The organism is Paenibacillus urinalis (genome assembly GCF_028747985.1).
Taxonomy (GTDB): Bacteria; Bacillota; Bacilli; order Paenibacillales; family Paenibacillaceae; genus Paenibacillus; species Paenibacillus urinalis.
This window is the reverse complement of the sequence record NZ_CP118108.1, coordinates 3,340,388-3,398,058: the sequence shown is the minus strand read 5'-3', so window position 1 is coordinate 3,398,058 and position 57,671 is coordinate 3,340,388. Positions and strand designations below refer to the sequence as shown.

The window sequence follows — 57,671 nt, the reverse complement described above, 5'->3', positions numbered from 1 at the left end:
AAGTGCATTCTATTATAGATCAGGAAAAAAAGGGTTCTGTCGTGGTTCTCAGAGATTTGACTTCTATGAACGAAATTATGAAAGCAAAGGATGAGGCGGAACGGGCAGAAAAGGAAAAATCCGAATTCCTATCCATCATGAGCCATGAAATTCGAACACCTATGAACGCCATTATGGGGATGGCTTCTCTGCTTGCAGACACGAATCTTAATGAAGAACAGCTCAGCTATGCGGAGATTATACTTAGCAGCGGTGATTCACTTATTCAAACATTGAATAATATTCTCAGTCTGAGCAAGCTGGAAACTAGCCGGGTAGAGGTACAGCAAACCTCATTTAATTTTCATGATGTGTTAGATGAAGTGACGAATCTCTTCAGTGTACAGGCAAGAAATAAGGGAATCATGCTAACGAAGGAATGTGATCAAAGAATACCGCACAGTATGATCGGTGATGTAGCAAAAATAAGGCAGATTCTCATCAATTTAATCAGCAATGGAGTGAAATTTACGGAATACGGTGAGGTGTCGATCCGAGCTGAATCAGTTCATATCCCTGGCCGCAAGCGAGTACTGTTGATGGTTCAGATTCAGGATACAGGGATCGGCATACCAAAGCACAAGGAACGGCTTCTGTTTCAATCCTTCTCTCAATTAGATCCCAAGATTAGCCGCAATTACGGAGGTACGGGTCTGGGGCTGGCGATAACAAAACGCCTCCTTGAGCTAATGGGAGGCAGCATCAGTGTTCAAAGTATAGAAGGGAAGGGAACGACATTCCAATTTTTACTGGAGCTGGAACATTTCTAAGATGAGGAATTTAAATAGGGAAAGCAGGCCATGGGGCGTAAACCTCTTAAGCGGCCTGCTTTTTGTTATCTCCGGAAGCTACGATGAATATCTCGGTTATACAAGCAAGAATTTTATTGACATAATCTAGGGGAGTATCTATTATTGTAAACAGTGATGATAATGATAACCATTATCAATAATGATTATCATCTAGTAATAATTATAAAATACATAGAGATTTGAGGGGGAAATGCAGTGCGTAATGCAAAGAGTTTGGTGTTCATCGTGTTAATGTTTGCTCTGGTGCTTGCTGGTTGTGGAGGTGGTTCAGGTACCGCTTCGAATGAAACTTCCGGGTCTGGAGAGTCAACGAATCCGCCTGCACAGAGTGCAGACAGCAATACGAGTGAGCCGCAGACGAGAACCATCAAGCATGTGCTGGGAGAAACAGAAATTACAGGTGTACCACAGCGTGTTGTTGCTCTGGAGTGGTTGTATGCTGAAGATGTGATGGCCCTTGGTGTTCAGCCCGTTGGGATTGCTGATATTGAAGGGATGAATACATGGGTTGATATTCCGGTTGAGATTGGTGGAGATGTGACGGATGTGGGTACACGTCAAGAGCCTAACCTGGAGATTATCGCCTCACTGAAGCCTGACCTCATCATCGGGCTTAAATCCAATCTTGGATCCAATTATGAAGCCTATACCAAGATCGCACCGACACTTGTGTTTGACCCTTATCCTGCTGAGGGAGAAGGAGATCAGTATGAAGAGATGCTGAGTACTTTTAATACGATCGCAGACGTGCTGGACAAGAAAGACGAAGCAGAAAAAGTACTCAGTGAGCTGGATCAAGCCTATGCTGACTCCAAAGCGAAATTGGAAGAGGCCGGTATGACTGAACGTCCGTTTGCACTTGCCATGGGATTCAGCAACCAAAATGCAGTAACCTTCCGTATATCGACGGATAATTCACTTGCGGTCAAGATTTTGGAGCACATCGGCTTGACGAACGCATATAAGCCTAGTCAATTTGAACCTTACGGCTTCACAACGACGGATGTAGAAGCTCTGCCAGCTCTGGAAGATGCGAATTTCCTTCATATTATTCAAGAAAGCGATAATGTCATCGATAATCAGCTGAAGGACAATCCGGTCTGGAATGGACTGAATTTCGTTAAAGAGAATCGTGTATATGCGCTTGGCGGTGATATGTGGCCATACGGCGGCCCATTATCCGCACAGGTCATGGCACAGAAGACGGCTGATTTGCTTACACAATGAAATTAGGGAAATATCGGGCTCAAGGTTCTGAGCCTGCGAGCATTCATCCAGCCCCCTCCGTCGCATCGGGGAGGGGCTGGAAGCCGTTATGGATGCTAGTAGCAGGAGTTGTATCGCTGTTATTACTTACATTTCTCAGCCTGACTCAAGGTTTAGCTGATATATCCGTCAAGACCGTGGTGCAGGCCCTGACAACTCCTCAGGATCTGGCAGAGCATCACATGATCCGCAGTGTTCGGCTGCCCAGAACAGTGATAGGTCTCTTGGCTGGCGCAGCACTTGCGGTATCAGGTGTGCTGATGCAAACTGTTACGCGAAATCCGCTCGCATCAGAGACGACCCTTGGTGTTAACGCCGGTGCTTACCTGGCTGTCGTCGCAGGCATGATCTTCTGGCCAGGACTTCAGCATATGTATGCACTGCCCTTGGCGGTCATCGGGGGGACTCTAGCTGCCCTGTCCGTGTTTGCGCTTGCGGGCAAAACAAAGGGTTCTCCGCTTCGAATTGCCTTATCAGGGATGATCGTAACCCTTGTGTTATCCTCGGTGACAAGTGCGCTGCTGCTGCTGAATCAGCAGACGACTCAAGGTATTTTTTTATGGGGCTCGGGATCACTGATTCAGAATGACTGGGACGGAGTCAACTTTACATGGCCTTGGATTATAGGCGGGCTCCTTGTGCTGATCATGGGAGTAAGGCAATGGGATGTGCTGACACTAAACGAAGAATCCGCACGTTCCATTGGACAAAAAGTAGGGACGATTCGCTTCCTTGCCATGGGTGCTTCCGTATTGCTAGCCTGTGTTACGGTAAGTGTGGTAGGTCCTATCGGATTTATCGGACTCGTTGCACCTCATCTTGTGCGATTGTCCGGAGTGAATCGACACGGGGGATTAATTCCGCTTGCTGCTCTATGGGGTGCAGCTCTGTTAGTAGGTGCTGATACCATCTCCCGTACATTTGTCGATGCATACGGGGAATTACCGGTTGGTGCAATAACGGCAATGATCGGAGCTCCTTGTCTTATATGGCTTGCCTTGCGTGTATCCCGATCGATGATTGGCAGCAGTGATAGTTCTGGCAGCTCCATGATGACAGGGACCAGCCTGCGTCGGATGCCATATCCATTGCTTGTTGGTATATTCGGTGGATTGTTGGTGCTTGTATGGATCGTCAGTCTGATGAATGGAAGCTTGTACATCCCATTTGCGGAAGTAGCCGCATTATTCACCGGAGGCGGTGACGAAATGTATCGCTCAATTCTGCTGGATAACAGGCTGCCTAGGCTCCTGACTGCTGGTTTATCAGGTATGGCGATTGCCGTCAGTGGATGCTTACTGCAAAATGCTGTTCGTAATCCGCTCGGTGATCCTCAGGTCGTCGGAGTTACTAGTGGCGCAGGAGCTGGAGCATTGCTCATAATGGTTAGCTTTCCGGCATTATCTGCGAATTGGATTCCAGTTGGTGCGGTGATTGGTGGAATCGTCGCTGCTGCGATTGTCTATGCGGTATCCTGGAAAAGGGGACTTCATCCAACGGTTCTTACACTCGTTGGGATCGCTGTGGCTGCCTTTGGATCCGCAATTATTAATCTAATGATTATCCATGCCGAGCTAGATGTCGCACCTGCCTTGTCATGGATGGCAGGCAGCACCTACAATCGAAGCTGGACAGAGGTCTTACGTATTCTTCCCGCAATCCTTATTCTGCTACCGCTTGCAGCATGGCTGGGACGAAGGGTTGACCTGTTGACCTTCAGTGAAGATACATCCAATGGTCTTGGGCTTCATGTTCGGAATACGCGTATCTATGTTGCGGTCATTTCTGTACTCCTTGCTTCAATCGCAGCGGCTAATGTCGGCTCTGTTGGTTTCATCGGATTACTTGCACCTCATGCGGCAAGGATGCTCGTAGGCTCCAACCATCGGAAGTCAATGGTGATCGCTGCTTTAATCGGTGGCATCCTCCTGGCCGGTGCGGATTTGATCGGTAGAGTGGTGATCATTCCGAAGGAATTGCCTTCGGGCATTGTTACTGCACTGCTGGGAACACCTTATTTATTATATTTGATGAGTCAAACCAATAAGCTAAAGCGAAAGTAAGTTAGTGAATGGTCAATCAAAACCTTAAAGCTATCCTGACGCGTAATAACGCAGGGATAGCTTTTTTGTTGCCATGTTCCACGTTGATATGCTTCACAAAATAGGGCAGGGGTTACACAGCGAGCTTGTATCTATTTATACTGATCAAAAACTAACATATAATGTTATTTTATTTGGGTGATGACTTGAATATGAACATGAATAGGTTGAATAATTAAATAATTTTGTGCACGATTCCGAAATAGTGTCAATTATATTGACCTAATGAAGCACTAAAATTATCATAATATCAAATTAAGAATTCAATCTTAATCGAATGGTAACTATTCTACAGGACGGAGTGAAAATATGAGCAAGCGAAAGGAGATGGAAATCTACAAGGCAATCAAATTGGCGATAACTCAGCATAAGCTTCTTCCGAATACTCAATTAGTTGAGGACTCGCTCGCTGAAGCTTTTCAAGTCAGCCGAACTCCAATTCGAAATGTGCTTAGAAGATTGGCGATCGAGAAGCTGGTTACAGATATTCCGTACAGAGGTGCATTTGTATCCTGTCCCAGTGCGCAAGAAGCGAGAGAAGTATTTGAAATGAGGAGGGTTATAGAGTCCTCGATGGTCAAAAAGCTATGTACCATTGTCAAGCCAGAACAGCTCGGTCCACTGGAGACTCTAGTACTGGAGGAACATAAGGCCAGCCATGAGGGAGACATAGTAGGAGCGCTTGATGTCACCGTAGATATTCATTTGAAGCTGGCAGAGCTGGCAGATAATTATTACTATTTTCACTTTCTAGAAGAGTTAATATCACTAACTTCTGTCATTATTGCAATATACGGAACCAATAAAAGCTTTTGCCAAGATCATCAAGAGCTAATTAAGGCGATTATCCGCAAAGATGAACAAGAAGCGGTTCAGATTATGACCGATCATTTATGGCAAATTGAGCGATCGCTTAATTTTTCGGAAAAGTCAGTAACCACACTGAATTTCAAAGAAATTTTTCAGTGAATTTTTTTTGCTGCGGATTGTATCCAATCTTGGATTCCAAATCTTCCTGAAACGAATACAAAGGAGTGGGGAGAGTTGAAAAAAGCACCTATGATTCTGGCTTTGATCCTAGCGTTATCGAGTGGACTGACGGCATGTGGTGGACCTACAGATAGTGAAACGATGAGCGGCGACGAAGATAAAATGACGATCACTGTAATGCACAGGTATCAAAAATCGAATATAGGTAAGAGTCCTGAGGATACAGCTGTGTTGGATGGCCTTGATAGGTTCAGGAAAGATTACCCTGACATCGAAGTGGTAGAAGAGCAGCTGCAGAACGAGGATTACTCGATTAAAGCACAGGCGCTTGCGGCTGCAGATGATATGCCGGACGTATTCATCGTACCTGGATCGTGGATGACCAACTTCGTAAATAATGAAATTGTACTCCCTCTGGATACAGAGCTGGGGAAACGACCTGAGTGGAGAGATGGATATCGGCCTGGAACGCTGGATGCAGGGACAAGAAACGGTCAGGTGTATGGAATTCCGATCGCCGCAGGTCCAACACATTTAATATACTACAATGCAGAACTATTTTCGGAAGCTGGATTTACCGAATTTCCAACCTCATGGGGCGAATTGATGCAAGCCGGTCAAAGACTCGCGGATAAAGGAATAAATCTCTTTTCATACGGTGACAAATCAAAAGGTTATGCCATTTCCAGCTGGATCAGTGCGTTGACAGACCGGTTCACTGGTCCTGAATGGACGGAATCTATATTAGCAAAAGACGGGGCCAAGTTTACGGATGATGGGTTTGTAGAGGCTGTTACGATAATGAGTGATCTAGCTAGCGCCGGATACTTAAACAAGGATCTCAACTCGATTGATACCGAGACGATGGTCAATTACTATTTCGAGGGACGTTCTGCAGCATTTGTCAGTGGAATATGGTCGGCAATGAACATTGTCAACAATGCGCCAAGCCATATTAAGGAGACTACACGAGTAGCTGTATTCCCGGGAGTAGAAGCCGGACTTGGTCATGCACTCAGTTCATCTGGAGGAGCGGGAGTATATTATAGCATCAACTCTAAAGTAGAGCCAGGAAAGAAGCTGGATGCGATGATGACACTCCTTGAGTACTTGACAGGAGCTGACAGCGCGAAGCTGATGGCAGAAGTAGGCGGCTTTCCCGCTTATGATCCCGGAACATTCGATACTTCCAAACTTCATCCCATAGCACTCGCTGCCTATGAGGCTAGTGCGGCGGCAGAAGCGACCAAGATCTTCGACCTGTGGTTTGACGCTTCTATCGTTGAAGTTATTAATACGGAGATTCAAGGGGTAATGGCAGGATCCATTACACCCGAGAAATTTGCTGAAAGCACCCAGCGTGCATACGAGACATTTCTAAATAAGCCTTAATAATCTTATACCTAAGTATACGACTCGAAGATTAGTAGGGGGTGATCTGGATTTATGGGAAAGGCGCTGAGACCCAAGGGGTGGCTAATTCTACTGTACCTGCTGCCAGGATTGTTGGTTTATTCTTTTGTCGTCCTATTACCCATCCTTGCAGCCTTTCGCGACAGCTTCTATTCATGGACAGGTGGTCCGAAGAAGACTTTTATTGGCATGGATAATTACAAGGAGCTGCAGGATGAGGTGTTTTGGACTGCATTTGTGAACAATGTACTCATGACGGTGTACGGATTGATTGGACAAGTGGGGCTTGGTTTTGTATTTGCTCTCTTGCTCATGTCAAAGCTGGTTAAGATGAAAGGGCTGCACCGCACAATGAGTTATTTTCCCTCTACGCTTGCACCCGTCATTATCGCCTTCTTGTGGATGATGATCTACAACTACAACTACGGTCTGTTAAACGGAGGTCTTCGTGGAGCAGGACTTGGAGAATGGGCACAATCTTGGCTGGATTTGACGGGCCCTATTGTATTGTTAGTATCCATACCGTTATCTTGGCAAAATATTGGTTTCTTTACTCTTCTCATGCTTGCCGGCCTGTCCTCCATTAACAAAGAAGTGCTGGAAGTAGCAGAACTGGATGGAGCTACAGGCATACGCAAAGCATGGTATATCATGATCCCACTAGCAAAACCAACACTTCTCGTCGCATCCCTCCTATGTATAGCCAACAATATGCGTGGTTTTGAGCATATATATGCGCTGACCGGTGGTGGACCGGGTAACGCTTCATCAGTAATGGCTCTTTATGCGTATGAAACTTCCTTTCTTCGTTTCCGATACGGCTATGGATCAGCGCTGGCTATTGCCATCATTACGCTGACGATGCTGATTATTCTCTTATGTACATTAGTAATGCAGAAACGTCAGAATGAGAGTGGGGGAGCCTTGTGATGGAGCTCGAGCTCAGGAAGCAGCGCAGTATTCAGAAATTCGTCCCAAGGCTCGCCGGCTTGGCGGTTAATGCCATTATGTTTATCTTTACTATTAGTTGTATTTATCCTCTTATCTGGATTGTCTATTCGTCCCTCAAGACACAACCAGAATTCGCGAACAGTATTTTGAGCCTGCCCCAAAATCTTCATTTTGCAAACTACGTAGAAGCACTTGAGCTGACCAATATGCTGCAGCTGTCTTGGAACAGTGCAAGGGTGACCTTTTTATCCGTTCTGGGCATTGTCATAATCTCATACGTTACGGGTTATATTGCAGCACGCCTTAATTTTAAAGGGAAAAAATTAATGATCTTCTATTATTTATTTGGTATGCTGGTGCCAATTCATGCTCTATTGGTTCCCATCTATTTGCTCTTCAAAAATTGGGGGCTGGATGACCAGTGGTACACACTGATTATCCCATACATAGCCTTCAATCTATCCATGCCGATAATGCTCATCTACAGCTATGTGGTGGGAATTCCGAGAGAAATAGAAGAAGCTGCGGCTATAGACGGACTAAGCTTCAGCGGTACGATGTTTAAAATTGTTGTCCCCATGGCGGTACCTGTGCTTACCACCGTTGCTATATTACAATTCTTTGCTTGTTGGAACGAGTTCTCGTTCGCACTTGTGTTACTGAATGATGAATCGCTCCGAACGGTACCCTTGGGCATGTCTTATTTTAAATCTCAGTATAGTACCAACTATCCTCAGTTAATGGCGGGAATGGTAATGTCCATGCTTCCGGTAGCCGTCTTATACTTCGCATTCAGCTCTCGTATCATTGCAGGTGTGATGAGCGGAGCAGTCAAAGGATAGCATGCAGAAGAATGATGAAAATTATATGGAGGGAACAAATCATGCTAAATCAGCAACTGAACGTACCAGGAAAGATAGAGTCTGTGCAACCGAGAGTGCCGGACCGTTCCAAGTGGAATGAGTCCTTTTACAGAAGATCGATGGAATTGCCAGATGAATTGCTGATTGGCGCAATTGACAGCCATGTTCATGCCGGCCCCGTTCTGAACTCGAATCCGGGACATTTTGATCCGATTCAGGTCGCTCAGGAAGCGGCATCTGCTGGAATGAGAAGCATCGTTTATTATGATGTATTCGGTTGGGCATCAGGAATGGCATGGATCGTTAACAGACATGTGCCGGGAATACATACCTATGGAGGTTATCTGATGAATTCTTGTCACGGTGGAATTAATCCTCGCTCTGTAAAAACAGCGCTGCATCTGGAGGAAGGCTGCCGTTTCATTAGTTTTGGATCCCATTGCACAAGACATTCTGCCGAGAGGGAGTCCACCCTGATTGACGGCAAGTTGGTTCCCTTTAAAGATGCCTTCCCTAAGTTTGCACAGGAGGAGCTGCCTGTAGCGACATCCATCCCTCTAGAAGGACCCATTTCAGAAGGACTGCATGAAATATTGTCTATGATCGCAGAGCGTCCGGAGGTATATTTAAACACCGGGCATGTATCGGTACCGGAAGCACTTAGACTACTGGATTTGGCAGAAGAATACGGAATCAGGAAAGTATTGATTGCCCACCCAGTGCGTGGACAGATGACGATCGAGCAGCAGAAGGCAGCTGCAGCGAGAGGTGCCTTTCTTGAAGCCTGCCTTGTGGACTGGCTGTATCCGGATGTACCTAGAACACATTATTACGTCGAAAAAGAATACATGGACATGGGAGCGGAGTTGGGACGTTTCTCTAATGCCACTGCTTGGATGAAAACAATCAGAGAAGTAGGCATCGATCAGTTTGTGCTCGGAACAGATTATGGTATTCGTGCAGCTCCGACTCCCGTTCAAGGGATGCGCACGATGATTTCTACAATGCTGGATTACCAATTCTCGCCTGATGATATTTACCAGATGGTGGCAACTAACCCCGCGAAGCTGATAGGTATGCAAGATTAGAAGGAGGAATGCTGCTGTGACAGATAATCGCTTCTCTGCTGTGCAATCGGAGCTGATTGTAATACTGGAAGCTATTCCTCCAGAGAGTATGCGGCTCTATGTCGACCGATATTTGGGAAGATTAGAGGATGCGGTCATAGGTGATCCTGATCTGCTGTTAACGCTCGAGACCTATGTTTCTTGTCAAGGTCAAATTAGTGAGCTTGCTTCCAAACTATTCATTCACCGCAATACTGCCGCTTATCGGCTAATGAAGCTGGAACGGCTGCTGAATATGCAGCTAAAGTCCACGGACAGTCTGCTGCTGCTGCATCTGGTGTTTATGTTTCGCAGCATCTTAGAGATCAGGGGGAAGGAAGTCAGTTTACCTGAAGTGAATTTGAGCGCAAGTCATTACAAGTTATCTCGTAAAGTATAAAGGCACTCAAAACGATTAGCCGAGGCTCAGCTTGTTGGAGCCTCTTTTTTGTTTCATTATTTCAGAAGGTATTGACATGACCTTCAATAAAGTATATAAATTAATAGACTTTATAAAGTTTATTTATAAAGTCTATTTCACAATTGGATAGCAGGTGATCTCCATAGAAAAAGCAAGTGCAAGTCTAATGAAACAGATGAATTTGAACATGATTCGTCGAGTGATGAAACAGAGTGGAACCGGAACCAAGCCGCAGCTTGCAAATAAGACAGGGCTGAGTGTAGTCACAATCAATTCACTAGTGAAGCATTTGGTAGACAGCGGAGAGCTGTTTGAAGATAAGATTCAGGTGTCCAGCGGCGGCAGGCCTGCCCTTACTTATCGATTTAATTATAACTATAGTCTTGCCTTGGTGCTTCATATGGTGGAAGAGCAGGGTGAAGATGTGATCAAGGCTAGTGTAGTGAATCTCAATGAAGAAATATTAAAGCAGGAGAGGTTTGTTTATCAGGAGTTTAATTCAAGTATTGTATTCCAATGTATTGACCCGCTGCTGGAGCAATTTGAGGCCATCAAAGTCATCGGAATCGGGATCCCAGGCCAATCGGTTGACGGGGTAATTACAGTTACCAGTCATAAGCCGCTCTACGGGGTACGATTGACGGAGCAGCTGGAATCAGCCTATGGATTACCTGTTATTATTGAGAACGATGTCAATGCAGCCATAAGCGGGTATGCTTACCGGGAGCAAGTACCTGATGATCAGTGTATCGTCGGCATTTACTTTCCGGAGAAATATCCGCCGGGCATGGGTACGTATCTAAATGGAGGCATCATCAAGGGGAAGAACGGAATGGCCGGTGAGATTAAATACCTTCCAATCGATGTAGATTGGAGCAAACCGATAGATGCGGGAGCCTTTAACGAAGTTGCGTGCCGCATTATGCAAAGTGTGAATGCAGTCTTGGCACCCGATACCATCGTTATATATAAGGAGCATATTGATCAAGAAGCGTTCCTGACCGAATGGAATAGCTATCTTATCAGTCATGCGATTCCGACTTGTCCTGAGGTTGTCCTGGAGCCTTCTGTGGCTCGAGATTATGCGGATGGATTGAAATGGCTGGCTCTGAGTGAGTTAGAGCCCAAGTATACAGAGCTTAACGAATGACAGCTTAGAAAGAAAGGGATGGAGAAATGGCAACTTGGTTTTTGATTATTATCTATTTAGCTTTTATTAGTCTTGGCCTTCCGGATTCCATGCTGGGTGCTGCGTGGCCGGTTATGCAGCCTGATATTGGAGCATCCTTTGAGTCGGCAGGCCTGCTGTCCATGATTGTCGCAGCAGGTACCATTGTATCGAGTCTCGCGAGCGGGAAGTTGATACATGCCTTTGGAACAGGGAAGATTACTTTGTTCAGCTGTATACTGACAGCTGGTGCGCTGATCGGTTTCTCATTTGCACCAACACTTGTATGGCTGATTATGCTGGCGATTCCTCTTGGTCTAGGAGCAGGTGCAGTCGACTCTGCACTGAATCACTATGTAGCATCTAACTACAAAGCGCATCACATGAGCTGGCTGCATTGCTTCTGGGGAGTAGGAGCAACCGGTGGACCTATTATTATGTCTTATTACATCGCCGAGCAGAATTCCTGGAGAGAGGGGTATTTTGCTGTCTCCATGATTCAGTTTAGTCTTGTACTCTTGCTCTTCGTCACACTCCCTCTGTGGAAAAAGGTAGCTCGGCTGCATCCATCAGATGAGATAAAGGAACAAGCGAATATCGAAGACAGTACTCACTCAACGAACGGAGAAATGCTGAATTTCAAGTCGCAGCACCCCCTGCGGATGAGAGGTGTCAAATATACACTTGTTGCTTTCTTATTTTATTGTGGGGTAGAGATGACTGTCGGTTTATGGGGAGCGAGTTATCTGGTAGGGGAAAGAAATGTAGCTGCAGATACTGCCGCAGTATGGATCTCGCTTTACTACGGCGGGATTACGATCGGCCGTTTCATTACCGGATTTATTACATTGAAATTAAGCAATCGGGTGTTAATACTTGCAGGTCAGCTCATAGCGGTCCTTGGCGGTCTGTTCTTATTGCTGCCGCTGCCTGAGATGTTCCTTCTTGCAGGGTTCGTTCTCATTGGTCTCGGATTTGCTCCAATCTATCCTGGATTTATTCATGAGACGCCTGCAAGATTCGGCAAGGAGCATGCTGCGAAATTAATCGGCTACCAAATGGCTGTTGCTTATACAGGGACCACATTCCTTCCGCCGTTATTCGGACTGCTCGCTACACACTTCGGCATCAGCTTATTTCCGGCTGCCGTATTGCTGTTAACCGTTCTCATGTTAGTCAGTTCGGAGCGAGTGAATCAATTATTACGGGTTAACAAAAGTGGATATCGTTAATTAAAATCTTTAAACTTATGACGAGTCCTTCATATTACATGTCATCGCCGACAAAATTAGAGTTTACATGAACTTTGATTTGTACGGTTGGGTAGATGCTGTCCCAATCTTCTGCATTCCAGTGCCGTTCCTTCGAACGAGCAATTGAACCGATACCGATGGGATCAATGTTACGCTCCTGGAAGGATCGGAGCATTTTCTCTAAGCTCATCTTCAAGTCTTGATCGAGTGATTGCTTAATTACACCATATTCCGATTGAGTCGGCATATTGAAGACATGCGTAGATTCATATAGCAGAGCTTCGATGTCTACGGTTATGTCCATTTGCGGTGGCGAGACCTTATTGTTCCATTTGTAACGGACCGAATTATCTTTGATTCTGGCAGTGAGCAGATCAGGGCCCGAATTGAACTGATATTTTGCATTTTGGGCAGATTGCTGGATAATGGTGAAGAGCAGCAAATTTTTATATCCTTTGATCGTATCCACCACTTTATCATTTTTAAATAATGCAATACCGGATATTTGAGTTTTCTCTTGTGACATTGAAAGCAATGGCAGAAAAGGGTCTTCTCCTAGACTTGTCCAGTCTCTTAGAAAAATATGTAAATGATTGGTTGGAATTGCGTTCTGATTCTCATTCTCTGTAATCATATTGACGATCTGAGTGGAGGGATCGATCGGTTTTTTATTCGTTTCGATAATGGCTGCAGCAGATTGTTCAGTGATTGCCATTTTAAATAGCACGGGCACTCTGCGATCCTTGATAAATGGCTGGATGAGCGGATTAATGCCCTTCTCTGCGAGCTTTTTATCAATCAGGATGAGCTTCATTTTGTCGTCACCAAACTTACCTGTGAGCTGAAGCTCAGCCAGACCCTGAGTTTCTTTGGAGGAATTGCCTACAGCGGAAACGGTTACATTCTCTACATCATCCGTCTGATAAACAGGGATATGATAGGTAGCTTTGAAATGGCCTTCCTGTTCTACTGCATCAAATGCGACACCGTAGGCTATATTTAGCTCTTCCAGACGAGCAGGGCGCGTACAACTGCATAGCAGCATGATAATTAGGACGAGCGTCATCGATAGCGATCGTTTCTTTGGCAAGTTGAATCCTTCCTTTCCTCATTTGCGTTTTCTAGTACGCAGCCAGGCGAGCAGCAGCAGCAGGGGGGCATAGATGACAAACCAGCCAGCCGATAGGATGACGACCAACATATCGATCTGTTTGGAGATTTGTATACTCATAAACATAAGTCCGATCGCTAGCAGTACCGTTCCTTGAAGTAAGAGATGTATGCTATATGGTATCGAACGAAAGACTAAGTTCCTGAATACTTCAGTACACGACCATAAATAAAGCGAAGCTATAGGAAGAAACCGAAGAAAGAGCAATCCTACGGCAAACTGATCCACCTGCTCGATGAATGGGAGCCTTACCAATCTCATCATCGTAATGGTTGAGAATTGTGTTGTCTCTAATAGTTCAAATCCATAAACAGACATACATATTTCTACGAGAAACAGCTGCAGGATGAGACTTATCCCTGAAACCCAAGCGAACATGCGCACATTTCCTAACTTGTTCTCCTTCTTCATGGCCTGCAAGAACAAGACACCCGTTTCGAGTCCTGAGAACCCAGCAAAGGAATAGATTATCGCACGGATCGGGTGGTCTATCTCCATAAGTGTGAGTGGAGTGATGTACTTCAAATCAATGAATGGGATAACAAAAATAAAAGAAGCAACAAGGAGCAGCAGCTGTAACCCCATACTGACCATGAAAATTCCTGATATGGCATGCAAGCCGCCCCACACAGCAAAAAGTGCTGCCAAGGACATTAATATGGTATATAACAAAGGCTGAGTATTTGGAAAGTCATACAAATTGAGTAAACGAGCATATTTTTGAATAATGTATGCGTTCGTGAACAATAGCGACAGAAACCAGACTGCACCTATAGCAAATCCTGCAATGCGGCCAAAAGCAGCTTGGTTAAGCTCCTTCCAGGACATACCTCTGGCTCCCGCTAATTTGGCTAAACCTATCATGGTAAACAATATCCAAGATCCAGTAACGAGTAGAAGCAGCCACGATATTTTGCCAGCCTCGTTCGTAATCAAGGTGGGGAGTGTGATGACAAAAAAACCCCCTTGAACCCCAAGTAATATATAAGCTCCGGATAAAATGGATATCGATTGTTGGTTCGGTTTCTGGGTGTGAAGTTTCACATCAAAATCTCCTTCTGAAAAAATCGGTCAGAGCAGGCACGCTAAAGGTAGTAAATGGGCGGTCTAGCGATTTGACTTGAAGCAGTCTTGCCATTAATAAAAACCAGAATAAGAATATACCTGTAATGCCCATGAAATTAGCCAACAACAGAGCAGGTATACTGTATACGAATAACGAATTTCGAAGTGCAATACTAGCGCTGGTCAGGGTAAACAAGGCGGAGGCACCCATAACAACAATCATAATATTACTGACGAGCTTCGCTTCAACGGCAGCCGTACCCAGCACGATACCGGCGACGACTCCGGCGCTCTGCGAGAGCTTCGTAGGCAGTCTGGCAACAGCTTCTAGCAGAACGAGTAAGGCAGCTTCCATAATTAATGCTTCGAAGAAGGCAGAAAAGGGTACCGCATACCTTGATATAAATAATGTTTCGATCACTTTAGAAGGAATCATTTGGTAATGGAAATTGATGATCGCTACATATAGAGGCAGCAGGGTCAGAGCCATGATGAAGCTGAATATTCTTATCGCTCTGATCAGCATAACGAAAGGCAGAGCCATTAAATAGTCAGAAGGTGCCTGGAAATAGTCCGATAAATAAGTTGGAGCAATCAGACCTTTGCGCGAGCCTTCCAGCAAGAGAACAACCTGGCCCTTCATAATACGGCGAACACATTGAACCGGGTGCTCCGTAAGCAGATTCACATTGCTTAGTGTAAATTGCAATCCATTCTGGGCAAGAGCAAGTGTTGACGTATCCAGAATACTGTCTGAATAATTTTCAAACGCGGTTTGGGCCTCTTGTTCCAATTGAAGTGCTTCCTGTTTATGATCTTTGTGATACACAATGGCGCCCTTTATTCTTCCGTTGTCATATTCAATCTTATGAACGCAGACTTCCTCAATGGGTAAACGACGACGCATCATATACAAATTGGTCTCCAGTGATTCAGTAAAAGCTTCAAATGGTCCAAGCTCAGCAAATTCCTCCTTAGGCTCCTCAATACTTCGGTACTGCTGCTTCTGCACCGGGATAACGGCTGCGGGTGTTTCTGGACCCACGATGTTCTCCATGATTACTGATACATGTCCTTGCAGGAGGTATTTTTGTGCATCTATGTTAGTTACGAACAATATACCTGGAATAGGCGTTGTGGATTGAAGCTGTGCAAGGGTAGCAGGCTGTACTGCCATGAGATAAGGAAGCAGCCTCTCTTTGATCTGCTTGTCGTCCGCAAGTGTTGACAGCCATTGTAATGTGTAATTCATCTGTCCGCATGAAATGCGATACGTTTCTAATTCATCTGTCGCAAGCATCCTTTTCACCCTTTTTTTAGGTTTAGTATGCGCAGTGAAAAGTAAATAAATCCATCCATTCTGCTTCGTGAATATGAATATCATTTAAACAATCTCATCATGCTAAATAGACTCGTTCATTGTCGGTCAGAGGAGGAGGTTATTGCGAGTGAAGGATTCAGTAAAACAGGCCAAACCCTGTGAACTATGCAATCGAGTTGTTCCCGTAACGACGGTGCATCATCTAACACCGCGTGAATTAGGTGGGAACTATAAGGAAACGGCTGATCTCTGTATTCCATGCCATAAGCAAATTCACCATTTATATACGAACAGGGAGCTTGTTGTTCTAGGTTTGACTTCCATTGAAGCGCTGCAGGCTGACCCGAAGATCCGTTCTTATCTAAAATGGATATACAAGCAGGCCCCAACCACGATTCCGAGATCCATTAAATCGAACCATGTCCGCAGCCGAGGGCGATAGCATGGTCAATTGTCTTAACATGTCGAAAGCTGGATTGAACAATAGGCCGCCCTTACTATTTTGAACATTTTTACAGAAAAAACTAAATATAATAACAAATATTCGTATTTCCTGTGATATACTGTTACCATTCTCAGGCAAAATTGTAGCTGAGTAGTACATATTGTCGATTAGTTTCAGAGTTGCATTTAAAGTAAAGTAAACCGAATAGTCAGTCTAAATTGTAGGAGGCGAGTCATAGAGATAAAAATGATTATTTCTACCCATAAAAAGACCGGACGGTCAGTCTATACTCCCAAGTGTGGGATCCTAATCATAGGAGGATGTATATGCTTGCAATCATTGATAATTTTGATTCATTCACTTACAACTTAGTGCAGTATTTATCTGAACTTGGGCAAGAGGTCAACGTCTATAGAAATGATTCGATTACATTGAATGCACTAGAAAGTCTGAATCCAGATTACATTGTAATTTCTCCAGGTCCCTCAAATCCTTCTAATGCTGGTATCTCACTAGAGGTAATTCGCTATTTTGCCGGAAAAGTTCCCATACTCGGTGTGTGCCTCGGTCATCAAGCGATTGCTCAAGCTTTTGGAGCTGAAGTCATGGCTGCAGATCAACCTATGCATGGGAAGACATCCCTCATCCATCATGAGAGCAAGGGCCTGTTTCACGATCTTCCGAATCCTTTGACGGTTGCAAGATATCACTCCCTTATCGTGCATAATGATGTTCCTGATGATATAGAAGTAACGGCAACTTCTGAGGCAGGGGAGATCATGGCACTTCGGCATCGGAAATATGATATCGAAGGTGTACAGTTTCATCCTGAATCCATAATCACTCCCTACGGAAAACAAATATTAAACAACTTTCTCTATATGTACGCAGTAAAAAAACGAGCAGCAGAATTAAAGTATGTTTAATAACCGGCAGTCATAGGAGGATACTGATCGATGATGATAAAAGAGGACAGTCCCTATATCATTTTGGATTTTGTGAGTGAAGAGGAGGGTAGACAGCGCAAGGTTTTTACTAATCCCATAGAAATTATTGAGGCAAGGGATATTTCAGAAATTAGAGCAGCTCTTGAGAGAGTCGAGCAGTACACAAAAGAGGGTTATTATGCAGCTGGTTATGTTTCTTATGAGGCCGCACCGGCATTCGATTCAGCGTTTGAGGTTCATCAGAATACCGTTTTACCTCTTCTCTGGTTTGGAATTTTTGATCAGGTTCATAACGACGAAATTCACTTTGAATGTGAAGCGTTTGAGGTATCAGAATGGAGTCCTACGATCGAGGAACACACATATAAAGATCACATACGTCAAATTCATCAAGCGATACGAAGAGGAGATACATATCAAGTTAACTATACCATGCGGCTTCGTTCCAAGTTTGAAGGGAATCCCTATAACTTCTACACAAGATTGTGTCTTGCTCAGCAAGCTGATTATTCGGCAATGGTGCATATGGGAGATTATAGTATATTAAGCGCCTCTCCAGAGTTATTCTTCAAGAAAAAAGGCAGACAGATTGAAACTCGCCCGATGAAAGGAACTGTTAGACGCGGCGTTACATTGGAAGAGGATGAGATTCTATCTGAATGGTTACGGAATTCGGAGAAGAATCGAGCAGAAAATGTCATGATTACAGATCTGCTGAGAAATGACCTTGGAGTGATTGCTGAGCCAGGAAGTGTAGAGGTACCCCATTTATTTAATATTGAAAAGTACTATACCTTGTTTCAAATGACCTCCACTGTAACTGCTAATATTAAAGAGGAGGCCGGTCTATTCGATACATTTAAAGCCTTGTTCCCGTGCGGTTCCATTACGGGTGCACCCAAAATTAGCACGATGCACCTTATACAGGAGCTGGAGAATACGCCTAGAGAAATATACTGTGGTTCCATTGGTATCATCAATCCAGATGGATCAGCTGTATTTAATGTAGCTATCAGGACGGTTTGGATAGATCATTGCACAAATATAGCTGAATATGGGGTTGGCGGCGGTATTACCTGGGACTCTACAGCAGAGGAAGAATATCAAGAGGCTCGAACAAAAGCATTACTACTTACTGAAGTCAGACCCGAATTTCAGCTACTCGAATCGATCCGACTGGAAAATGGAAGATTCGATTTGTTAGAACCTCATCTTGAAAGAATGAAGAAATCTGCTGCTTACTTTGAATTTGAAGGGAATTGGGTCTCGATTAGACAAGCACTCTTACAGCATTCAATTCAATATAGGGATGGAATCTGGAAAGTAAGAATGCTGCTGTCCAAAGACGGAAGCTTCCATATTTGTAACGAGGCTTTATATGAAATACAAGGTCCGATGGAAGCCATCTTAGCACAATTTCCGGTTTCCTCTGCAAGCCGATTCCTATACCACAAAACAACTTATCGGGCGATCTATAATGATCATTATGAGAATAGAGGACAAGTCTACGATGTACTTCTATGGAATGAAAAAAGGGAATTAACAGAGTTTACAACCGGGAATGTCGTCTTGGAAATCAACAATACGAAATTCACTCCTCCTACACATTGCGGACTTCTAGCTGGTACGCTTCGCAATGAGCTGATCCAGAGCGGATTGCTAGTAGAGAGAGTCCTTACGATTCGAGATATGATTGAGGCATCACAGATTTGGCTTATTAATAGTGTTCGCGGATGGATCTCTATTGATATTGCACAAGAAAGCCTTGATCAAGTTATTCATGAACTCAATTTTACTCTGAATTGAAGGAGGAAGCATGAGATGATGTTTAACCATTTGCTTGAAGATCGCATTCGACAGCTTCATACGCTATCCAATGTTAAGGTATCTCTCTTTAATGAACAAAAAAGTTTGGCGTATTCAAACGAATCCCGTCTTAACCGTGCCTCTGCCACACTACAGAGGGGAGAACATTTTACATATTCAAAACCGACAGTAAAAATGAAGGAGAAACTTAAAGGAACGAGTGAAAATAACTCTTCTCTACTTATAGGGAAGCCGTTAACTTGGAATGAAAGTGACCCCCATACATTAGTAGAGGCTTTTAATCAGACGGTTCTAAGATATCCTGACAAGAAAATTCATTACTATCTAAATAATGATGAGCGCATTGCATCCAATTACGCTGAGTTGTCACAGCAGGCCGAACGAATGCTTGGCGGACTTATCGCGCAAGGGCTTAGACCGGGTGATAAAGTCATTTTTCAAATCGAAAGAATTGATCATTTTGTTATCCTCTTCTGGAGCTGTGTCATGGGCGGATTTCTCCCTGCACCTATGAAGAACACATTGCAGCTCTCAGCGAATCACGCAGAAAGAATAAAATTTGAGAAGGTACGAAGCCTCCTCGAATCTCCACTTATCGTAACCGATCAACCAATACATCGTGCCAATGAAAAAATAATATCAACAAACGATTTGCTGCAATCCAATCCTTCTTCATATCGTCATCCAGCGAATGCCGAGGACTATGCTATGTTCCTATTCACCTCGGGTACAACCGGCATTCCAAAGTGTGTATCATACAGACACTCGAATATACTGTCCAACATTATAGGTATTCAGCGTCATTTACATTTAACGGAGAATGAGATCACGCTGAATTGGATGCCTCTATATCATGCAGGTGGGCTTCTAACCAACCACATTCTGGGTACCGTGATCGGTAGTGAACAAATTTTAAGTCCTGTTGAGAGGTTTCTATCGCGGCCGGCTGTATGGCTGGAAGATATGAGTTTGCACCAAGTAACCTTTTCTTGGGCTCCTAATTTTGGATACGATCAGATCAATCAACTAAATGGAGAAGCGATCGATCAGCAGTGGGATTTTACTTCCGTTAAGATTCTTTTAAATGTAGGTCAGCCCATTTCCGTGTTGACAGCGAAAAAGTTTTTGAGAAAACTAGCTCCTTTTGGATTAAGTAATAACAGCATTATACCTGCCTATGGAATGTCCGAATTTTCAGGAAGCTTATGTTTTGGGAGGCATTTAGATGACTCTCCGTCAACGGGCGTATATTTTGTGCGCAAGGACAGCCTGGATGACCATTTGATATTTGATGAAGGCAAGGATAGCAATGAGTCAGTAGCTTTTGTAGAGATAGGACAAGTCATTCCAGGTGTACAGCTTCGCATCTCCGATCCGAGTGGCGCTGAGCTTGGCGAAAAAACAGTGGGAAGAATTCAACTCAAAGGAAGTACGATCATTGACCATTATTTCAAGAATGAAGCAGCGACGAAGGAAGCTTTTACAGATGATGGATGGTTTGAAACGGGTGATTTAGGCTTTGTAAAAAACGGAAGTCTCATTCTAACGGGCAGAGAGAAAGATGTTCTTATTATCAATGCCAAGAATGTTTATAACTTTGAAGTTGAAGCGGTGATGGAGCAAGTCGAAGGAATCGTTCATGGTTATGTTGCTGCTGCCGGCGTGTCTGGCGGAGAGAATGGGAATGATCATTTATTGCTGTTCTTTAGTCCAATACACAATGAACCCGATTACTGCATTCTAATTATACAAAAATTGAGAGGGCTTATTTCTCGACAGTTTGGAGTTCATCCGAGATATGTAATTCCAGTCAGGAGTGAAAGCTTTCACCGTACGCCTACGGGAAAAATTCAGAGGCGGCTGCTTGTGAATGATCTAATGGAAGGTAGTTATGATGAGCTTCTAAGTGAATTGGATTGTCTAATGGAGAAACGTGTGCAGAAGAATAGACTACTCGGAGATTCTAAATTTAATAGAAGTCCAATAGAGTATTCAAATGTTCAAGAAGAAATTAAAATGACTGCGGATAACATCGAACAAAATATACTAATCTGCGTATATTATTCCTCAGATGAAGCAACAAGCTCGGAATGTGCGCTATATTCAAGCATTAGAGAAATATTGAAAGAGTACAATCTTACAGCGAGTGAAATAGAAGTCTACCAAATTCAAGAATCACAAGCGGAAAGGGATAACAATTCCGAAGAAAAGGCTGCCTTTCTGACGGACTGCTTCTGTAAGATTCTAGATTTGAATGAGCTGTCCGAGCAGGAGGATTTTTTTCAGCTAGGTGGCGATTCACTTAAAATGTCCAAGCTAATTACGATGATATATAGACGATATTCTATTCAGATTACAGCGGAACAATTCTTTGAACAGGCAACGGTAGCTGGCTTATTAGAAATGTTAAATGACGCAGAGGAGCAGACGGAGTTCCTAACGATCCCTGTTCGATCACGGAACAGCAACAGGCTGCCCTTGACGCTTAAACAGAAGAGTCAATGGTTCCTGCACATGATGGTTCCAGACAGCCCGTTCTATACATCCACCTTCTCTATCCGGTTTCAAGGTGACATTCAATATGACAAGCTCTATGGATGCTTGGCTGCTTTGTTTGAGCGCCATGAAGCACTGCGAGTTAGATTCGGGGTAGCAGACAACAGCCCTTATCAATATATTGAGGACAGCGTCCAGCCTTACGTTCAATTTGTTGATTTGAAAGAGTGGGACGAGGTAGAACGAGAGCTGCACCGCAATACATTTATTAAGAATGAGGCGAACAGACGCTTTGATCTTTTAAGTGACCCTTGCATTCGCTTAACACTATTGGCAAATAGTCTAGTAGATCATACGCTGGTTATTTCCATGCACCATATTATGTCAGACGGGTGGTCTGTTGAAATTTTTACGAATGAGCTTATTCAGCTTTATTTACAAGAAGAACTAGAGGAACAGACGGCGACGGCGACTTACTCTGATTACATCTTATGGCAGTCCGACCTAGAGAACACGTCTACCTCATTTTTATATAGTAAAGCAGAATATTGGAAAGAACAGATTGAAGGAACAAAAGGATCCTTGCAGGTGCCTCCTGATGCCCTACTCACTGAAACCTCCACATTTGCTGGAGATACGCTGGAAAAGGCAGTAGGCCCTCGTATGACCAAACTGGTTTACGAGAAAGTAGCTCATACGAATACGACTCTGTTTATGCTCTTGTTCGCGACATACTCTTATCTAATTCACCGTTTCTCAGGACAAGCCGAACTGCCGATTACGACTGTCATGGCCAATCGAAGCAGGCCAGATACCGAGAAACTCATCGGTTTTCTAGCCAATACGGTCGTCTTGAAGGTAGAGATCTCGGATGAGATGACTTTTGACGAATTATTGGATCAAGTGAAAAACACAGCTCTTGGAGCTTATCAACACCAAGATGTTCCCTTGGAAATGGTACTGAACAACATTTCAGGGAGAGAAGCAGGATCACTTCGTTCTCCCCTTCAAGTGATGTTCACGCTGCAGAATGAATTTACTCATCAATATTCGTTAGGTCAGACGTCAGCTTATATGACAATTGAAACCGGCAATACAGCCAAATATGACCTAATTATGCATGTGTATGAGGAGTCTGACGTGCTTAAGCTACGAATGGAATATAATACGGATTTATACCGAAGAGAGACGATTGAGAGATTACTGGATTATTACACGACAATACTGGAAGGGGTTGTTGATTATCAAACTGTCTAGCTTGAATTTCATGCCCGATCAGGAGAGGCGAAGACTTCTTCATGATTTTAACGACACGGTTGCTGATTACCCCAGGGAGATGACGATTCACAGCTTGTTTGAGCGACAAGTACAAAAGTCCGGAAGCCGAATCGCTTTGAAATTTGAAGAGCAGCAATTGACCTACGATCAGCTCAATAGTAGAGCAGAAGAGCTGGCAGAGGTCCTTCGTTCAAGGCAGATAAAGCCAAACCAGATTGTAGGCATCCTCTGTCCAAGAACAATGGACATGGTCATTTCAATTCTCGCTGTATTAAAAGCGGGCGGTGCTTATATGCCGATTGACACGGAGTATCCAGCAGATCGGATCAGTTACATGCTGGAGGACAGCGGAGCCGTGCTGTGCATCGCTCAGGATCATTCGCTAGTTCCAGAAGGAATGGATATCCCGGTCGTGAATCCAAAGGAGTCTCCGATCTTGTCAAGTTATGATCAGACTTGCGTCCAACATTATATGAGTGCACCTTCTGATCTTGCTTATATCATCTATACTTCAGGCTCTACAGGGAAACCAAAGGGAGTAATGATAGAGCATCGCAATGTCGTACGACTTCTGTTTAATGATAGAAACTTATTTGACTTTGCTGAGAAGGATGTTTGGACTTTATTCCATTCGTTCTGCTTTGATTTTTCGGTATGGGAAATGTACGGAGCCTTGTTATATGGAGGCACGCTGGTGATTGTTCCGCCAGCTGTGTCCCGGGAGCCGGCTAAATTTCTTAATCTGCTGCAAGTAGAGAAGGTAACCGTGCTTAACCAGACACCCACTGCATTTTATCAGTTGGCTAAGCTTGCATTAACGGTTCAGGAGAGCAGCCTTAAAGTTCGAACGGTTATTTTTGGGGGTGAGGCGCTTCAGCCCGCGATGTTAGCAGATTTTCAGCAACAATTCCCGAATACCAAGCTTATTAATATGTATGGTATTACGGAGACCACAGTTCATGTGACATATAAAGAGATTGGCATGAAGGAAATAAACAATCGTGTCAGTAACATTGGGAAACCCATTCCTACCCTTCAAATTTATATACTAGATGATAAACGTGAACTTGTACCTATTGGTGTAGAGGGCGAGATTTATGTTGCAGGAGATGGAGTTGCCAGGGGATATATTAATCTGCCGGAACTCACGGAAGCGCGTTTCGTAACATTGCCTTTTCTTCCAGGTGTACGCGTGTATCGGACAGGAGATCTGGCCCGTTGGAGTATGGATGGTGAGCTCGAGTATCTTGGCCGTATGGATCATCAAGTGAAGATTAGAGGCTACCGGATAGAATTAGGTGAAATCGAATCTAGATTATTACAAATTGAAGGGATTCAACATGCAGTGGTAACTGTCAAAAAGGATCGCTTCAATGAAGATAAATTGTGTGCCTATTACGTATCTGAACGCTCTCAACAAGCAGGGGAGCTAAGAAAACAATTGTCACTGCATCTTCCGCAGTATATGCTACCGGCTCACTTTTTCCACATGCCAGAGATTCCGATGACGATTAACAATAAAGTGGATGTAAAGCGGCTTCCGACACCTGGAGCCGTCTCTGAGTTGAATCAAACTGATCGTCTCGTTTTGCCAGAGTCTCCTATAGAGGAGAATATGCTTCGTATTTGGCAGGAGCTTCTTCATCAAGCCAATATGGGGGTAGACAGCAACTATTTCGAATTAGGCGGGGATTCCATCAGAGCCATTGAGTTGATCAGCATGATGAATAAAGAGCTGGGGACGAGTATGGAAATTATTGATCTATACAGGTATCCAACGATTCGAAGCCTGGTTCGGAACGGTCATCTCACGAATTCTATGGATGAAGAGAAAAGAAAAATGGAAGTAAAGCTGATCGAACAAAAAAAGGAATGGATAGAAAGTCCTCAGTACCGTTCTTTTCTTCCGCAGCACGTTCTGGATTTGTTTCCGATGAGTGACATTCAACAAGGCATGGTCTTTCACTACATACAGCATCAAGGCGAAGGGGTGTATCACGACCAATTTATATACCGTATTAATGGGCTTCGAATAACAGCCTCCATGCTTCATGAGGTTATGAATGAACTAGCCGGCAGACATCCTATGCTGCGTACGGGGTTTAATATCTCAGATTTTCCAGAGCCTGTTCAATATATATGTGAGCACATCGATTTCGAAGTGAAGGAGGTTCAACTCATCTCCTCCGACGTGGAATCAGAAATTACAGCTTATCTCAGAAAAGATCGTGAACACCCCTTTGATATAAATCAAGCACCTCTGTGGAGAATCGTGCTATTCACTTCTAATGAGGAAACATATATTGGCTGGATCTTTCATCATGCGATACTCGATGGCTGGAGCGTAGCCGTTTTTATATCAGAGCTGTTAAATTTATGTGGCATGTTGAGGGAGGAAGAAGTCATTGCTTAGTCCAATAAAATCAACCTATAAAGAATACGTGATTGAACAGCTGGCCCTTTCTTCTAGTCAAGAGATGATCGACTACTGGCGTGCTGAGCTAAGCGACTATCGCAAGTATGAATTCCCTGAACAACCGAGATTAAGCAAGATTATGGAATCCAATACTTCCATCAAGACCCTATCTTCTGAACGGTATAACGATTTGCAAAGAGCTGCACAGCAGCAGAGAGTGACGGTAAAATCCATTTGTTTAGCAGCTTACATCAGTACACTGTACATGTTCTCATATGAGAGTGATATCTTAATCGGCCTTGTAGAAAATGGTCGCCCTGTTTCACAAGATGGAGCACGCATGTTGGGGTGTTTCTTGAATACAGTGCCGCTTCGTACGATCTTCAAGCCAGGTATGAGCTGGAGAGACATCGTTCAGTACGTTCAAGTCAAGCAGAATGAATTGAAAAAGTATGGAAGACTTTCTTTAGTACAGATTCAAAAAGCAGTGGAAGAACAAAGCAGCATGGAAAATCCATTTTTCGATACGGCTTTCAATTTTATTGATTTTCACGTTTATGAAACGGTTAACGAAGGTTTGTTTGAATTCATGCCATTTAGCTTCGAAAGAACAAACACGTTACTTGATTTTAGCGTTTCAGTAACTCTCGGCGAATTATCCGTCAAGATGGTGTCCATGTATGACAAGCAGTTCACGGATCGTCTGTTTGACGTCTATCTGGGAGTTATGGATTGTATGATGAATGATACTCACCACAGCTTGGATACAGCAAGTATATTGACTATGGAAGAGAGAGAGAAGCTCCAGCGTTATAATGATACAACTGCAGCCTATCCAAGAAATGAATCTATTGTAAGCTTGTTTAAGAAGCAAGTATCGACGGTTTCAGATCATCCTGCCCTTATTATGGGAGATGCGCAATTGACATACAAAGAGCTTGACCAGCGTATTGAAACAGCCGCTGCAGCTCTGCTGAAGATGGGAGTAAGGCCTGGAGCAACGATAGGCATGTTAGCCGAACGCTCCATGGACATGATCATTTCTATATTTGCTATCTTACGTGTTGGGAGTACATACATCCCGCTTGATCCGGCTTATCCAGATGAAAGAGTTAGAGAGATCCTCACCGATAGCATGGCAAGCTGGCTTATTACGGATCAAGATCGAGTTATTCAGGGTTATCATGGAAAGATCCTTTCCATTCGAGACGATTTGTATAACGTGAATGAGATGACAGAGGTTCCCATTCCTGCTGCTTCCATTTCTCCGGAAGGTACAGCATATATAATGTATACTTCTGGTTCGACCGGAAAGCCAAAAGGGGTGGTGACAACTCATCGTAATATTGTCAAAACCTCGGTTAACAACGGGTTTATGGATGTACTAGCGTCGGATCGTATATTACAGTTATCCAATTATGCTTTTGATGGATCTACCTATGAGATTTTTGGCGCTCTGTTAAACGGTGCTTCTCTCGTTCTCATCTCCAAACAACAGCTGCTGAATGTTCAAGAACTGGCAAATACGATGCTGACTCAGAAAATTACATCCTGCTTCATGACAGCAGCCTTGTTTAATACACTGGTTGATTGGGATGTTCATAGCCTTAGATATGTAAGAAGGCTGTTCTTTGGGGGAGAGGCTGCATCTAAAACTCATGTTACAAAAGCGCTCGAAGTACTCGGGGCAAACAAGCTGGTCAATGGATATGGACCTACAGAAACAACCGTGTTTGCATCGACTTATTCCGTAGACGAGCGTTTGTTGACTTACGATACCGTTCCAATCGGGAAGCCAATTCATAACACAAGAGTGTATGTCCTTAATCGAATGGGACAGCTTCAACCCTTAGGGGTTCCAGGCGAGCTCTGTGTTACGGGTGATGGACTGGCCTCAGGTTATCTTAACCGGCAAGATTTAAGTGACGAGCGATTTGTGTCATGTCCTTTTGAGCCAGGACAGAGAATGTATAGAACAGGTGATCTAGTCAGATGGCTGCCTGATGGAATGCTGGAATACAGAGGAAGAATTGATCAGCAAGTGAAAATTCGCGGCAATCGAGTAGAGCTCACAGAAATTCAAGGTAAGCTGGTCGAAATCGCTTCGATTAAAGAGGCGGTAGTCACCGCTCAGCGCGATCCGCATGGACATTCTTACCTGTGTGCTTATGTTGTTCCAGAGGGAACTGAGAATAGGGTGCAGGAGTGGAAAAAAGAATTACGACATACGCTTCCTGAATATATGATACCGAGTACATTTATTACGATAAGTATGCTTCCAAAAACCTCAAACGGTAAATTAGATCACAAGGCATTGCCTGCACCTGAGCAGCTGGAACACGACAATTATTCAGCTCCTACGAATGAATTGGAAGAGAGATTAATTTCGTTATGGGAAGAAACACTTCAACTTAAGAGAATAGGTATTGATGAGCATTTCTTTGAAATCGGGGGCCATTCGCTCAAAGCAATGATGCTGGCGGCAAAGATTCAGAAAAGCTTCGGAGTCCATATATCATTACAGGATGTATTTAAGCTGCCTACTATACGAGAGATGGCGGAGTGGATGGTTAATAAACAGAAATCTCACCTACTAAAGATTCAGCCAGCAGCTCCTCGGGAATTCTATCCGGCTTCGTCGATTCAAAAGCGACTATATATCGTTCAGCAATTCGAAAATGCGAACACAAGCTACAATATGCCAATAACTGTGGATCTGAAGGGCAGGATTAGTGTCGAAAAGCTTGAGCAGAACATCCTTGAGCTTATTCAAAGACATGAAGTGCTGCGAACATCTTTTGAAATACAAAATGGTGAGCTATGTCAAAAAATTCATCGAACACAAGATCTAGTACCGTTCATATTAGAGCAGGAAATGTTAAGGGATGATGAATCATCAGAAGAGGCAGTTAAACGATTTGCAAGTCAATTCATTGCTGCATTTGATCTGGGACAGGCTCCACTTTTTAGAGCAGGTCTTGTGAAACTAGCAGATGATCATCACATCCTTATGTTAGATATGCATCATATTATATCGGATGGAATGTCGATCCAAATTTTATTGAAGGACTTGATCGCATTATACGAAGAGAAAGAGCTGCCAGAAATTCGTATTCATTATAAAGATTTTGCGGTTTGGGAATCGGAACTGGATGAGAGAAGATACGAGAGCAGTGAGCGTTATTGGCTGTCCAAATTCAAGCAGCATCCGGCAGTTATCGATATTCCAACAGATTATGTTAGACCTGTACAACGAAGCTTTGACGGTGAACGTGTTCATATGAAGATACCTAATGGACTAGTGAGTAGATTGCGGAATGTATCCGCTGCTCGTCACGATACATTATTCATGATCATGATGGCAGCATACCAAGTGCTGCTTGCCAAGTATTCAGGACAAGATGACATCGTGGTTGGAACACCATTCTCACTACGAGGAGAAGTGGGAGAAGAGAGTCTGACCGGTATGTTTGCCAACACGCTTGCGATTCGGACTACACCTGATTCAGGGCTGCTCGTTCGGGAATACCTGGATTCCGTTCATAAGCACATTCTGTCCGCGTTCGAGCACGGGATGTATCCTTTACAGAAATTAATAAATCGCCTATCTCTGTCTACCGATCATCGTCGTCATCCTTTGTTTGAGACGATGTTTGTTGTGCAGGAGCAGGAGCAGGAGCCACTGGCGAATACTGGACTTACTGTAGATTACTCCGAATGGGATCAGGGCACATCGAAATTCGATATGACATGGATTTGCTCTGCATCCGAAGAGGGGATGGAGCTCGGAATTGAGTACCGGACGGATTTGTGGACACCAGAAACGATTCAAAGAATAGCTCATCATTACTTCCATATTCTTAACCAGCTTCTTGAATATCCTAATTTAAGAATTGGAGATGTAGAGCTGCTAACATCAACGGAGGCAGAACAGCTTGACGAGTGGAACAACACGGATGCGGATTATCCTGCGCACCTCAGCATTGCTGAATTATTTGAGCAGCAAAGCAAGGTTAGAGGTGAGGCAGATGCTCTAATTATGGGCAGAAATACAATGTCTTACAGAGCACTGAATGAAGCTGCTAATCAACTAGCATGGTATCTATTCCAAGAAGGATTGCAGTCAGGACAGCGAGTGGGACTATTAATGGATCGCTCAATGGATATGATTGTAATCATTCTGGCGGTGGTGAAGGCAGGAGGGGTGTATGTTCCGCTAGATCCAACGTTTCCAGAGGATCGAATTCTCTTCATGCTGGAGGATAGTCAAGCAGATCTCGTCATTGCATCGGATGGGTATGAGCTGTCTGGTTATGAAGGGGAATTTATTCATTACAATACATCACTATGGTCAAGTGCGCCTAATTCCGATCTGGGACAATACCGTCAAATTGAACCTACACAGCCTTTATATATTATGTATACGTCTGGTTCAACAGGAACACCTAAGGGAGTTGTCGCAACACATCGTAACATTGTAAAGACAATGATCAATAACGGTTATTTACTGATTAATCATAGTGACCGCTTTCTGCAGGCTTCTAACTATGCCTTTGACGGTGCAACATTTGATATATTTGGTGCCTTACTCCATGGTGCTTCGCTCGTTCTAATTGAGCGCACAGAGATGCTTAATGCTGCTGCTATGGTAGATGTTATATCGAGTCAGCAGATCACGGTTCTTTTTCTTACGACAGCGTTGTTTAATACACTTATTGACTTCGACTCCGGCTGCTTTTTGGGAACCAGAAAAGTGCTGTTCGGCGGGGAGAAGGTATCTGTAAATCATGTAGGTAAAGCACTCGATGTACTAGGTGAAGGACGACTTATCCATATGTATGGTCCAACAGAAGCGACTGTGTTCTCGACATTTCACGAGATCAGCTCGGCATCACATGTCCCTATTGGCCGTCCCATGAATAACACAACCATCTATGTGTTAAACAAATCAGGCCAACGGCAGCCTATTGGTATACCGGGTGAATTATACATTGGCGGAGATGGTATAGCACTCACTTATTTGAACAGGCCAGAGCTTACATCTGAAAGATTCGTCGTAATTCCACGTCTAACGTCGTCCCGTTTGTACAAAACAGGAGATTGCGTAAAAATGCTCCCGGATGGCAGCCTGGAATTTGTGGAACGAATCGATCTTCAAGTGAAAATCAGAGGACATCGAATTGAGCTGGGTGAGATAGAAGCTCAAATTCGAATGCTAGAGGGAGTTCAAGAGACCGTTGTAGTCGCCAATTCGGATGAACAAGGACATTCCTATCTAGGCGCCTATATTGTACCGGAAGACAAACGATTGCTAACCAAGAAGCTAACCCCTCATAGGATTGCCAGCTGGAAGAACGAACTTAAGCCTTACTTGCCAGAGTACATGATTCCTACAGTATTTGTGACGTTAGAAGAGCTTCCCTTAACAAGTAACGGCAAGGTGGACCGTAGGTCATTGCCTAAGCCTGAGCTTAGACATGGTGATCATTATGCTCCTGCCACTAACGAAACGCAGAAGGTGCTCGTCAGCTTATGGGAAGAGGTTCTAGGGATCAGCAGGATCGGAATTTATGATCATTTCTTTGAGATTGGTGGTCATTCCCTTAAAGCGATGATGCTCGTGGGCAGAATTCATCAACAATTTAATGTCAAAATGTCCTTGTCTGATATATTTCAAATGCCCATTCTTGAAGATATGTCCGCTTGGATTCAGCAGTCAGACCTGCAGCCTCATATGGCTATTGAATCGGTGCCAGAACAGTCAGAGTATCCTTTAACGGATCTTCAGAAGCAAATCTATTATGCATATCAACACGAAGAAGCTGCTCTCAGCTATAATATGCCAATGCTATTTGAGCTTAAAGGAATGCTTGATGTTGATAGACTCGAGGCTTCCTTTGTTCGAATTATTGGGCGTCATGAGGCCCTAAGAACATCAATTCATTTGGAATCAGGTCAGTTTTCACAAAGGATATGCGACACGAGCAAGCTTGAATGGCGATTATCCCGTGATGTGCTGGAGAACAGGTCAGAGGAAGTTGACATGCAAGATAATCTGAACCAATGGATGACTGGATTTGTGAAGCCTTTTCAATTAAATATTGCCCCACTATTTCGGGTGTCATTGTTAACCGTTCATCCTGAGCTTCACTACTTGGCGTTAGATACACATCATATTATTTCGGATGGAGCTTCTACGGAGCTGATCTACGAAGAGCTGATGACTTTATATCGTGGTCTTCCTCTCAAACCGGTTAGAGTGCAGTATAAGGACTACGCAGTATGGAAGAACGAACGGATCAAAGATAAAGCATATCAAGAAAGTGAGCAGTTTTGGCTTGCGGAGTTCTCGGATTTTGAAGGAACTGCAGAGCTGCCAATGGACAATCAACGTCCAGCTGTCAAAAGTCCGCAGGGAAGCATATACCGATTCGACTTGCCTGATAAGCTATGTGAGCTTCTCAGGCAAGAAGCTGAGAAGTATAGCACAACGCACTTCACACTGCTTCTCGCTGCTTATAGCACGCTCTTAGCGAGATATTCGGGGGAAGAGGATATTGTTGTAGGTACACCCATTGCAGGACGTAACCATGCGGATACCCAACAAACGATGGGCATGTTTGTAAATACACTGCCGCTTCGGGTTAAACCCGACTCAGCTAAAACCGTTGGCGAATATATTACGAATCTTAAGCAGGATATCCTTGATGCGTTTGAACACGGAGAGTATTCACTTAGCAGCTTAACTGAGAAGCTGAACATTCCGTTTAGTCCGAGTAGAAATCCGCTTTTTGACACCCTTTTTGTTCTACAGGATATGAGATTGAACGCTACAGCGTTGCCGGAACTGAACATTCGGCCTATGAAGTGGCGTGGCCAGCAAGCAAAGTTTGATATGACCTGGGCATGGCAGGAAGAAGAAGGGCAAATGAAGGCAGAGATTGAATATCGTTCTGATCTATGGAATGAGGCTTCAATTGCAAGAATGGCTGCTCATTATGAACGATTACTACATGAAATGCTTATTCACCGGAATACGAAATTGAAGGATCTCGAAATGCAGTCGGATGCAGAATACGATCAATTTGAACAATGGAATCAGACCCAGTCTCACTATCCGAATGATCTGTCTTTAATCGATCTTTTCGAACGAAGAGCTAAAGAGCAACCCGGACACATAGCTCTGCAGTATCAAGAACAAGAAATTTCGTACAGGACGTTAAACGACCGTGTCGTTCGAATGGCAGGCTACTTGTGGAGGCATGGCATACGTCCTGGCAGCTGCGTCGGATTGCTCGCTGATCGTAATCCAGAAATGATCGTCTCTATATTGGCTATATTGAAAGTTGGGGCCGCTTATGTTCCGCTTGACCCGAGCTTTCCTGATGAGAGGCTTCATTTTATGCTGGAAAACAGCGCGGCAAAGTGGCTCATTGCTGAAGAAGGAAGGACCATTTCACAATATGCAGGGACGGTCATTTCATTGTCTGAGCCGGAAATCTACGCCGAGAATTCTTTCATATCCACCAGAACATATGCAACAGGCGCTGACACAGCTTATGTAATGTATACTTCTGGATCAACAGGACAGCCAAAAGGAGTTATCACGACTCATAAGAATGTAATAAATGTTTGCTGTAATAATGGATTTGTAGAGCTGGGTCCTGGAGACCGAATGCTGCAGCTGTCAAATTATGCATTTGACGGATCAACCTTCGATATTTTCGGTGCTTTGTTAAATGGAGCAACGCTCGTCTTAATGCCAAGCACGATGCTTCAAGACGTTTCTGTCCTATCCTCCACCTTCAGAAGCGAGAATATTACCGTACAGTTTATGACAACGGCATTGTTCAATACAATGGTGGATTATGATATGGATTGCTTAAAGGGACTGCGCAAGATCATATTCGGCGGTGAAGCTGCTTCATATCAACATGTACTTAAGGTGCTCAACGCTCTAGGAGAGCATAAGGTGATTAATGCCTATGGACCAACGGAAACAACCGTATTTGCATCCATGTATTCGGTGGATCATCACATAAAGACAACGAAGAATATACCTATTGGTCGGCCGATAAGGAACACAAGGTTTTACGTATTAAATGCGAAGGGTAAGCTGCAGCCAGTGGGCATTCCAGGTGAGCTGTATATTGCAGGTGATGGTCTTGCAGAGGGATATTTAAGTCAACCCGAACTAACAAGCAGCAAGTTTATAGACGGCTTCCATGAGAAAGAGCGAATGTATCGTACAGGCGATATCGTAAAATGGCTGCCTAATGGAGAGCTGACTTATATAAGTAGAGCCGACGGGCAGTTAAAAATACGGGGCAACCGGATTGAATCCGATGAAGTTAAGAAGGCGATCATTTCTCTGCCTGACGTAAACGAGGCCGTCGTTGCGGGACATAGAGATCAGAATGGAACGTCAATACTTGTGGCATATGTGGTTTGTGACTCTCCAGCCCAGTCTAGCGAAGAAAAATTGATTGTAGAATGGAGACAGAGGCTCAGGTCCGTTTTGCCAGAATATATGATTCCGTCCTTGTTTATATTGCTTGATTCACTTCCACTAAATCATAACGGAAAAGTAGATTGGAGAGCTCTTCCAGAGCCCGAGATAACAGGTTCTTCTTACGTAGAACCGACCTCAGATACGGAAATCGAGCTTGCACAGCTCTGGTCGGAGCTGCTGGGAATAGAAACGATTGGATCTTCAGATTCGTTCTTCCTGCTTGGAGGGCATTCCCTAAAGGCGATGATGCTTGCAGCCCGCATATCTGAGCGCTGGGCAGTAAAGATTGCCTTACCTGAGCTATTCAACGCAGGAACTTTAGCTGAGATGGCTGGGCTTATTGAAAAAGGATGTATACAAAAATATGCTCCGATTCCGAAGGCTGCAGAACAAGTCAGCTATCCTGTATCATCTGCACAAAAAAGGCTGTATCTTATCGAGCAGTTTGAAGATACAAATAACAGCTATAATATGCCTATTGTTATGAGGATGAAAGGAACATTGGTGATAGAGCGTTTGGAACTCGCACTTATAAAGCTAATTCATCGTCACGAGGCTTTGCGAACCAGCTATGCAATGGAAGAGGGCGAAGTCAGGCAGCGAATTCATCCGATCAATGAGATTGAATTTAAGCTTATTAGAGGTGAAAATGTACAAGAATTGTCCTTGAATGCTTTTATCGAATCTTGCTTGGGTGCATTTATACGCCCCTTCGATTTAAGCACAGCACCTCTCATTAGGGCGGGTTTGTATCATTCCTCAAATGAAGAGTTTTTACTATTCATAGATACTCACCATATTGCTTCGGATGGAATAACAACAGGCATTCTGTATCGAGACTTAATCAGGTTATACGAGGGACAACAATTAAAGGCGCTGCCTGCTCAATATAAGGATTACGCATCGTGGCAGACACACAGGCGATTAGAACCGGATTATTCGGCAAGTGAACAGTTCTGGGTTGGCAAATTTGAGGAGCCTCCTGCAGTCATCGATATTCTAACCGAAGGAAGAAGACCGATGAGAAGGCGATTTGATGGAGCGGTGTATTCATTCGAAATCGAGCCTGAACTATACGAGCAGCTTAAGGAATTATCGATTCGGACCCAATCCACAATGTTCATGATCCTTCTAGCCGGATACAATCTTCTTCTGTCCAAATATACTGCGGAGAAAGATATTGTGGTCGGTACACCGATTGCTGGAAGATATCATTCGGATACCGCTTCTATTGCAGGAATGTTTGTTAATACCATTGCACTTCGCAATCGTGTAGAAGGTCATTATCAGGTCGAAGAATGGATAAGTCTTGTTCGCTCAGAAACGCTGCAGGCTTTTGAACACGGAGAATATCCTTTGGATGAGCTCGTTGAGAAGCTCCGTATCAACAGAGATCCAGGCAGGAGTCCGCTGTTCGATACCATGTTCGTGCTTCAAGACGCAAGGCCTGAAATAACTCATTTGAACGAGCTGGATATTGAGCCGCTCGAATGGGCGACCCGTACTGCCAAATTTGATATGACCTGGGCAGTTGATGATCATGATGATTTGTTAAAAATGACTGTGGAGTATAGTACGGAGCTGTATCAAGAGGAACAGATTGATCGAATGGCACACCATTTTGTCCATATTCTGAATCAAATGACTTCCCAGCCTAATAGGCAGTTACAGCAGCTGAAGCTGATTACTGCAGAAGAAGAGAAGCAGATTCTCGAGTGCTTCAACAGCACTGCTGCCTCGTACCCTCGACTTCAGAATATTATAGAGCTGTTTGAGGAGCAGGTCTTACGAAGACCGGATCATACAGCGGTTCAATTTGACCAAGAGTCATTAACCTATTCGGATCTTAACAGACTGACCAGACAGTTTGCTGGTGTGTTAATTAAGAAAGGACTCCGTCCAGGAACAGCAGTCGGGATACGCTCTGAACGTTCTTTAGAAATGATCGTCGGAATATTAGGGATTTTGCGGGCAGGTGGTGCATATGTGCCGATCGATCCTTCATACCCTGATGAACGTGCTGCTTATATGTTAAACAACAGTGGTGCTTCGATCCTGGCGGCTCCTAATGATACTAGCCTAGATGGATTCCATGGAGTATATGTACCTCTAGAGCCATTTTATTGGAGCCATATTGAAGCTGTTGAAGTTGAAAAGATACAGATTGATCCGGAAATGCCTGCCTATATCATGTATACATCAGGTTCAACTGGAGAGCCAAAAGGGGTTGTAACAACACATCAAAATGTTGTGAAGACTTCCATAAATAACGGATTTGTTGACCTCAAACCAGAGGATCGGATTCTTCAGTTGTCCAACTACGCTTTTGACGGATCAACGTTTGAAATTTTTGGTTCGCTCTTAAACGGAAGCACCCTTATTGTCATCCGGAAGGAAGATGTTCTGGATATCGCTAAGCTAGCGGCAATTATTGAGAAGGAGCACATAGCATCCTTTTTCATCACGACCACACTCTTCAACGCACTGGTTGACTATGATGTTACGTCTCTAAAACATACAAAGAGGGTATTCGTCGGAGGTGAAGCGACTTCTAAGCCTCATATGCTCAGTGCTTATGAATATTTGGGAGCAAACCGAATTGCGAATGGCTACGGGCCTACGGAAACAACGGTTTTCGCGACAACCTACAATGTAGATGAAACACTTCAATCCAAGCATTCAGTACCGATTGGCCGACCTATTCACAATACAAGGACTTATGTAATTAGCGAGGAAGGACATTTGCAGCCGATTGGCATCGCAGGAGAATTGTATATTGCAGGAGACGGTCTTGCCCAGGAATATCTTGGGGAACCCCAGATGACCCGTAGTCGGTTTACATCTATACCGTCACTCAGAGAACAGAGATTATACCGTTCAGGAGATAAGGTAAAATGGCTGCCAGATGGAAGCTTAGAGTTCATTTCAAGAATAGATCACCAGGTTAAAATTCGTGGACATCGCGTTGAGCCAGGCGAGATCGAAGCAAGGCTCTTGGAGCATCCATTGGTGAAAGAAGCCGTAGTCATTGCTAGGAAGAACGATTCAGCACATCATCTATGTGCATATCTGGTGAATTCTGAAAATATATCGACACAGGAAATCAGGAGGTTTGTACAAGAAAAACTGCCTGAGTATATGATACCGTCTTACTTTATATTCTTAGCCCAGCTTCCTTTGACTCGAAATGGCAAGCTCGATCATCGAGCATTACCGGACCCAGACTTTACTCTCATTCAAGCTAGCTACATTGCGCCACAGACAGAGGAGGAAATCGTGCTGTCTGAAGTATGGACAGAGGTGCTTGGTGTTGATCAAATGGGCGTAGAAGATAACTTTTTCACACTCGGTGGAGATTCCATCAAATCGATCCAGATTGTTTCGAAGCTGGCTAAACTGAACTGGAAGCTGCAGGTTAAGCATCTAATGCTGTATCCAACCATTGCCGAATGCGCGCTGTATCTTGAACGGACAGAGACGAAAAGAGCGTCTTCAAGCCTTTCGGTTGGAGAAGTACCGCTTACTCCCATTCAAGCCTGGTTCTTTGAACAAAACCTGGAGCATGAAGGGCACTTTAATCAATCTATGATGCTGTATAATGCGCGAGGATGGAATGAGCAGATCCTGCATAAATCCTTAGCTCAGTTGATTGCTGAACATGATGCCCTTCGAATTCGCTTTATCAAGGAGAATGCGGTCGCGAAGCAGATCGTTTGTCCTATGGAGGAAGGCCCTTTCTATACATTGGATACGTATGAGCTTGACGAGGATACCGATCAGACAGCTCAAATCGAATACCTAGCCACGGGGATTCAATCACAGATGGATATTACACGCATGCTGATTAAGATTGGGATATTCAAAACAAATCAAGGCGATCATCTGCTCATTGCCATGCATCATTTAATTATTGATGGGGTGTCTTGGCGAATCCTCATCGAGGATTTGATGCAAATCTATAACTCGATGCTTGCGGGAGAGGAACCTGTGAACCTAGGTAAGACGGACACTTATTATGACTGGAGTCATCGTCTTACAGCTCAAGCGGTTAGAGGGAATTATCGAAGTGAAGCCTCTTACTGGAATGATATAGAGGAACGGGCTTTATCGCTTCCAAATAGCAAACAGGAACCGTGCACCTACAAAGAAAGTGCAACCTTAAGCATGGAACTGGATGTAATGATGACCCTGCGGCTCCTGACCGAGGTTCATCGAGCTTATCATACAGAAGTTAATGATCTGCTGTTATCTGCTCTGGCATTGACTTACGAGACCGAAACACTCATTCATATGGAAGGACACGGAAGAGAAGAGTTAGTAGAAGAAACGGATCTGAGTCGTACAATCGGATGGTTTACTTCAATTTATCCCGTGATCCTGTCTTCCTCTCATGACTATGGTGACACGCTTAGAAATACGAAGGAAATGCTGCGCGGCATTCCGACCAAAGGCGCAGGATACGGTGTTCTCAAGTATTTGACCACAGATATGGATGAAGGCGTCACAGCTTCGAGTCCAGATATTGTATTTAACTATCTGGGTCAATTTGAGAGCCATGAGAATAACCAACCTGAATATTTTTCACCAATGCCTATGGGGAATCTCATTAGCCCACAAAATAGGATGACACATCAGGAAGAATGGAACTGTGTCATCAGCGAGAGCCAATTCAAGCTCACTTATCGCTATAACCCAATAGTTATCGGGGAGAACACGGCGCATCTTCGGCTGGAGCAGTTTAAATCTCATTTACAATCTTTAATCCATCATTGTATCGATCGAGAAGAAGAGTACACACCTAGTGATTACACAGATTCAGATCTGACTTTTGATGAGCTGGACGATATTGAGGACATCATCAAGGGACTTTGATTTCTATCAGATGAGAAGGAGTTGAGGGATGATATGAGCAAGACAGAAATAGCAGATATTTATCCATTATCTCCTATGCAGGAATCCCTGCTGTTTCATTCATTGTACAATCAAGGAGATATGTATTTTGAGCAGATGATTTTCTCGTTGGAAGGGCGTGTAAATGAACATGCGCTTGAAAACAGCTTGAATAAAGTTATACATCGTTACGATATCCTTCGGACTGTGTTTGTGTATGACAAAATTAATAAGCCAAGGCAAGTGGTATTGAAGAAACGAAACATCAAGATCAAGCTGGAGGATCTGACCACTGTACAAGCATCTGAACGAGTCAGCCACGTAGCCAAGCTTGCACTTGAGGACAGAAAGATAGGCTTCGACCTATCTAAAGGTCCATTACTAAGATTAACTTTGATCAAAACTAGCACGAATTCTTATGAACTTGTATGGAGTAACCACCATATTCTGATTGACGGCTGGTGCTTGGGAATTTTATTTCAGGAGTGGTTCTCATTGTATCGGGAAGAATTGCAAGGAGAGCCTGTCAGGCTCTCCCGCGTTATTCCTTACAAGCGGTATATTCAGTGGTTGGAAGCCAGAGATACCTCACAAGCAAAAAGTTATTGGAACAAATATCTGTCAGGTTATGAGGAGGCGTCTTTCCCCCAAGAACAAAATCCGACTAACCAAGATCGTTCGAACATTCAAGAGAGCATGTTTAGTCTAGGTAAACCACTTACAGATCAGCTTACCGCCTTATCTCGACATTATCAGGTTACGATGAGCAGTCTTTTTCAGACTGTTTGGGGGGTTGTTCTTCAATACTATACAGATTCGGATGATGTTGTTTTTGGTACCATCGTCTCCGGTAGATCTCCATCTATTCCAGAGGTTGAGAAAATCATGGGTTTGTTTATTAATGCCATTCCGGTAAGAATTCAGTCGAAAACAGAAACCACTTTTGCAGAGTTAGTCAAAGCCACCCATGAGAACTCAGTACTAGCGGAGGAACATAGCTATTTATCACTTGCAGATGTTCAAGCGGAAGCAGGCGGGAGTTCCCTATTCAATCATTTGTTGGTATACGAGAATTATCCTGCAAGCGATAGTATGTTTGATACGGAAGAGCTTGGGCTTGGCTTTAAGATCAATTCCATTGAAGCTTACGAGCATACCAATTATGATCTGAACATTTCCATAGGCCCAGGTACAGAAATTAGAGCCAAGATAAATTATAACGAGGATCTGTATTCTTCAAGCTTTATTGAGCGTTTATTTTCCCATATAGAAAGAGTTTGCAGTCAAATTACGGATAACCCTGAGATGAAAGTGAAGGACATTTCTGTCCTAACTTCTCAAGACATACGGCTGTTATCGAGCTTCAACGAGACAAAGGCGGACTATCCATCAGAGCAGACTCTGGTCGATCTCTTTGTAGAGCAAGCGATGACAGAACCACACAGGACTGCAGTCGTTATGGGTAACTCGGAGTGGACCTATCGGGAGCTTAACGAGATTTCTGAGAAATGGTCAGTTCTGCTGAGGAATAAAGGCGTTAAGCCTGGTTCTATTGTAGGCCTGTGCGCACAGCGCTCTTTTGAGATGATCTCTGGCATATTAGCGATATTAAAGGCAGGCGCTGCCTATCTTCCGCTTGATCCGACTTTTCCGTCTGAACGTCTGACCTATATGATGGAGGATGCGGGCGTACAGCAGCTTGTACTGCTAACGGACAAGGATTTATCTGAATTTGAAGGTGAGATTATCACCCTATCAGATCTGCAATCATCACAAGGAATGGAATTGATTCAAGATTCATCCGTCCACTTGCACCCAGATTGTGATGCATATGTCATCTATACTTCCGGGTCCACCGGTAAGCCCAAAGGAGTGACGGCTACTCATCGAAATGTCATAAAAACAATCATAAATAACGGGTATGTTGAGTTAAATCAAAGGGACAGATTAATGCAAATCTCGAACTATGCCTTTGATGGAGCTACATTTGATATTTATGGAGCATTGCTGCATGGTGCCTCTCTAGTATTAATTAGTAGTGAAGAAGCCTCCAATATTGAATCGCTTGGCAACGCATTTAGGAATTATGAGATAAGTGTTGCTTTTATGACAACGGCTCTATTCAATACATTAGTGGATTGGAACCCGAACGCATTAGCCAATGTACGTCATGTTTTATTCGGAGGAGAGAAGGCATCAGCGAAACATATTAATACAGCCTTGAAGGTGCTCGGACCGGGAAAAATGCTGCATATGTATGGACCTACCGAAACGACAGTCTTTGCTACCTGCCATTCCATAACTGAACCCGGGAGCATTCCTATTGGCAAACCAATCCATAACACGACAGCATATATATTAAATCGAGATTTAAAGCCCATGCCGGTAGGCGTGCCAGGGGAGTTATATATTGGCGGGGATGGTCTCTCGGCGGGCTATCGAAACCGGCCTGAACTGACATTAGAGCGATTTATGGAACATCCGTTTCTCGCTGGGAAGAAGCTGTATAAGACAGGGGATATGGTCAAGAGAAATGCTGACGGAAGCATCGAATACATGGACAGAATAGATTTTCAGGTCAAGATTCGGGGACATCGAATTGAATTAGGGGAAATCGAAAGTAAATTGAAAGATTTAAGTGAGGTCAAGGATGCAATAGTCAAAACATTTCATGATCAGCAGGGACACCTGTACTTATGTGCATATGTTGTTCCTGCGGCAGATCACTTGTCCTTTAATATATCGAAATGCAGAGAGGCTTTGAGAAGAACTCTTCCTGAGTACATGATGCCTGCAGTTTTTCAGGTGATGGAGTCTCCGTTCTCTTTGAACACGAATGGAAAAGTGGATCGAAGCAAGCTGCCGGAACCGAATAGGGCTTCCAGCATATCCGTTCCATTGTCAGGAGCAACGGAAATTGCGCTTGGTGACATATGGAAAGAGGTCTTGGGCATTCATCACCTTAATGCATCGGATCATTTCTTCGAGCTGGGTGGGCACTCACTAAAAGCAATGATGCTAACCGCAAAGATACATAAAGCGCTTGGTGTTAAACTTTCACTTCAGGAAGTGTTTCAATCTCCGGTGCTGACAGAGATGGCTAGATGTATTCAAATGTCTCAGGAAAGTCAGTACACGCCGATAACACCAGCGCCTGTTCAGGAGACGTACCCTGTATCCTCAGCGCAGAAAAGAGTATATATCGCGCAGCAATTAGAGAAGGGGCAAACGAGTTACAACATGCCTATGATTCTTGAAGTTGAAGGTGAACTGGATCGAAGCAGGCTGGAGACAGCATTTATTCAATTGATAGAACGGCACGAATCGTTAAGAACTTCATTTGTATGGATCGGTGAAGAACTGAGACAGAAGATTATTACACCTGAGGATGTTATTTGGTCCATGGATTTCTTAGAAATCCGTGCTGAAGACTACTCACGATATCATTCCTCTGATATTGCCAAAAGAGAATGGATAAATCAAACGTTGGCTTCCTTTATTCAACCCTTCGATTTAGGGAACGGCCCTCTCATTCGGGCGATGATTATCAATTTAGACAAATCTAACAGCTTATTGTTTATCGATACCCATCATATTATATCTGATGGCGTATCAACCGGAATCCTTTATCAGGATCTAACACGGTTATATCTATCGGAAGCATTACCTGCTCTGCAACTACACTACAAAGATTATGCAGTGTATGAGCAACAGTACAAGGCAAGCCCAAACTATGAAATGAATCAGAAGTATTGGAGGAATCAGTTCGCCGGAACACTGCCTGAAGGAGAGCTATGTACAGATTATGTAAGGCCTTCGGTGAGAAGTGCTGCAGGGAGAACAATGTCGTTCCAGATTGAAGAAGGCTTATTTCATCAGCTCAAAAGAGTTGCTGCTGCAAATGAAGCGACGCTGTACATGGTGCTGCTTGCGGGCTATAAACTCCTCTTATCCAGATACAGCGGTACAGAAGATGTGGTTGTAGGCTCACCAATTGCGGGGAGAGCTCATGAGGACACCCATCATATGATAGGGATGTTTGTAAACACGCTTGCATTACGATCTCAGCCCAAGGGACGCCTTCGTGTCCATGAATGGATCAGAGAAGTAAAACATCTATTCATGGATGCGCAGACGCATGCGGATTATCCATTAGAGGATCTGTTGAATGATCTTAATCTCTCCCGAGATATAAGCCGGCATCCCTTATTCGATACGTTATTTGTACTTCAAAACATGGACATAGCGCCTCTTGAGCTTGAGGATGTCACATTTCGTGCAGCTGAATGGGATTGGAGCCAGGCAAAGTTTGACATGACATGGGGATGTCGAGAGTCCCAGCATGGATTGGATTTTATCGTAGAATACGCTGCCTATTTATATAAAGAAGAAACGATAGAGCGTATGTTCGGACATTATATTACGATCTTGGATCAGATGGTTAATGCACCTGATCAATTATTAATGGATATCGATATGCTGACGGAAGAAGAGCATGCATGGCTGGCTCTACATCATAGAAGGCAGGCAGAGTATCCACATGAGGCTGCGATACCATACTTATTCGAGCAGCAAGCCGCGGCTTCAGCTCATTCACCGGCTCTAATCCACGGAAGCAAGGTCATGACGTATCAAGAGATGAATGAAGCTGCGGACAACTTCATGAGAATTCTGACTTCCATGGGAGTCAGCCAAGGTGATCGAGTTGGGCTTCTGGCCGACAGATCTATGGACATGATTCTTGCGATCTTCGGTATTCTAAAAGCCGGAGCAGCCTATGTTCCGCTTGATCCTGCGCTTCCTGAACATCGAATCGAATATATATTAAAGGACAGCGGAGCAAGCTGGCTAGTCTCGACGAATGGGAATGATTACAGGCAAGAAGGACTAACACATATTGCATTTAGTGAGGTACCTAATCACGGTACAACCGAAACCGACATAACAAAAACGAAGGATAATAGAACAGTTGCACCTGAAGATATTGCCTACATTATGTATACATCGGGATCAACGGGCAAACCCAAAGGGGTTCTGACGACACATCGAAATGTGGTCAAGACAAGTATTAATAATGGATATGCTGAATTGGGTAAGGAAGATCGGATGCTGCAGCTATCCAATTATGCATTTGATGGCTCCACCTACGAGATTTTTGGGGCTCTTCTGAATGGAGCATCCCTGCATATCATTACAAAAGACGAATTGCTGAATGCAGCATCGCTTGCAAAAATATTGGACGAGCAGCGCATAACCTCAGCTTTTATGACCACTTCTTTGTTCAACATGATGGTGGATTATGATGTGACTTGTTTTAAGCATGTAAACAAGCTCTTCTTCGGCGGTGAAGTCGCGTCTGTTCAGCATGTCCATAAAGCACTTGATTATTTAGGCGAAGGACGAATCATTAACGCATACGGACCGACCGAAACGACCGTATTTGCAACCACTTATCCCGTTACAGATAAACTTAAGCAGAAGAGCAGTGTGCCAATAGGGAAGCCAATTCATAATACTTCACTCTTCGTTCGAAATATGTGGGGGCATGAACAACCGATGGGTATGCCTGGTGAGTTGTTCATTGGAGGCGATGGTGTCGCCGCAGGTTACTTGAACAATGAAAAGATGACAGCAGAAAGATTTATCCCTAACCCTCAGGAACAAGGCAAGCCCATGTATCGGACAGGAGACTTGGTTAGATGGTCTAGTGACGGAGAGCTAGAGTATTTGGGACGGATGGATGGACAAGTGAAAGTTCGAGGTAATCGTGTGGAAACAGGAGAGATTGAAAGCGTGCTGAACTCCATTCCATCGATTAACCAGGCGGTTGTCATTCCGATCACAGATCCTCAAGGGACAGTGAGCTTGAGCGCTTATGTCGTATGCAATAAATCCATACCAAATAGCAAAGCTGAGCGAGAGCTCTATTCGGAATGGAGAGAGGGGTTAAAGAGCCGGCTTCCAGACTACATGATACCTTCTACTTTTATGATGATTCAGGCCATTCCGCTTACGGCGAACGGCAAGATAGATCGCTCCAAGCTTCCTGAGCCGATTCGGACAGCTAATCTTACGGAGAACGATTTGCCTGCGAATGAGATCGAAGCTCAGCTCCAACAGTGTTGGACTGATGTGCTCGATGTCAAGAGCCCAGGGGTGCTCGAGCATTTCTTTGACCTCGGAGGGCATTCTTTAAAAGCGATGCAGCTATCCGTTAAGGTACAGCACTTGTTCGGGATCCATTTCAGTTTGCAGGATATCTTCTTATATCCGACCGTTAGAGAGCAAGCAGCGTTGATTGAACGTTCGGAAGCTTCGTCCAAGAAAATCAATCTGCCGAAGGCGCAAGCAATGGATTACTATCCTGTATCCTCAGCTCAAAAAAGAATCTATCTTGCTTCACAGTATGAGCAAGCAGGTACGAGCTATAACATGCCTATGCTGCTCAACCTTACAGGGAAGCTAAACATAAGTGCACTAAACAGGACATTTCAGCAGTTGATTATACGGCATGAATCGTTAAGGACGATTTTTCATCTCATGGGAAATGAGATTAAACAACAGATTCTGCACCCAGACAGTGTCCACTGGCAAATAAAAACACAGGAAGATGAAGCAGGAGCACCATCATTAAAAGATGAGGAAATTCAGAAATGGGTTTCATCTCAGATTACCCCATTTGATCTGTCATCACCTTATTTGATTCGGGCTGTCCTTAAAAAGCAATCGGATGAACACCATCTTCTATTTATTGATATGCATCATATCGTTTCAGATGGAGTTTCGACTTCCATTATTTTTAATGAGTTATTCAAGCTATACAAGGAAGAGGAGCTCCCCGACCTGTCTATTCAATATAAAGATTATGCGGTTTGGGAAGAGCAGCATCGTAAGAGCGAGCAGTATCTTGCTGCTAAACATTACTGGACGGGGATGTATAAAGATGAGGTTCCCGAGTTGGTTTTGCCAACCGCTGAACGACGTGGAGGTTCTAATCAGAGCTCTAAAGCGGCAAAGTACTCATTTCATTTGAACCCAGTACTGGTAGGCAAATTGAAAAAGAAAATGAAGGAAAAAGATATTACTTTGTATATGCTCTTAATAGCGGGTTATTATATTCTGTTATCCAAATATGCGGAGCAGGAAAAAATCGTGGTCGGAATTCCCGTTGCCGGAAGAGATCTTCCAGAAGTGGAACCTGTCGTGGGCATGTTTGTCCAAACATTGGCACTACAAAGTGAGCCCAAAGCAGATTTATCCATTGATGGGTATGTTGAGGAATTGAAGAAGACGATGCTTGAAGCTTACCAGCATGCCGATTATCCACTGGATGAATTGATGGAGGAATTAAATGTAAATAGAGCTTCTGGTAAAAGCCGATTATTTGATACGCTATTTGTTCTACAGAATATGAATATCGCAGAGTTACTCATTGAAAATGTAAAAGTAAACCAGTTAGAGGTTCCATCCGGCCAATCTAAGTTTGACATGGTTTGGGCAGGAGTTGAACAAGAAGACACTATTCTGATGACTGTTGAATTTAATCAAGAGATATATTCTGATTCGGCTATTAGAGGATTGGCATCTCACTATGAGCATATTCTTGAACAAATCGTTGATCCACTGCTGGATCGAATCAAAGATGTCCAATTGTTAACAGATAAAGAGAAGCTGCAATTGAATGCGTTTGAAGGTACAACCGTAGATTACCCCCGGGATTCCACAATTATGGAGCTATTCCGAATGCAAGCTGAGCGGAGCCCAGATCATCCCGCAATTGTATTTAAAGACAGGGTGGTCACATACCAAGAACTCGGCATGCGTGCAGCCCAGTTGTCTGCCCTGCTGCGGGATCAAGGAATACGACCTGGAGATACTGTCGGGCTGATGACGGATCGTTCCATTGAAATGATCATCTCAATTATGGGAATTCTCGGTGCAGGAGCGGCCTATGTACCACTAGATCCGAGCTTCCCGTCCGAGCGGTTGTCTTATATGCTCGAAGACAGTGAAGCAAGGCTGTTGATTGCAGAGCCAGGTATGCGTGTGGAGGGTTACAACGGCGCCGTGCTGTGGCTTTCGGAGATCGACTGGAGCAGTGGTGGACGAGAATGGAGTGAGCTTGTCCATGAGCACGGACGTGATGGACAGGTGTCTGCATCCCCAGAGTCTGCTGCCTATATCATGTATACATCGGGTTCAACGGGTAAGCCCAAAGGGGTGGTATCTACACATCGGAACGTGGTGAAGACCAGTGTGAATAACGGATTTATGGATGTCCAGCCGGAAGATCGGATGCTGCAGCTGTCGAACTATGCCTTTGATGGATCAACCTATGAAATATTCGGTGCTTTGCTGAACGGAGCAACGCTTTATCTGATTGAGAAGACGCAGGTACTGGATGCAGCCGCGTTGTCGCAAGTGATGAAGCAGCATGCGATTACCTCCGCATTTATGACGTCAGCCTTGTTTAATACGTTGGTAGATTTTGATGTCACGAGCTTGAAGTATGTAAGAAAGCTGTTCTTTGGAGGGGAAGCCGGTTCGAAGAAGCATGTCATCAAGGCGCTTGATTATTTGGGTCCTCATCGGATCTGTAACGGATATGGTCCGACCGAGACGACGGTATTCGCAGCAACCTATTCGGTGGATGAGGATGTGCGAGCTCAGAGTAGTGTTCCGATAGGGAAACCGATACACAATACCAAAGTGTACGTGCTAAACCGCTGGGGGCAGCGGCAGCCGATCGGTCTACCCGGAGAGCTGTATATTGGAGGAGACGGTCTAGCCAGAGAATATTTGAAGCAGCCAGAGCTGACGAAGAGCCGATTCATCGCGCACCCATTCGAGCAGGGGGAGAGGTTGTATCGGACAGGAGATCGGGTACGGTGGCTGCCGGATGGCAATCTGGAGTTCATGGACCGGCTGGATCACCAGGTCAAGATCCGGGGTAATCGAATAGAGCTGACAGAGATCGAAAGCAAGCTGCTCGAGCTTCCGGAGATAAGAGAGGCGGTCGTAACCGCACGAAGAGATGAACAGGGTCATTCCTTCCTGGCAGCCTATCTCGTTCCTGATGAAGGTGTAGAGCAGGACCGAATGCATCAATTCATCAGAGATCACTTAAGAGAAGAGCTTCCCGATTACATGATCCCGACGTCGATGGTTATCATGGACAAGCTGCCACTCACAGCGAATGGCAAAATAGACCGAGCTGCGCTTCCGGAGCCTTACGTCCAAGCGTATTCAAATGCTTCAGCAACAAACGAAATCGAGCGCATCTTAGTACAAGTATGGACGGAAATTCTCAAAGCCCGACCTATTGGTATTAGAGATCATTTTTTTGAACTCGGAGGACATTCTCTTAAAGCCATGATGCTGTCCGGCAGAGTTCACCAGGAATTACAAGTAAAGCTTTCTCTACAGGAAATATTTACTCATGACACGATAGCGGAGCAAGCCCTTTTAATAAAGGACAAGAAATTGGACATTACAGGACTACGTGCAATGAGTGCTGCTCCTGTATTAGAGAACTATCCCGTATCTTCTTCTCAATGGAGGCTCTACTATATCCAGCAGTTGCAAAAAGAGGGAACCAGCTATAATATGCCACTAGCTTTTGAAATTAAGGGTCACCTTGATTACCGTAAGCTGCAGGATGCCCTCTCCATAGTCATGAAGAGGCATGAGGCCCTTCAAACCTCTTATGTCATGATTGGGGAAGAGCTTAGACAAAGAATTGACCTGAATCGTAATGTAGATTTGAGTATCGAACGAAGGGACTGGATCGATGGTCGTGTGGATCGTCCTATTGATCAATCCAGAGTAGAACAATATGTCCGTTCGTTTGTTCGTCCATTTGATCTTTCATCCGGGCCGCTGTTCAGAGCAGGACTGCTCTCCGTATCAGAGACGAGGCACGTACTTGTTCTAGATATGCATCACAGTATTTCAGATGGGATCTCAACAGGAATTATCGTTACCGAGTTGTTTCAGCAATATGAAGGCGTGGAACTGCGATCAAAGGCGGAGCTGCAGTATAAAGACTATGCATGGTGGGAGCAGCAGTACAAAGACAGTGAACGGTACAAAGCAGAGGAACAGTATTGGCTCAGGGAGCTCGGTGGCGAATTGCCGTTAACAAACCTTCCATACGATTTCAACAATGTTGGCACCAAGCCCCCTGTAGGAGCGAATTCCAGAATTATCATTGATTCCAGTCTGTTGCGGCAGCTTGAGGAGATCGCGTCCTCTCATCGGACAACCTTATTTACGGTGTTGTTCGGAGCTTATTCCATTTTGTTATCGAAATATAAGCAAGAAGAGGATGTCATTATTGGTGTGCCTGAAGCGGGGAGACAGCTCTCCGATACTCAAGGAATGGTCGGCATGTTTGTGAGTACGTTACCCCTTCGGCTAAAACCGTTAGGGAATCTTACAATAGCTAACTATATTGATCGTGTTCGGAATCAACTATTAGCAGCCTTTGATCACAGCTTCTATCCACTAGAAGAGCTCATGGAGCAGTTAAAAGTTTCGAGGAATCATCCAGCTCAGCCTTTATTCGATACATTGTTTGTACTTCAGAATATGGAATCCTATTCCTTAGAATTGACGTCGCTTCAGATCCATCCATTTGAGACGGTGAGTACGCAGCCTAAATTTGATATGACTTGGGGAGCAGTACAGACCGATGATGAATTAGCCGTAACTATTGAATATAACGCTCATTTGTTCTCAGCGAAGACGATCGAGAGAATGCTGGCGCATTATGAACATGTATTAGTTCAGCTAGTAACTGGACATGAAATTCTTATTCAAGATATCGAGTTGCTAACTGCGCAGGAGAAGCTGGAATTAACTACGTTTGAGGGCACAGTAGAAGATTACCCTCGGGATTCTACAATTATGGAGTTATTTGAAGCGCAGGCTGAACGGAGTCCTAATCATCCTGCAATAATATTTAAAGACAGGATGGTCACATACCGAGAACTAGACATTCGTGCAGCCCAGTTGTCTGCCCTGCTGCAGGCTCAAGGGATACGACCTGGAGATACTGTCGGGTTGCTGACGGATCGTTCCATTGAGATGATCATCTCGATTATGGGCATTCTGGGTGCAGGAGCGGCCTATGTACCATTAGATCCAAGCTTCCCGTCCGAGCGGCTGTCTTATATGCTCGAAGACAGTGAAGCAAGGCTGTTGATTGCAGAGGCAGGTATGCGTGTGGAGGGTTACAACGGTGCCGTGCTGTGGCTTTCGGAGATCGACTGGAGCAGTGGTGGACGAGAATGGAGTGAGCTTGTCCGTGAGCACGGACGTGATGGACAGGTGTCTGCATCCCCAGAGTCTGCTGCCTATATCATGTATACATCGGGTTCAACGGGTAAGCCCAAAGGGGTGGTAACTACACATCGGAACGTGGTGAAGACCAGTGTGAATAACGGATTCATGGATGTCCAGCCGGAAGATCGGATGCTGCAGCTGTCGAACTATGCCTTTGATGGATCAACCTATGAAATATTCGGTGCTTTGCTGAACGGAGCAACGCTTTATCTGATTGAGAAGACGCAGGTACTGGATGCAGCCGCGTTGTCGCAAGTGATGAAGCAGCATGCGATTACCTCTGCATTTATGACCGCAGCCTTGTTTAATACGTTGGTAGATTTTGATGTCACGAGCTTGAAGCATGTAAGAAAGCTGTTCTTTGGAGGGGAAGCCGGTTCGAAGAAGCATGTCATCAAGGCGCTTGATTATTTGGGTCCTCATCGGATCGCTAACGGATATGGTCCGACCGAGACGACGGTATTCGCAGCAACCTATTCGGTGGATGAGGATGTGCGAGCTCAGAGTAGTGTTCCGATAGGGAAACCGATACACAATACCAAAGTGTACGTGCTAAACCGCTGGGGGCAGCGGCAGCCGATCGGTCTACCCGGAGAGCTGTATATTGGAGGAGACGGTCTAGCCAGAGAATATTTGAAGCAGCCAGAGCTGACGAAGAGCCGATTCATCGCGCACCCATTCGAGCAGGGGGAGAGGGTGTATCGGACAGGAGATCGGGTACGGTGGCTGCCGGATGGCAATCTGGAGTTCATGGACCGGCTGGATCGCCAGGTCAAGATCCGGGGTAATCGAATAGAGCTGACAGAGATCGAAAGCAAGCTGCTCGAGCTTCCGGAGATAAGAGAGGCGGTCGTAACCGCACGAAGAGATGAACAGGGTCATTCCTTCCTGGCAGCCTATCTCGTTCCTGATGAAGATGTAGAGCAGGACAGAATGCATCAATTCATCAGAGATCACTTAAGAGAAGAGCTTCCCGAATACATGATCCCGACGTCGATGGTTATCTTGGACAAGCTGCCACTCACAGCGAATGGCAAAGTAGACCGGCTTGCCCTGCCAATTCCAGTGAATCGATCGAAAGGCGGTGAGAGACCAACGAATGCACTAGAATCACAGCTTCATGATATTTGGTGTGATGTCTTAAATGTTGCTGAGATCGGTATAGAGGATCATTTCTTTGAAGCAGGTGGCCATTCACTTAAAGCGATGATGTTGTCTGCTCGAATAAAGAAGGAGTTAAATGTCTCGATTGAATTACAAGCGATCTTTGATTATCCAACCATTAAGCTCCTTGCAAGTATTTAGACAAGAGGTCTGTAACTAGTTCTGAGCTTTACGAATCGATCGAACCGGCCGCTATTAAAGAGGTGTACACGGCCACTCCTTATCAGTCTTACGGTTACTTGTCCAGCATAGGAAATACGGATTGGAATATGCCGACAGCATATCGGATTCAAGGTGCTCTTGATCTGGAGAGACTTGAGCTTAGCTTTCAGAAGCTTATATCACGTCATGAAGCGCTTAGAACATTATTTGAAATTCAAGGCTCCCATGTGATCCAGCGAGTTATGTCTCGAGTGAGCTTCCGGCTCGAGAAGGAACAGCTCGGCTCCCATAATGAAGTGAATCAAGTCATCGAGAGATTCATCCAGCCTTTTGCTCTTAACGCTGCACCTCTGTTAAGAGCCAAGGTGCTCAGGCTTGATTTGGAAGACCACATCCTATTGTTGGATATGCATCATGCCATCTCTGATGGAACTTCACTTGGCATTATTTTGGATGAATTGTTTAAGCTGTATGACGGTTCGGAGCTGAGCCCCGTAGCATTGCAGTATAAAGATTTTTCTGAATGGCAGCATACAAAGCTGGAGCAAGGACATTTTACAGCCGCCTCTGACTTTTGGAAGAAATATCTTACGGGGTATCATCCTGTTCAATTATCACCATTACAGCTTGATGAATCAACAACGTCAGATCATAACGGAAGTCATGTCAGAGTAGAGGTTCCCAAAGCTTTAATCGAACAAATGAAGATCACGATGAATATGGAAGTAACGGATTATACGATCTTGTACTCCACCTATCTCGTTTTGCTGAGCCAGTTAACGAACCAAGAAGATCTAATAGTCGGCACGTACGCATTTGGTCGAGAACGTCCTGAATTACAGGGAATCGTAGGATTGTTCATTAATTCAATTCCGTTGAGATACCGAGTTCATTCGGATGATACGTTGACAGCCATGTTCCAACAGGTTCAAGAGATGATGAATCTGGCTTTTCAGCATCAGTATTACCCGTTTGAGAGGATGCTTGAGGATTTGGAGATACCGCTGACTCCAGGTGAAAATCCGCTGTTTAACACCATGTTTAATCTCAATAACTTTATTATGCCTGCAGCAGATCGTAAGGAAGGGGATTATTATATCTCTTCATATCCTTGCGAGTGGAATTATTGTGAATATGATCTATATGTTACTGCTCAGGAGATGGAAGAGGTATACTTGATTCAATTTGATTATCGAACAGCTATGTTTGAGCCACAGTTTATGCATATATTAACGAAGCATTACATGAGCTTATTGAAACAAATCGCGCATGATCCAAATACAATAATAAATGAGCTGGAAGATACTAACATCGCAGCAAAAGCTGTGATACACTAACAAAAAGATGATTAGAGGAGGAGAAAAATGGCTAACAAATTTTTCAAATTCGGTGTCATTAAGAATGAGGATGTCCCTGAAGAAGTGAACGAGGCAGCACGTGAGGTGGAGAAGCTGCCTGAGACAATCGCTAATGAAATTAGTGAAGCCTTCAAGGATGAAAAAGAAGATAAATAATTATAATAGTGAGTCCAAGTCATAGTGCCCCCTAAATTGGTCGAATGAGTGGATTCAAAACTTCAAAATATCCAGTACCCTCTTGCAAATCCCGTGTAAATATGGTGATATGTAAGAGGGTACATATTGGAAATTAACTGCTTTTATGGTTATAATACTAATAGACTGACCAGTCAGTTTTTTGGAGGGGTTATCGATCGAAGTTAAACGCAGAAAAGATGTAGCTCAGATTAAAAAGGATATCGCACGAAATACAAAAGAACTCTTTGCTCAAAAGGGATACAATGCTACTTCGATGGAAGAGATCTGTACGGTCAACAATCGAAGCAAAGGCAGTATATATTATCACTTCAAAAGCAAAGAGGAGCTGTTCATGTTCTTGATCAAGCTAAATAATCAAGAGTGGATGGATTCTTGGCAAGAGAAGGAATCACAGTACGAAACTACCGTCGAAAAGTTGTATGGTCTAGCGGACCACTATGTAGATGATTTGGCAAACCCGCTGAATCATGCCATTAATGAATTTGTTTCCGGTCAAGTCGTCAGTCAAGATGTCCTGGATGAAATGCTGTCACTTATACGTATCCCTTATGTAACCTATGAGCGTATCATCATTCAAGGCATTGAACGCGAGGAATTGAAGCCTAGTGACCCGCAAGATCTAATGTACATTATTAATGGATTATTTAACGGGTTAGGTACGCTTTATTATGAAAAAGACTTATCAGATATTCGCAGATTGTATAAATTAGGAATCGCAAACCTGCTGACGGGAATTCAGAGCACAAGTAAAACAATGAAGGACTGATATCAACTTATCAGTTTTTCTTTTATAAATTAGTAGACCGAATAGTCGGTTTAAAAAAAGGAGATGGCTATGAATAATCTGTTTAAGAACCGGGCTTTCCTAGTAATTACCTTTTCTGATCTGCTTCAAAATTTAGCGATCTGGATTAGAAATATGGCTATTCTTTACTTTATTATGGATCAAACCCAGGGGGACCCGATTGCTGTATCGCTAATTACTGTACTGGAATACGTTCCGATCTTTGTATTTTCCTTTATTGGAGGAGCACTTGCTGATCGCTGGAATCCCAAACAGACCATGATCCTTGGTGATATTCTCAGTTCACTTTCGATTGTGCTTATACTAGCAGTAATGGCTTCAGGATATTGGCAGGCACTGTATGCTGCCACTTTTGTATCATCCATCGTCAGTCAATTTTCCCAGCCCTCCTCTGTTAAGATCGTTAAACGAAATGTTGAAGAGGAGCATGTCCAGTCGGCAATTGCGATCACACAGAGCTCACAATCGTTATTCCTTATCCTCGGCCCCATCGTAGGTACGTTCATATATACTACACTCGGAATTCAAGCTTCCATGTATTCTCTGCTTGTTCTGTTTATTTCTTCGGCTCTCATATTAACGCTTCTGCCCAAAGACGAACCGAGTTCCGCTGAGCGTTCCTCACTCGTTAGTGAGATGAAGGAAGGCTGGAAATACGTTCTGGGGTCCAGTTCTTTGAAGTTCCTGACTCTCTTATTTATTATTCTGGGATTATCTTCGGGTCTGATCAGTCCTCTAGAAATCTTTCTGATTACAGAGCGACTCGGTCTAGAACAAACGTCAGTACAGTATCTAACGGGTGCATCTGGCTTAGGGCTGCTCATCGGTGGAGGTATTGCGGCCGCATTAAGCAGTAAGCTGGATCAAAATCGTACGCTTGTTCTAGGAGTTGTTCTTCTAGCGATCACAACACTTGGAGAGGTATTATCAGGTTGGCTATGGCTCACCTTGGTCATTAGCTTTTTTAGCTCTCTATGTCTTGCTTTTGTAAATGTAATTATCTCGACATTTCTCGTTACCAAAATTGATGAACAAATGATTGGACGCGTAAATGGAACCATAACCCCTATGTTCATGGGTGCAATGTTGATTGGGTCCTCCTTAGCAGGCGTAGTCATGAGCAATACTTCGTTGTTGACAGCTTACATCCTATCTGTTCTTGTGCTTACTGTTGGATTAATTCCAGGAATCAAGATTAAATTTGGCAGTAGCAAAGATAACGTAGAAACACCCCTGCCAGCAGATCAAGAGCTTAGTCGGGCTTTGGAATAGAGGGGGCAGCTATGAAAAGGATCCACTTGTTCTGTTTTCCTTATGCCGGAGGATCATCAATGATGTACTTTCGCTGGCGGAACCAACTGTCTGAGTTCATTGAGCTTCATCCCATTGAGCTGGCAGGCAGAGGACGAAGAATGAATGAACCGTACCATCACAGCATAGATGAGGCAGTGGAGGATGCCTACTTGTCCATTCCGGTACATCTTATGAGGGAGCCCATTGCTTTCTTTGGGTATAGTATGGGAAGCCTTATCGCCTACGAGCTTGCACATTATATTAAAGAGAAGCATGGCAATGAGCTCACACATTTATTTGTAGGTGCTCGAAGGGCACCACATTTGAATGGACATGTGAAGCAGATTTCCGCCTTACCCGATCAAACTTTTCTTGCAGAAATGATCAAGCTCGGTGGAATGTCAGATGAAGCCCTTCAGAATCAAGAGCTGCTGGATGTGTTCTTGCCTTTAATCAGAGGCGATATGAGGATCGTAGAAAATTACGAATGGAAGCCTAGAGACTTACTTCAGACTGATATCACGGTTCTTGCCGGTGATCAGGATGTAATCGCAATAGATCAGTTGGAAGCTTGGGGAGATATGACATCTGGAGCTTGTCAGCTATCCGTTTATGAGGGAGATCATTTTTTTATTAATAAGCATTATGAGGTCATTGCCGAGCAAATAAAAAGAGTGTTGCTATAATAGAATTACGATGTGAAAAGTGGATTGAATGAATACTTATAGCGAGCTGCCGATGAAACGGCAGCTTTGTTTTTATTTGCAGGCAAGTTGAGCTAACATGATTAATTTGAATAAAGGATATATGATACTTTATACGAATTTACATGTATATAACATATTATGTAACTTGAAATGTTGAATAGCCTAGTGTAGGCGTGTTTTTTCTTAATCAAACTTAGTTCATCCCTGAGTTTTATGTACATATTCACAAAAATATCGACACAAATTATTCAGAATGATAAAACTGTGTAAGATTAATTGACGTTAAGTGGTCGTTCAACTAATATCAAATCATATTCAGAGAGGTGAAGGGGAGAAGAAAACGAGGAGTCAGGCAGTGGAACTCAATCATGTTGTATTTTTGAAGCGCTGTGTAGAAGTATCACGTTTGGCCAGAGAGAGTGGGAATACACCGTTTGGCGCGCTGCTCGTGGATAAAGAAGGCAATATCCTGCTGGAGCAGGGAAATGTCGAGATTACGGAGCATCGCTGTACGGGTCACGCTGAAACTGCATTGATGGAAAAAGCATCCCATACATATGACCCTGCATTTTTATGGGAATGTACCTTGTATACGACAGCAGAGCCTTGCGCCATGTGCGCAGGAGCAATGTATTGGGGAAATATCGGGCGGGTCGTATACGGCATCTCCGAGAAGGAACTGCTGGTGCTGACAGGCAATGATCCCCAGAATCCGACTTTTGACATGCCTTGCCGTGAGATCTTTGCTAGAGGACAAAAAGAAATTGAAGTGATCGGGCCGTTCCCGGAGCTGGCAAATGAGATCGTCGCTGTTCATGAAGGTTACTGGAGCCCCGGCGAATAGCTGTCAAATCTAGCAGAACATCACATTAAATATCACCATATCAAAAAAAGATGAGCGGAGTGTGAGGGGTATGTGGAAGAAGTCAGTAAAGTGGAGTAATAGAACAAAGATGAGCGGAGTGCTCCTGGCTGTGACGTTAGCGTTAACTGCATGCGGCGGCGGAGAAGCTGGATCGGATACCACGAATGCCTCGGGCGAATCAAGCGAAGTAACTCCAGTTAAGGTCGTACTTAATTGGTTCGCCAAGACGGAGCATGGCGGGTTCTATGCAGCCGAAGAGAACGGGATTTATGAAGGGAAGAATCTCGACGTAACGATTGAGCCGGGAGGTCCTCAGGTCTCGTCCATTCAGATCGTTGCTTCCGGTAAAGCGGAATTCGGAGTAGCCCATGCGGATCAGATTCTGCTTGCTCGTGAAGAAGGCATTCCAATCGTCGCATTGGCGACGACGTTCCAGATCAGTCCACAGGCTCTCATGTTTCATGAAGAGTCCGATATTGAGGATTTTGACGATCTGAACGGCAGAACCGTATTTATTCAGCAAGGCCAGCCTTACTGGGAATTCTTGAAGCATAAGTACAGTCTGGATACGGTTAAAGAAGTAGCCTATACAGGCCAGCATGGTAACTTTATTGAAGACGCTCAGTCTGCAAGCCAGTCCTTCGTTAATGGTGAGCCGTTTGTTGTGGAGAAGCAAGGCGTTCAGGTAGGAACGAAGCTCATTGCAGATTCCGGATATGAACCGTATGCTGCCGTAGTATACACTACTGAGAAATATTTAGAGGAGAACCCGGAGACAGTCAAAGCATTCATTAATGGTACGGTAGAAGGCTGGTATGATTATAAAGACAATTATGAACAAATAAATAAGAAGATTCTTGAAATTAACACCAACCTGGCAGAGGATGAGATTGCCTTTGGAGAAGAACAACAAAGAGAATTTGTATTCGGCTACGACGCGGAAGCAAATGGCATGGGCTATATGACCGAGGCTCGCTGGAGTGAGCTGAAGGATCAACTGCTGGAGATTGGCTTGCTCACC

General features: G+C 44.1%; 28 protein-coding genes (2 of these 28 running past the window's edge). 25 read left to right on the top strand and 3 right to left on the bottom strand.

From position 1 onward, the window contains the following. The 11 genes from PUW25_RS15630 to PUW25_RS15580 form a co-directional block, all read left to right on the top strand. Positions 1-809 carry the end of a PAS domain-containing protein gene (locus PUW25_RS15630; RefSeq protein WP_052511755.1) on the top strand. 1,090 nt of this gene lie to the left of the window's left edge, so the window shows 809 of its 1,899 coding nt (coding positions 1,091-1,899); the start codon falls outside the window, past its left edge; the stop codon is at positions 807-809. 237 nt (positions 810-1,046) lie between these two features. Continuing rightward, complete coding sequence (locus PUW25_RS15625; RefSeq protein ID WP_047910540.1) at positions 1,047-2,078, top strand: ABC transporter substrate-binding protein; 1,032 nt, start codon at positions 1,047-1,049, stop codon at positions 2,076-2,078. Further along, the gene (gene fhuB / locus PUW25_RS15620) at positions 2,075-4,180 is read left to right on the top strand and encodes a Fe(3+)-hydroxamate ABC transporter permease FhuB (protein ID WP_047910539.1); all 2,106 of its coding nucleotides are present in this window, start codon (positions 2,075-2,077) and stop codon (positions 4,178-4,180) included. The genes PUW25_RS15625 and fhuB overlap by 4 nt, the downstream gene beginning before the upstream one ends. 348 nt (positions 4,181-4,528) lie before the next feature. Further along, positions 4,529-5,188 (top strand): GntR family transcriptional regulator, encoded by a 660-nt coding sequence (locus PUW25_RS15615; RefSeq protein ID WP_047910538.1) that lies wholly within the window; start codon positions 4,529-4,531, stop codon positions 5,186-5,188. A gap of 75 nt (positions 5,189-5,263) precedes the next feature. Next, on the top strand, positions 5,264-6,601 hold the full coding sequence (locus PUW25_RS15610) for an ABC transporter substrate-binding protein (protein ID WP_047910537.1): 1,338 nt from the start codon (positions 5,264-5,266) through the stop codon (positions 6,599-6,601). Positions 6,602-6,655: 54 nt separating this feature from the next. Further along, positions 6,656-7,552: a carbohydrate ABC transporter permease gene (locus PUW25_RS15605; RefSeq protein ID WP_047910536.1), complete on the top strand. Its 897-nt coding sequence runs from the start codon at positions 6,656-6,658 to the stop codon at positions 7,550-7,552. Beyond that, complete coding sequence (locus PUW25_RS15600; protein WP_047910535.1) at positions 7,552-8,415, top strand: carbohydrate ABC transporter permease; 864 nt, start codon at positions 7,552-7,554, stop codon at positions 8,413-8,415. The genes PUW25_RS15605 and PUW25_RS15600 overlap by 1 nt, the downstream gene beginning before the upstream one ends. 41 nt (positions 8,416-8,456) lie before the next feature. Then, complete coding sequence (locus tag PUW25_RS15595; RefSeq protein ID WP_047910534.1) at positions 8,457-9,524, top strand: DUF6282 family protein; 1,068 nt, start codon at positions 8,457-8,459, stop codon at positions 9,522-9,524. 16 nt (positions 9,525-9,540) lie between these two features. Continuing rightward, positions 9,541-9,942 (top strand): PucR family transcriptional regulator, encoded by a 402-nt coding sequence (locus PUW25_RS15590; RefSeq protein WP_047910533.1) that lies wholly within the window; start codon positions 9,541-9,543, stop codon positions 9,940-9,942. A 187-nt stretch (positions 9,943-10,129) separates the two neighbouring features. Beyond that, the gene (locus PUW25_RS15585) at positions 10,130-11,113 is read left to right on the top strand and encodes an ROK family protein (RefSeq protein WP_238546295.1); all 984 of its coding nucleotides are present in this window, start codon (positions 10,130-10,132) and stop codon (positions 11,111-11,113) included. Between the two features lie 26 nt (positions 11,114-11,139). Continuing rightward, on the top strand, positions 11,140-12,363 hold the full coding sequence (locus PUW25_RS15580) for an MFS transporter (protein WP_047910532.1): 1,224 nt from the start codon (positions 11,140-11,142) through the stop codon (positions 12,361-12,363). Positions 12,364-12,397: 34 nt separating this feature from the next. On the opposite strand, the gene PUW25_RS15575 is transcribed toward PUW25_RS15580, so the two are convergent. The 3 genes from PUW25_RS15575 to PUW25_RS15565 are packed head-to-tail and all read right to left on the bottom strand — an operon-like array spanning position 12,398 to position 15,920. Then, positions 12,398-13,474, bottom strand: coding sequence for a Ger(x)C family spore germination protein (locus tag PUW25_RS15575; RefSeq protein WP_152557656.1), 1,077 nt, complete (start codon positions 13,472-13,474; stop codon positions 12,398-12,400). 18 nt (positions 13,475-13,492) lie between these two features. After that, the gene (locus tag PUW25_RS15570; protein WP_047910530.1) at positions 13,493-14,599 is read right to left on the bottom strand and encodes a GerAB/ArcD/ProY family transporter; all 1,107 of its coding nucleotides are present in this window, start codon (positions 14,597-14,599) and stop codon (positions 13,493-13,495) included. Between the two features lies 1 nt (position 14,600). Next, positions 14,601-15,920 carry a spore germination protein gene (locus PUW25_RS15565; protein WP_047910529.1) on the bottom strand — a complete coding sequence of 440 codons (1,320 nt, stop codon included), beginning with the start codon at positions 15,918-15,920 and terminating at the stop codon, positions 14,601-14,603. A 148-nt stretch (positions 15,921-16,068) separates the two neighbouring features. Between PUW25_RS15565 and PUW25_RS15560 the strand changes: the two genes are divergently transcribed. The 14 genes from PUW25_RS15560 to PUW25_RS15495 form a co-directional block, all read left to right on the top strand. Further along, positions 16,069-16,383 carry an HNH endonuclease gene (locus tag PUW25_RS15560; RefSeq protein ID WP_047910528.1) on the top strand — a complete coding sequence of 105 codons (315 nt, stop codon included), beginning with the start codon at positions 16,069-16,071 and terminating at the stop codon, positions 16,381-16,383. Positions 16,384-16,712: 329 nt separating this feature from the next. Continuing rightward, positions 16,713-17,312 (top strand): anthranilate synthase component II, encoded by a 600-nt coding sequence (locus PUW25_RS15555; RefSeq protein ID WP_047910527.1) that lies wholly within the window; start codon positions 16,713-16,715, stop codon positions 17,310-17,312. A 30-nt stretch (positions 17,313-17,342) separates the two neighbouring features. Then, positions 17,343-19,139 carry an aminodeoxychorismate synthase component I gene (pabB, locus tag PUW25_RS15550; protein WP_238546294.1) on the top strand — a complete coding sequence of 599 codons (1,797 nt, stop codon included), beginning with the start codon at positions 17,343-17,345 and terminating at the stop codon, positions 19,137-19,139. Between the two features lie 15 nt (positions 19,140-19,154). Then, complete coding sequence (locus PUW25_RS15545; protein ID WP_047910526.1) at positions 19,155-22,913, top strand: condensation domain-containing protein; 3,759 nt, start codon at positions 19,155-19,157, stop codon at positions 22,911-22,913. Further along, a complete protein-coding gene (locus PUW25_RS15540; protein WP_274337283.1) occupies positions 22,894-25,347 on the top strand; it encodes a non-ribosomal peptide synthetase in 2,454 nt (817 codons plus the stop codon). The genes PUW25_RS15545 and PUW25_RS15540 overlap by 20 nt, the downstream gene beginning before the upstream one ends. After that, positions 25,340-38,734 carry a non-ribosomal peptide synthetase gene (locus PUW25_RS15535; RefSeq protein WP_274337282.1) on the top strand — a complete coding sequence of 4,465 codons (13,395 nt, stop codon included), beginning with the start codon at positions 25,340-25,342 and terminating at the stop codon, positions 38,732-38,734. Before PUW25_RS15540 ends, PUW25_RS15535 begins: the two co-directional genes overlap by 8 nt. Positions 38,735-38,767: 33 nt before the next feature. Continuing rightward, entirely contained in the window at positions 38,768-51,403 is a 12,636-nt protein-coding gene (locus tag PUW25_RS15530; protein WP_274337281.1) for a non-ribosomal peptide synthetase, read from the top strand. A 62-nt stretch (positions 51,404-51,465) separates the two neighbouring features. After that, a complete protein-coding gene (locus tag PUW25_RS15525; RefSeq protein WP_274337280.1) occupies positions 51,466-52,761 on the top strand; it encodes a condensation domain-containing protein in 1,296 nt (431 codons plus the stop codon). A 27-nt stretch (positions 52,762-52,788) separates the two neighbouring features. After that, a complete protein-coding gene (locus PUW25_RS15520; RefSeq protein ID WP_193745993.1) occupies positions 52,789-52,938 on the top strand; it encodes a hypothetical protein in 150 nt (49 codons plus the stop codon). Between the two features lie 196 nt (positions 52,939-53,134). Continuing rightward, positions 53,135-53,746 carry a TetR/AcrR family transcriptional regulator gene (locus tag PUW25_RS15515; protein WP_047910732.1) on the top strand — a complete coding sequence of 204 codons (612 nt, stop codon included), beginning with the start codon at positions 53,135-53,137 and terminating at the stop codon, positions 53,744-53,746. Between the two features lie 69 nt (positions 53,747-53,815). Further along, positions 53,816-55,057 (top strand): MFS transporter, encoded by a 1,242-nt coding sequence (locus PUW25_RS15510; protein ID WP_047910523.1) that lies wholly within the window; start codon positions 53,816-53,818, stop codon positions 55,055-55,057. Positions 55,058-55,068: 11 nt separating this feature from the next. Next, positions 55,069-55,764, top strand: a complete 696-nt coding sequence (locus PUW25_RS15505) for a thioesterase II family protein (protein ID WP_047910522.1) — start codon at positions 55,069-55,071, stop codon at positions 55,762-55,764. A gap of 376 nt (positions 55,765-56,140) precedes the next feature. Continuing rightward, on the top strand, positions 56,141-56,629 hold the full coding sequence (locus PUW25_RS15500; RefSeq protein ID WP_274337279.1) for a nucleoside deaminase: 489 nt from the start codon (positions 56,141-56,143) through the stop codon (positions 56,627-56,629). A 70-nt stretch (positions 56,630-56,699) separates the two neighbouring features. Beyond that, positions 56,700-57,671, top strand: partial view of an ABC transporter substrate-binding protein gene (locus tag PUW25_RS15495; protein WP_205052862.1) — the 5' portion only. The gene runs 54 nt beyond the window's last position; 972 of the gene's 1,026 nt are visible here — the first part of the coding sequence; its start codon is at positions 56,700-56,702; the stop codon falls past the right edge of the window.

What these genes read in the sequence shown, in the direction of transcription:
- fhuB (WP_047910539.1), top strand. Translation starts at nt 2,075, where the DNA reads ATGAAATTAGGGAAATATCGGGCTCAAGGTTCTGAGCCTGCGAGCATT.
- PUW25_RS15615 (WP_047910538.1), top strand. Translation starts at nt 4,529, where the DNA reads ATGAGCAAGCGAAAGGAGATGGAAATCTACAAGGCAATCAAATTGGCG.
- PUW25_RS15605 (WP_047910536.1), top strand. Translation starts at nt 6,656, where the DNA reads ATGGGAAAGGCGCTGAGACCCAAGGGGTGGCTAATTCTACTGTACCTG.
- PUW25_RS15600 (WP_047910535.1), top strand. Translation starts at nt 7,552, where the DNA reads ATGGAGCTCGAGCTCAGGAAGCAGCGCAGTATTCAGAAATTCGTCCCA.
- PUW25_RS15595 (WP_047910534.1), top strand. Translation starts at nt 8,457, where the DNA reads ATGCTAAATCAGCAACTGAACGTACCAGGAAAGATAGAGTCTGTGCAA.
- PUW25_RS15585 (WP_238546295.1), top strand. Translation starts at nt 10,130, where the DNA reads ATGAAACAGATGAATTTGAACATGATTCGTCGAGTGATGAAACAGAGT.
- PUW25_RS15580 (WP_047910532.1), top strand. Translation starts at nt 11,140, where the DNA reads ATGGCAACTTGGTTTTTGATTATTATCTATTTAGCTTTTATTAGTCTT.
- PUW25_RS15565 (WP_047910529.1), bottom strand. Translation starts at nt 15,920, where the DNA reads ATGCTTGCGACAGATGAATTAGAAACGTATCGCATTTCATGCGGACAG.
- PUW25_RS15555 (WP_047910527.1), top strand. Translation starts at nt 16,713, where the DNA reads ATGCTTGCAATCATTGATAATTTTGATTCATTCACTTACAACTTAGTG.
- pabB (WP_238546294.1), top strand. Translation starts at nt 17,343, where the DNA reads ATGATGATAAAAGAGGACAGTCCCTATATCATTTTGGATTTTGTGAGT.
- PUW25_RS15545 (WP_047910526.1), top strand. Translation starts at nt 19,155, where the DNA reads ATGATGTTTAACCATTTGCTTGAAGATCGCATTCGACAGCTTCATACG.
- PUW25_RS15530 (WP_274337281.1), top strand. Translation starts at nt 38,768, where the DNA reads ATGAGCAAGACAGAAATAGCAGATATTTATCCATTATCTCCTATGCAG.
- PUW25_RS15520 (WP_193745993.1), top strand. Translation starts at nt 52,789, where the DNA reads ATGGCTAACAAATTTTTCAAATTCGGTGTCATTAAGAATGAGGATGTC.
- PUW25_RS15510 (WP_047910523.1), top strand. Translation starts at nt 53,816, where the DNA reads ATGAATAATCTGTTTAAGAACCGGGCTTTCCTAGTAATTACCTTTTCT.
- PUW25_RS15505 (WP_047910522.1), top strand. Translation starts at nt 55,069, where the DNA reads ATGAAAAGGATCCACTTGTTCTGTTTTCCTTATGCCGGAGGATCATCA.